The organism is Sulfurirhabdus autotrophica (assembly GCF_004346685.1).
GTDB lineage: Bacteria > Pseudomonadota > Gammaproteobacteria > Burkholderiales > SMCO01 > Sulfurirhabdus > Sulfurirhabdus autotrophica.
Genome location: NZ_SMCO01000022.1, coordinates 1 through 53,631, shown reverse-complemented (window position 1 = coordinate 53,631; position 53,631 = coordinate 1). Strand labels below are relative to the sequence as shown.

Below are 53,631 nucleotides of genomic sequence, written 5' to 3'. Positions count from 1 at the left end.
AAACTGAATATCGCTTTAATCATCGTCGTGATAATCTTTACCTTGGACTACTCAAATTGTTGAGACTAAACCCGCTTTAACTTCCTAAGACCCTAAAAATATCATTCAAAATGGCATCACGATTCAATCTGCAAAACATTGTGGCGAAGTTCCTATTCAAAACAGACGGCTTTGTACCAGACATCATCATCGCCCATCCCGGCTGGGGAGAAGCGCTGTACGTCAAAGACATCTACCCGGATACCCCGCTGCTCAGCCACTTTGAATTCTACTACCATGCAGAAGGTGCCGATGCCAACTTCGACCCGGAATACCCCTTAAGCCTGGATGGCCGCACCCGTATACGCACCCGCAACGCGCTGCATCTGCTCAACCTGGAAACCTGCGATGCCGGTGTCAGCCCCACCCAATGGCAAAAGCAGTTGCATCCACAGGGCTACCACCACAAAATCACCCGGATACATGAAGGCATCGATACCAGCCTGGTGAAACCAGCGCCCGGCCAAACCTTCACCCTGCCCAACGGCAAAGTGCTAACCCAGCAAGACCAAGTCATCACCTACGTCTCGCGCAATTTGGAACCCTACCGCGGGTTCCATCAGTTCATGCGTGCCGTGCCCGAAATCTGCCGGCGCCACCCCAACAGCCAGATCGTCATCGTGGGGGGAGATGAAGTCAGCTACGGCCAGAAACTACCCAACAACCAAACCTGGCGGGAAAAACTGTTACAAGAAATCAGCATCGACCCGCACCGCGTGCACTTCCTGGGTAAAATCCCCTATGCCCACTATCTGGCACTGCTGCAAGTCTCCACCGCCCACATCTATCTCACCGTCCCCTTCGTCCTCTCCTGGTCCATGCTCGAAGCCATGGCAGCAGGGTGCCTGGTGATTGGATCCGATACCGCCCCGGTGCGTGAAGTACTGCAACACGGCAAAAACGGGCTATTGGTGGATTTCTTCTCCCCGCAACAGATAGCGGATGCGGTAGATGAAGTGCTGGGGCACCCGGACCGCATGCATTCCATCAGGCAGGCAGCACGGCAAACCATTGTGGAGCAGTACGAAGTGCAGCAATCCCTCAGGCAATATCAGGCAGTGATTAGTTGTTTGTTAAGGCCGGTGGTGCAGGGTGTGAACAGCCGGTAGGGATGTGATGTGGACGTTGGGTTGGCATGAGCCTATACACACGAAGATATTGAGTAGGGCAGAGTAGTGAAATTTTTGAGAAGGAAATATGTAAAAAATGAAAAAGATGGGAAATAGATCTGCAGGTTGGGTTTGGCAATACAACCTGCGCGTTCTTAATGGAACCAATGGCATGAATGGTATGTGGAAGGAGTTGGCATAAATGTTTCTATTATTTCCATTTTTATTGCTGGGATATTTGTTGCTAGGACTTGCTGTCAGTCGTGCAGGTACTCGGTGGGCTGGTAGGCGGTTTCAATCCAGACTTGTACCTTGGGTAGTGTTCGTCGTGCTATTTACGGTGTTTTTCGGTGATGAAATTTACGGCTACTGGCACTGGCAATACTTGTGCAGAAGCGAGGGTGGACTGCATGTGTATAAGAGTGTTCCGGTGGAGGGGTTTTTCATCAATGACAATAGTGTAGGCGTTGGAACTGCTAGGGAATATTTGAAGCCAATTTATGGTGAACGAAGTGGTCTTTATAAGTTTGTAGAAGGTCGAAATGACGGCCACCTTCATAGATATAGTGCCGGTTCTAAGGGGGAATTTGATATTCAAGATGAGGTGATTGATAAGCCATCAGTCCTATATGCGATGTCTGAACAATCAATCGTTAGCAGACCGAACTATATATGGTCGGTTGAGAGATCAATTTACAACATGACTAACCAAGAGCGTATGGGTATTGCCCGCAGCTTTGGATATCAGGGCAGCACAATAATTAGATTTCTTCGAGTAATCACTGGAGCTAACAAAGAAGGATCAGCCAACTATTGCGGTGATACCAGAGGTTTTATCGAAGCCGTTATTCCCCCTATTCAGTAAATAAGGAAGCAATACCATGATTAACTCGATTTCTAAGTATTTTGAATATGCACAGCTTGCGCAAGCTTCTTATGCGAGGTTTTTTTCAAAAGGATCAAGAAAAGATGAACTGACGGAGGTAAACAGGGGAGATTTTACTGATAAACAGGCCGATGAATTTTTGAGCCAGCCCGCGTAGATACTGTTATCCAAGTCACCCCCATACAAAATTAGATCAAAATATTGTCAGATAGTTTCTTTCCTCCCTGACTTGCTGGAAGCCTTGTTTTCATAGAAAACTTTCAACTCCCCACGCAAGGCTTTTACATCTTCCCTTAGCGCCTTGATATCCCGATGCATCTCACGCCGCAATACCTTTTCTTCTTCCCCGACAAAAAATGCTGACAAGCTGGCAGTGACCACAGATAGCATGGTGAACCCCAGCACTACCATCATTACTGCAAACACACGCGAAGCATTGGTGGTGGGGACAATATCACCATAGCCGACCGTTGCACCTGAAGTAAAAGCCAGCCATAACCCTTGTGAATAGGAATGCACTGTCGGTTCCAGCCAAAAAAACCCCGCCCCTGCCAGCGCGAGGGTTACCGCCCCCCACCCAAGTAAATAAGGTATAGCCGTTGGTGCGTATAATTTGCGCAATGACCCGAGCACACGAGCCAGCAACAAGGAAACGTAGGCCAGCCGCAGCAACCGAACCAAGGGAATCCATTCCGCCTCTACCCCGACGAAACTCATTGCCGCACCAAATATAATCAGCAAATCCAGCCAGTTGTACATTACATAGGTTAACTTCTGGCGGGTTAAATAAAGCATCCAGCCGAGTTCCGCTACAAATGCTGTCAATATAATGCTATCCAGCACTTGCCCGATTACACTGAGCAATCCGGATTGGTGACTCACCTCCAGATAAAATGCCGGAAGGGCCAGCAAGGCCACACCCACCATTACCCAATGCAGCTTGCGCTCCCAAATATGGGCTTCTGGGTTTTCACGAGGTGGCACGCCCCCCATCCCTATAAAAATTCGATAATTACGGCCCATATTTCTCTTTCATCTCGTTCATGATTACCCACATTTTAAACTTCCTATTATCGTATTTTTAACCCTTGCCAGTACTTATCGGCAATTCAAAATAAAAACACGCCCCCTGCCCCTCTTCCGATTCAAACCCGACGACACCGTGCATGCCCTCCATCAACTCTTTGCTTATGGCCAGGCCAAGACCGGTCCCTCCTTTTTGTCGCGTATCAGATGAATCCGCCTGAGAAAATTTCTGGAAAATGCGCTCCCGGAATGCCGCGGGGACGCCTTCCCCATGGTCTGTCACTTCAACTCTTACCGCATCTCCTGCTTTGCGTACTGCAATTTCAACCTCTCCGCCCCGTGGTGAAAATTTCGCTGCATTGGAGAGAAAATTATTCAACACCTGTATCAATCTGCTGCCTTCAACTCGCACTTCCACTTCTTCCCGCGATACAAGCTTAAAATTGACTTGATATTTCTCTCCATAGGCGTGAATAGCTTCTATGGTTTGCTCCACCAGTGGCATCAGGGGCTGCTCTGTCAATTCAAGCTTCATTTTGCCTGCTACCAGCTTGTCCATATCCAGCAGATCATTAATCAATGATGCAAGGCGAAGACTATTCTTATGCGCCAAATCAACCATCTGTTTGACCTGTTCGGGATTTCCATTCAGCGCACCACCAGCAAGCAAACCCAGCGCACCACTTATGGAGGTAAGCGGTGTACGCAACTCATGGCTCACGGTGGAAACGAATTCACTCTTCATTCGATCGATACGTTTACGTTCGGTAATATCACGCACCACACAGATAAATAGTGGTTGCTCGTGGTGGAAGCTATGGGAAACTGCAAGGTCTATCGGAAAAGCACTGCCATCCTTGCGCTGACCAACCATTTCCCTGACCTTTCCAGATATACGTGTGGTACCGGTTTTACGGAAGTTGTCCAGATAGTCATCGTATTCTTCATGGAATTGTTCCGGCATGAGCACTTTAAAGATCTTTCCGATAATTTCATTAGCCTGATAGCCAAAAATGGTTTCGGCTGCACGATTAAATGACTGAACCCTCCCACTTTGATCAATCGTGACGATGCCATCCACAACATTATCGAGAATAATGCGCAACTCGTTAGTGCGTTCATCCACAATTTTCTGAACTTTTCCGGTATGGCCGGTTATCAGAAGCAACAGGGCACCCAGCATACCTGTGAACAACAATCCGCCGGCCAATGTTGCCCACGCTTGCCAGGCACGATGCATGACCAGATAGTGGGGTAATGGCATAAATTCGATTCGCCATGTTCTTCCGCCAATTTCCAGATTGGATGAATGGCCTAGCGCACTTTGAGCGGTGGCTTCGCCCCAGTTTGGCGATTGATAGAGCACCTGCAATGAAGCATCGGGAGCTGCTTCGTCAATCACCCGTAATGCAATATCCCTGCTTGCCAAGCCTTTTGCATGTACGCCCAGCATGTCGCCAACTCTCAGCACGGCGGCGGCATAACCTTGAATATGCTGAGCCCGCTCGGCGGCATTTGTCAGTTTGCCGATTCGGTCATACACAGGTAAAAATATTAAAAAACCGAATTGATCACTTGTATCCTGCACCAGTTTAATTCGACCCGTTGCTACAGCATGCCCCGTATCACGCGCTCGAACCAAAGCATCCAGCCTGACTGGATTGGAAGCAACGTTGTAGCCAAGGGCACTTTCATTTCCTTTAAAAGGTTCAACATAAGCCACTGGAACGTACTCAGCAGCCTTTATTGCAGGTATCACCTTGCTGCTCATATTGCGATCCAGTAACTGAAAACCAGAAAAACCTTCATTTTGGAGCGCAAGCTCAAAGCCGGCTCGATCAACTTCCTTTATAACAGGGAGCCACTCCAAAGCCTGGAGTCCAGGATGTCTCCCAAGCGCCTCATCCACGAAAATACTAAATTGCTGGCGACTCACCTCCCCACCTGAAGCAACAAAGTGGCGCTCAATAGACGCAAGAATTGCCAGATATACTTGCAAATCACTATGCAAAGCAGTCGCAACATTCTTGGTTTCATCTCTGAAATCAGCATGCTGCTGTTGAGATTCCCATGAACTTGCGTGCACAAACAAGGTAATCACGACTGCCAGGGTGAGTAGAAGAGGAAGAGCCACTGAGAGCACACGCTGCTTCCACAACAGTCTTGGTTTTGCTAACGCAATAAATACCAGGGGTGTGGCGATAAATACGCCAATGACGTCACCTACCCACCAGGTCCACCAATTAAAAGCAAAAGCATCTGCTGTAATCGCCCCTGCTGCCATCAAAGTGCTGGTACCAATAACGGAATTTACCAAACAGCTGACCGGACCGCCCAGCATAAAAAATTTAAAAATTTCCCACTCTTCTGCGAGGGGAGTGGGAAAACCAACAAAGCGTCGAATCAGTGCAGCGCCGAACAGCCCTTGCATCGTTGCGCCGATAGCGATAGAGAGCGCGACTAATCCAGTGTGACTGAACACATTTTGAAAATGCGGTGCCATGGACAGATTGAGCGCAAACGAACCAAGCAATACGCCCGGCCAGATTCTATTTCCGTAAAGGAGTAAGGCGGCCAGGGCAAAACCGGCTGGAGGGAAAATAGCGGTTGCGTAACCAGGGGGAATAGCTAGCAGCAGACCCAACCGGCCTGCCAGAAAATACATCAATGCTAGCCCGAAAATCATAGCCAGTCGCTGCGGGGACAACAAGGGGGAGATTAAGTGACCGTTTTCTGTTGTCATTATTGAGTCTTCATTTTTTACCACCCGCCATAAGCTGGGTATTATGCATGAACTGACTGCTTGCTGACTTTGATTTTAAGTTGCGCTCATTTTCACGTCAACGTTTATTGACCATACCAAACTACAGACACATTTTACCAATCCGGCGCCAAGGTATAATGCCTCCACTAATTAAACAGATTTTGACAAAGACCACAAGCTGACCGGACCGCCCAGCATAAAAAATTTAAAAATTTCCCACTCTTCTGCGAGGGGAGTGGGAAAACCAACAAAGCGTCGAATCAGTGCAGCGCCGAACAGCCCTTGCATCGTTGCGCCGATAGCGATAGAGAGCGCGACTAATCCAGTGTGACTGAACACATTTTGAAAATGCGGTGCCATGGACAGATTGAGCGCAAACGAACCAAGCAATACGCCCGGCCAGATTCTATTTCCGTAAAGGAGTAAGGCGGCCAGGGCAAAACCGGCTGGAGGGAAAATAGCGGTTGCGTAACCAGGGGGAATAGCTAGCAGCAGACCCAACCGGCCTGCCAGAAAATACATCAATGCTAGCCCGAAAATCATAGCCAGTCGCTGCGGGGACAACAAGGGGGAGATTAAGTGACCGTTTTCTGTTGTCATTATTGAGTCTTCATTTTTTACCACCCGCCATAAGCTGGGTATTATGCATGAACTGACTGCTTGCTGACTTTGATTTTAAGTTGCGCTCATTTTCACGTCAACGTTTATTGACCATACCAAACTACAGACACATTTTACCAATCCGGCGCCAAGGTATAATGCCTCCACTAATTAAACAGATTTTGACAAAGACCACAAAATGAAAGCATTACTGCGTATTGCCCATTTGATAGACTACTTGAACGAGCGTGTCGGACATTCAGTTTACTGGCTGATTCTGGTTACTGTACTCATTAGTACGGGCAATGCCATTAGTCGAAAACTGTTCAACGTCAGCTCCAACGCCTTTCTGGAAATACAGTGGTATCTTTTTTCAGCTGTCTTTCTGCTTGCTGCCGGATACACCCTGAAACAAAACGAACATGTGCGGGTGGATGTGATTAGCGGACGATTCAGCAAACGCACGCAGGCTTGGCTGGATATCTTTGGGGGCCTATTTTTTCTGCTACCCATGTCACTGATTATTCTTTATTACAGCTGGCCTTTTTTCACCCACTCTCTGTTATCCCAAGAGTGGTCTGGTAACCCAGGCGGGCTGATTCTCTGGCCAGCAAAAGCACTTATCCCGGCGGGTTTTCTTTTACTGCTGTTACAAGGCATTGCCGAGATCATCAAACGCATTGGCTTTTTGCTGGGAATCGAACCACCAGAACCCCCATCTCACCCGCCACTCAGCGAATTCATGGATGCCTCTCAAAAAGAAGGGGAAGCGTAATGTCTGCGAGCATGATGGCACCGCTAATGTTTGCCTCACTGGTAATCTTTCTGTTGATTGGTTACCCGGTGGCATTTTCCCTTGCGGCCAATGGCCTGTTATTCGGCTGGATTGCCATCCAGCTTGGATTATTCACACCGGAATTGCTGGGTGCCCTGCCACAACGCATTTACGGCATCATGCAAAACGAAACCCTCCTGGCTATTCCATTTTTCACCTTCATGGGCCTGATTCTGGAACGCAGCGGCATGGCAGAGGACCTGCTGGAGACCGTAGGACAGTTATTCGGGCCATTACGTGGCGGACTTGCCTTTGCCGTGGTGCTGGTAGGCGCACTATTGGGGGCCACCACCGGCGTGGTAGCCGCTTCGGTGATTTCCATGGGATTGATATCCCTGCCAATCATGCTGCGCTACGGCTATGATCGCCGCCTCGCTTCGGGTGTCATTGCCGCCAGCGGCACACTCGCACAAATCCTGCCGCCCAGCTTGGTGCTCATTGTATTGGCTGACCAACTGGGAAGATCGGTTGGCGATATGTACAGCGCTGCCCTGCTTCCCGGCTTGGCACTTACCGGCTTTTATGCCGCCTACGTACTGGGCATATCCTTGCTTAAACCGGCTATGGCACCTGCACTGCCACCAGAGGCCAGGACATTGAAAGGATTTGCGCTACTGCGTAAAGTTTTATTCACGTTAGTCCCTCCGTTATTTCTCGTTTTTCTAGTACTCGGCACGATCTTCCTCGGCATTGCCACCCCCACCGAAGGCGGTGCAATGGGTGCGTCAGGCGCACTGATACTGGCACTCATCAACAAACGACTCAATCTCAGTATGCTTAAACAAGCCATGAACACGACTGCGAAACTGTCATCATTCGTGATGTTTATTCTGATTGGCTCCACCGTGTTCAGCCTGGTTTTCCGTGGTGTGAATGGTGACCAGTGGGTAGAGCACCTGCTAACCGGTTTGCCTGGCGGTCAACTTGGATTTCTGGTGGTAGTGAATATCCTGATTTTTGTTTTGGCATTTTTTCTGGATTTTTTTGAACTTGCTTTCATTCTTGTGCCTTTGCTGGCTCCAGTCGCGAGCTTACTGGGGATAGACCTGATCTGGTTTGGCATATTGCTCGCAGTCAACATGCAAACCTCTTTCATGCACCCGCCATTTGGCTTTGCACTCTTCTTTCTGCGCAGCGTTGCACCTAAGGACGACTATCTGGACAAAATGACAGGCAAGTCCATTGCTAAAGTCACCACTCCCCAGATTTATTGGGGAGCAATACCATTTATCTTTATTCAGATCATCATGGTGGGACTCATTATCGCTTTCCCTAATCTGGTCACGGTAGAACAAAAGAAAGTATCGGCAAATACACCGCTAAAAATTGAGTTACCGGTACAGCGTTATGACGCGCCAACAGAGGCACCTGAATTTACATTCAGTAACGATGGAGAAGGCACTAAATGACAGGAAAAAGACGAAGGTAAATAGCCTGATAGCATAGAAACTATGCTTTTCTTGCTCTGCGCCTCCGCGCCTCTGCGGTTAACTGTTTTAGATGGAAGCAAACCTTAACCACAGCCGATATCAAGCATGTGCCTGCCTGACATCATTCCCTTTTCCAGGTTTGCTGAAAAACGGGATATTCACCCGAGTTACTTGACGTTGTTAAAGGTGAAGTTTGCGTATGTCGCTTCAGCCACACGGAACCACTGAAATTCGTCATTACGGAAACGCTTCCAGGAAGCGTATATCTTATTAAAAGCAGGGTTTTTAGCCGCTTCTTCGTTATATAACTTATTGGCTTCTTTGAGTGCAGCTTCCATGACATCTTTGGGAAATGGGTGCAGCTTGGCTCCGCCTTTTAACAACCGACCCAATGCAGCCGGATTCTTGGCATCGTATTCAGCAAGCATGATCAGGTTGGCTTCTGCGGCTGCCACTTCAAAGGCTTCCTGATAGAGTGGTGGAAGCTTGTCCCATTCTTTCTGGTTGACGATGAAAGACAGATTCGCTGATCCTTCCCAGAAACCGGGATAATAATAATGTTTGGCCACCTTATAGAGTCCCAGTTTTTCATCATCGTAAGGACCCACCCACTCAGCTGCATCGATCGTGCCTTTTTCCAATGACGGGTAGACATCTGCACCGGGCAGGGATTGCGGAACCACACCCAATTTGGACATGATCTCGCCACCGATTCCCGGAATGCGCATTTTAAGTCCTTTCAGATCAGCCAGATTTTTGATCTCTTTGCGAAACCATCCGCCCATCTGAGTGCCGGTATTGCCTCCCGGAAAATTGATCAGACCATAACCTTTAAACAGCTCGCGCATCAGTTGCAAACCACCACCAAAATAAAACCAGGCGTTTTGCTGACGGGCGGTTAATCCGAAGGGAAGCGCCGTATCAAAGGCAAAAGCTTTGTTTTTACCCACATAGTAATAGCTGGCAGTATGGCCGCACTGAACAGTATTTTGGCTGACTGCATCCAGAACCTGCAGACCGGGCACCAACTCGCCCCCGGCAAAAACGCGAATTTGAAATTTACCCTGGGTCAGTTTGGAAACACGGTTAGACAGCGTTTCAGCCGCGCCATAAATCGTATCCAGGCTTTTAGGAAAGCTGGATGCCATGCGCCATTGTATTTCAGGCAATGCTTCTTCCTTGGCTAAAGCAGGTACAGCCACCACACTTGCCCCGGTTGCCAGGCTAATACCCGCTTTTTTCAAAAACGAACGTCTTTGCATGCAAACTCTCCCCAAAGTTAAGATTTGATATTTCTCAGCCTTAATAGAAAAAACTGTTTGGTTTTATTCCCCGGCAACCGTCATCCGGTCTACAAGAATCGAGCCGCATTGCTTGGAACCACGGATAAGCACATCGTTACCTACGGCAAGGATACCCTTGAACATATCTTTCAAATTTCCCGCAATGGTAATTTCTTCCACAGGGTACTGAATCTCACCATTTTCCACCCAGAAACCTGCCGCTCCGCGAGAATAATCACCTGTTACCGGATTCACACCATGACCGAGCAATTCAGTCACCAGCAAGCCTTTACCCATCATTTTCAGTAAGCCGGCAAAATCCTGACCTGTACTGGACAAAATCAGGTTATGGTTACCACCCGCATTACCCGTCGTAGCCATACCGAGTTTGCGTGCGGAATAACTACCCAGGAAATAACCTTGTAACACTCCATTGCTGACCACATCGCGCGCATGGGTTGCCACGCCTTCGTTATCAAACGGCGCACTCGCCAAAGCGCCTTTAATATGCGGCAGTTCCTTTAATTCAATGAATGGCGAGAATATTTCCTGACCTAAGCTATCCAGCAAAAATGACGATTTGCGATAAAGGCTGCCGCCGCTGACTGCAGAAACAAAATGCGATAACAATCCGGAAGCCAGTGACGGATCAAACAATACAGGCACCTGCATGGTCTGAAGTTTGCGCGCATCCAGACGACGTACCGTTTTCTCACCAGCGCGCAGCCCAACGCTACGAGCATTATCCAATTCAGCCGCATTGCGTGACGTGGTGTACCAGTAGTCGCGCTGCATGCCTTGCTCGGATTCTGCAATAACGGCGCAACTAATGCTGTGACGCGAAGCCGCATACCCTCCCATGAAGCCCATACTATTCCCATAAATAAAATGGGATTCCTGTGTGCCAACTGTTGCACCTTCGGAATTATTAATGCGCTTATCAACACTTAAAGCGGCAGCTTCACACACTTTTGCCTGTTCGATGGAAGCTTCAACCGACTGCCCCCAGGGATGGTACAAATCCAGATCGGGGATGTTCTTAGCCATAAATTTTTCATCGGCTAATCCGGAAAACTCATCGCTGGCCGTGAATTTGGCAATACTGAGCGCGGCTTTCACCGTATCGTGAATGGCCTGAGGATTCAGGTCAGACGTGCTGGCATGACCGCGTTGCTTACCAATATAAACCGTTACGCCTATTCCCTTGTCACGGTTATACTCTATGGTTTCCACCTCGTCCTGGCGCACAGTCACGCTTTGGCCAAAACCTTCAGACACTTCTGCTTCGCAGGCAGATGCTCCCTGTTTTAAAGCCTGATCAAGGATATCCTGCGTGATTTGCTGTAACGTTTCTTTAGAATAGGAAAAACTGGAATCAGACACAAACACCTCTAAACAGTCAGCATTCAGCGTATGCACCGGTTTATTTCTGACTTCCGGTCGCATATTGCGATTGCTCATTATAATAAAGTCGTTATCATAACAACTTTGCTAACCATTGCGAAACAATGACCAACGAATATACAGAAGAAGATGAGTTTTCTGAAGAAGACTTAGGCCCAAGCAAAACCAAACGCAAGAAAGAAATGCAAGCCTTGCAGGACTTGGGGGGGGCGCTGATCGATCTCAGCAAAGACAAGCTCAAACAATTGGACTTGCCAGAAAACTTGCTCACCGCCGTCATGCAGGCTAAAAAACTGCTAAACGCCAGGGGAGCACAACGTCGGCAACTGCAATACATCGGCAAGCTGATGCGTGAAGTGGATCCAGCACCTATCCAGGCCAAGCTGGATGCCTGGAGCGGTGTATCGAAAGAAGAAACCAACAAGCTCCATCTGCTGGAGCGCTGGCGTGTACGTTTGCTTTCTGATGATTCTGCACTGGGCGAACTAATGAATACCTACCCGGGCGCAGATGCCCAATATCTGCGCACACTCATCAGGAATGCGCATAAAGAACATTTAAACAACAAACCACCCAAAAGTAGCCGCGCGCTGTTTAAAAGCTTGCGTGAAGTCATTCTGGGAACCACAGAACCAGAAGACGAAACTGATGCGCCCACTGAGGATGAAACAGAGTAACATTTTATTTGATTACAACGCCCTGCAGCCAACGGCTGTAGAGCTTATCCGCTACAGCGTTCAAGGCCTTAACCCGCTGCGTTAGTTCCTGCTGCATGATTTCAGGCGTCTGCACTGCAGCACCAGGATTTTCTGCAATCTCATCACTCCCGATATCACACCAGGTTCTGACCATTTCTTCCGTCATTTCAACATGACACTGCATTCCCAGATGCTTACCCATTGCAAATGCCTGATTTGGGCAATAAGCGCTTTCCAATATACGTGTTGTGCCTTCAGGTATGGTAAAGGTCTCACCATGCCAATGAAACGCTGTAAACGTTTTCTGCTCATCACCGAACCATTCGCGTGCATTATCGTTATCCAGCACGCTTGCCTCACCCCAGCCAATCTCCTTGACAGGATTTTTAGTGACTGTACCACCCAGTGCTTTGGCCATTAGCTGACCTCCCAGGCAATGCCCCAATACTGGTATGTCACTTGCCACTGCTTTCCAGATAAGTGCCAGTGAAGACGGTATCCATTTCAAGTCATCATTCACACTCATCGGGCCGCCCATGAAGACAAGCCCACTGAATTGTCTAGGGTCACGAGGTGCCAATGCCCCTTCGTCGATTTTAATTAATTCCACTGGAATGTTTCGTTCAGCCAGAAATGTGGCAATATATCCAGGTCCTTCTGTGGCTGTATGCCGAAAAATTGCAACAGGTTTCATTGATAAAATTATCCTATGCTCAAAAATATACACCACCATTCTATCCTATCTTTGTTGATTTTATTAAGCGTCATGCCCGTTGCACACGCAACCGATGTGAGCGTTACCGGCTTGTTTAGCGGGAAAGCACTGGTTTCTATCAACGGAGGTTCTCCGCGAATGCTCACAGCGGGCGGGAAAATCCAGGATGGCGTTAAATTAATCAGCGCTGACTCCAATTCTGCCAATCTTGAAATCGATGGAAAACGTCAGACTTTATTAATGGGTCAGGGCATTTCCAGTCATGCATCAGAGTCTGAAAAACCGAGCGTTACCATCGTTGCGGATATTCAAGGGCACTTTATGACATCAGGTAGTGTCAACGGTGCTTCAACGAGATTTTTGGTAGATACCGGAGCCAGTACCGTTTCAATGGGAACGGATGAAGCTCGGCGTTTGGGAATCAATTACCTTAAGGGAGAACGCGCATTTACTTCTACTGCCAATGGCATTGCACCGGTGTATAAAGTCATGTTGAATACGGTCAAAATCGGGAATATATCCCTCAATCAAGTGGAAGGCACCATTATTGAGGGTCAGGGACTGCCGATCACTTTGCTTGGAATGAGTTTCCTGAAACGACTGGATATGAAACGCGCGGGTACAACCATGACACTAACCAAGCAATACTAGCCTGGATACTCTCAATCCCGGTTTTCGATGAATTATTCATCGAAAAAAAGGCTGTTGTGGAGAACTAACCAGCTCCGCAACAGCCCTTTTTCTTGTACAACCTGTTACTGCTTTGTTTTATCCCGCTCAATCAATGCATAAGCAGAGTGGTTATGAATGGATTCAAAGTTTTCTGATTCCACCACATAACTGTCAATTCGTGCATCATCATTCAGTTTAGCGGCAATGTCGCGCACCATATCTTCTACAAATTTCGGATTGTCATATGCGCGTTCTGTCACGTATTTTTCATCTGGACGCTTCAACAATCCAAACAATTCGCAGGAAGCCTGTTCTTCCACTATACGCACCACATCTTCAATCCACATGAAATCATTGGTACGGGCGGTTACTGTCACATGGGAGCGCTGATTGTGCGCACCGTAATCGGATATTTTCTTGGAACAGGGGCACAGACTGGTTACAGGCACCACCACTTTCATGGTTTGACGGTACTCGCCTTTAAGAATTTCACCAATAAAAGTTACATCGTAATCCAGCAGGCTTTGCACTCCAGAAATGGGTGCCGCTTTGTTAATGAAGTACGGAAAGGTCATTTCAACATGGCCAGATTCCGCTTCCAGCAACACTACCATCTGACGCAGCATCTGCTCAAAAGACTCAACGGTAATTTCGCGCTCATAACCATTCAAAATTTCCACAAAGCGCGACATGTGCGTGCCTTTGAAATTGTGTGGCAGATACACGTACATGTTGAACATGGCGATGGTATGCTGCACACCCCCGGTTTTATCAGCCACCTTGACAGGATGGCGAATAGACTTAATCCCGACCTTATCAATCGCTAGTTGGCGCGTATCAGGTGTGTTTTGTACGTCTGGAATAGCATCTGTATCACAACATTGGTTCATTCGTTTGTTCCTTCACAAGGCTTATCACTTTGCGCTAGTATAAGCCAAATCAATAGTTGAGTAAACTACTCGGGTAATAGCTTGAATAGACTGGATGATGCCAGCTTTATCCAGACCGCAACTTGCCAGTAATGCAGCATGATCACCATGTTCAACAAAACGATCAGGTAGCCCAAGTTGCAATACCATTTTGGTCATACCCTGCCGAGCAAGAGACTCCATCACGGCACTGCCTGCACCGCCCATTACCACGTTTTCTTCAATCGTCACGATCCATTCATGGGTTTCCGCCAACTGTTTGACCAACTCTTCATCCAGAGGTTTCACAAATCGCATATTGGCAACCGTGGCATCCAATGCTTCCGCTGCTTGCAGTGCAGGATTCAGCATGCTGCCAAATGCCAGTATCGCTATATTTCTGCCTTGTCGGCGAATTTCACCTTTACCGACAGGTAACACTTCCATTTTTTGCTGTACAACTGCACCTATCCCTGCCCCTCGTGGGTAACGAACCGCAGTTGGTGTATCCAGCTTGAATGCAGTAAATAGCATCTGACGACATTCATTCTCGTCGGACGGCGCCATCACAGTCATGTTCGGTATGCAACGCAGAAAGCTCAGATCAAAACTGCCAGCATGGGTTGGACCATCTGCCCCAACCAGTCCAGCCCGGTCAATGGCGAACACCACCGGCAAATTTTGTATAGCTATATCGTGAATCAACTGATCATATGCGCGTTGCAGAAATGTTGAGTAAATCGCCACCACCGGCTTCATACCATCACAAGCCAACCCGGCTGCAAAAGTCAGCGCGTGTTGCTCGGCAATGCCTACATCGAAATAGCGTGAGGGATATTCTTCTGAAAACCGCACCATGCCGGAGCCTTCGCGCATGGCCGGGGTAATCCCCACCATTCGTTCATCCAGGGCAGCCATATCGCACAGCCAATCCCCAAATACTTGCGTGTAGGTGGGTTTGACACTTCCTGGCTTCACACTGACCAAGCCGTCTTCCGGTTTGAATTTGGAAACGCCATGGTACAAACAGGGATCATCTTCAGCTAGTTTGTATCCCTTGCCTTTGCGGGTGACGATGTGCAGGAATTGCGGGCCGGATAGTTGCCGGATATTTTTCAATGTTGCAACGAGTACATCCATATCATGCCCGTCAATCGGGCCAATATAATTAAACCCAAATTCTTCGAACAATGTGCCTGGGGTAACCATGCCCTTGACGTGTTCCTCAGCGCGCTTGGCCAGTTCACGAATAGGCGGCACTGCGCCCAGGACTTTTTCGCCGCCTTTACGCACTGCTGTATAAAAACGACCCGACATGAGCTTGGCCAAATAGTTACTGAGCGCGCCTACATTCGGCGAAATGGACATATCATTATCGTTCAGAATAACCAGCAGATTGGCATCCATCGTTCCGGCATTATTCAACGCTTCAAAAGCCATGCCACCTGTCATTGCACCATCGCCAATGACGGCAACAGCACGCCGCTCCAGCCCTTGCGCTTTTGCTGCGGCAGCCATTCCCAGTGCCGCACTGATAGAGGTACTGGAATGACCTGTGCCAAAGGTGTCGAATTCACTCTCATCACGCTTTGGAAAGCCGGCAAGCCCCCCCAACATGCGCATACGGTCCATGGCTTTGCGACGGCCTGTGAGTATTTTATGCGCGTAAGTCTGGTGTCCCACATCCCAGACAACCCGGTCAGAAGGCGTATTAAAGACATAGTGCAAAGCAATAGTCAGTTCGATCGTCCCGAGGTTGGAAGCAAGATGCCCACCGGTTTTACCGACACTTTCAATAATGAATTCGCGCAACTCTTCTGCCAGCTGAGGTAACTGACGACGCTCTAGCAGACGCAGCTGTTCCGGCGAATCAATGGTATTCAATAGTTCATACATGCGCGTCAGAACTTCCTTAACACGATAAAATCACCCAACTCGCGCAATCGTTTGGCTTTATCACCAAAGATATTGAGGGAAGCCATGGCATCGCGGTGCAATTCATCGGCAAATGCGCGCGCTTTTTCTACGCCCATCAATGAAACATAGGTGGGTTTATTCTGCTTCGCATCTTTGCCGGCAGTTTTACCCAAAGTAGCGGTACTGGATTCCGCATCAAGAATATCGTCAACCACCTGGAATGCAAGGCCAATACACTTGGCAAAATGCTCTATTTTTTCCAGCGCAGCCTCATCCATCCCATTTCCACAATTGGCGCCAAGCATCACTGCGGCACGGATCAACGCTCCCGTTTTGTGAATATGCATGAATTCCAGCTCTGACAATGTCAGCATTTTACCGACGGAATCCAGATCAAAGGCTTGCCCGCCTGCCATGCCGCGAGAACCGGACGCCATCGCCAGCAGCTTGATCATTTTCAATTGCACCAGCGGGTCATCTGCCAGACCGGATTCGGCGATTAACTGGAACGCCAGACTCTGCAGACTGTCCCCAACCAGCAGTGCGGTGGGTTCGTTATATTCAACATGGCATGTCGGTTTGCCGCGCCGCAATTTGTCATCATCCATGCAGGGCATATCATCATGCACCAGAGAATAAACGTGAATCAGTTCTACACTAGCTGCGACAGTCTGGACACGGTTTATATCCGCGCCAGCAACTTCACCCGCTGCAAAAGCCAGTAATGGGCGAACACGTTTTCCACCGCCCAATACAGCATAGCGCATAGCATCATGCAGGCGCTGAGGGGCAATCTCTGCTGACGGCAGGCAACCGCCCAGGACAGTTTCCATTCGCTCCTGGTAGAGCCGCGCCCATTCTTGAAAATCAGTTGTTATCGTCTGCACTGGGGAAATTTTGTAAGGTATTGGCTTCGAGGATTTTTACTTGCTGCTGCGCGTCCTGCAATGCCTGCTGGCAAAACTGCAACAACTCTGTTCCGCGTTTATAGGATGAAAGAGATTGCTCAAGCGGCAATTGCCCCGCTTCCATGGTAGCGACAATGCTTTCCAGTTCGGCAAGTGCACTTTCAAATGTCTGGGTTGTTTGTGTCTTAGCGGTTTTAGTCATGTCCGCACTTTAAATTCTCAAAAATACCGCAATTTAGTAATCCGGGTCAACCAATATTCATGGGGAACCTATAATAGTAACTATTTTACAGAAATATTGCACCTTGCACTAATTTGCGAGAAAATAATCGGCTTTTTTTGTCGATTTGGGGTCAAGCCACTTGTTTTTGAGGGCTTGGCAATGATTCAACTCCGCTCGAATGTTACATTTCGGGCTAAGCCTTCGTTTATCGAGGGGATTTTATGTCTGATTTGGCCAACACTTCTGCTCTGCTGCATACATCACCGCAATTACCAGTTCAATGGTATAACGACCCTGCTATCTTCGAGATTGAGAAAAAAATCTTGCTGGCTAATAGCCCGGGTTACATTGGCCATGAGCTAATGGTTCCCAACATGGGTGACTACCATGTGCTGGATTGGATGAATAGCGCAAAAATGCTGGTAAAAAATGCAAACGGCGTTGAACTGCTTTCCAATATTTGCCGTCACCGCCAAGCCATTATGCTGGAAGGTCGTGGCAACACACCCAATATTGTATGCCCTGTACACCGCTGGACTTATGACAAGCAAGGCACCCTGCTGGGTGCGCCCCATTTTCCGGGCAACCCATGCTTGAATCTGGGCAAAACACCATTGCAAAACTGGAACGGTTTGCTGTTCAACGGCAAGCGCGACGTAGCCAAAGATCTTGCCAATCTGGGTGTGATAAACAACCTGGATTTTTCCGGCTTTATGCTGGACCGTGTCATGATCGACCACTACAACTTCAACTGGAAAACCTTCATAGAAGTGTATCTGGAAGATTATCACGTAGAACCCTTCCATCCCGGGCTGGGCAAATTTGTGACGTGCGACGATCTCAAATGGGAATTCGGCGAATGGTACAGCGTTCAGACAGTAGGTATTAACAACCGGTTAGCCAAACCAGGATCGCCCGTTTACCAGAAATGGCACGAGCAATTACTTAAATACAATGAAGGTAAAGTTCCCCCCCACGGTGCCATCTGGATGGTCTACTACCCCAACATTATGATTGAGTGGTATCCCCATGTGCTGGTCATCAGCACAGTCCAGCCCACTTCGGCAGAAACCTGCACCAACATTGTAGAATTTTACTACCTGGAAGACATCGCCTTATTTGAGCGGGAATTCGTCGAGGCAGAACAAGCGGCATATAAAGAAACCGCCATTGAAGATGACGAAATTTGTCGGCGTATGGATGCAGGTCGCAAAGCGCTTTATCTTGCCGGCGAAAATGATGCCGGACCTTACCAGTCACCAATGGAAGATGGTATGGTGCATTTTCACGAATTTATTCGCCGTGAAATCGGACCTCATATTGAAGGCTGATCAATCTCAATACCCGCACTCTCTTCGTAAATATCTGCCTCAGTCGCTTGCCATCATTGATGGCAAGCGGCATCTATCCAACAAAAGTACAGTTAACCCTGCACCTTCACGCAACAATAGCGAGCAAACATGAAATCTGGCTGGATGGTGGTAGCAGGCGTACTTTTTGCCTTGATGGGCGCATTCGTAAAGTTCGGATCAGAATATTTTTCCAGTGCTGAACTGGTATTTTATCGCTCACTCATCGGCCTGCTGGTGATTTATCTGATCGTCAAAACACAAAAACTGCCCCTCGCTACGCCTCACTGGAGAATGCATCTTTGGCGAGGCCTTTCGGGCTTTGTCGCGCTCATGTTTTTCTTTACTGCTATTGGTCAATTACCACTGGCCACCGCAATCACCCTCAATTACACCTCCCCGCTGTTTCTGGCATTACTGATTACTTTCTATCTGAAAGAACGCCCGCACTGGCCTTTAATTTTTTCGATCTTGCTCGGATTCACAGGGGTGATCCTGTTGCTGCGCCCAACCATGAACCACGGCCAGCTATCCGCAGGATTATTGGGATTAGCCTCCGGTTTTCTTGCCGGCATCGCTTACCTTAACGTAAAACAGCTGGGACAAATAGGCGAACCGGAATGGCGTGTTGTGTATTATTTCACGCTTATCTCCACCATAGGCGCGGGTATATGGATGATTTTCCACAGCTTTCATCCAGTCACCACGAAAGGTTTTTTATTGTTACTGGGGTTAGGCACTACCGCCACCCTGGCGCAACTGGCCATGACCCGCGCTTACCGGCTCGGATCCACCCTGATTGTGGCCAGCCTGGCTTACACTACGGTTATTTTCGCCAGCCTGTTGGGAATATTATTTTGGGGAGAAATTCTGTCACTCACATCCTGGATTGCCATTTTCATCATTGTCATCAGCGGCGTTATCAGTGTACGCACCACGCCAAAAATTTCTCATCCGAAAAATGAAACACCCACCTGAATCCTCAATTTCCACCTTATCTAGCAACACTTTCCACATTAACACCAGACATGCTTAATCTCTTACAACGAAATCATTTGAATCCTGACCTCAAACCAAATAATCGAAAACATTTTACCCTGCAGTACAGTACCTGAAAACCTCATCAAGCGCCGTTGCAATGAAAAATTCATTCATTCAAAACCACCGTACAACACCTAACGAATTTACATCTAATGAATAACTTTCTGATTATGAACTACAATTGAATTGGTAAGAAAGTACTACCCGCAACATTGGAAGCCACTTGCCACAAACCGAAAGTATCCAGAGAGGAAGCTAAATCAAGCTTTTTCAACTATATCAATTGGAGGGCACCTTGAACAATTTTAAGAAATTAACTTGTGCAACTGTAATCTGTCTGGCGTTGCCTACTGCATCGCATGCGGCTTTGATTACCTTCGATTTCACTGGTGGGCTTGTAGTTGCGGATTCCACTGGCACCATTATTAAAAACAACAATTCACCGATTACACCCATAGCAGCAAGTTTAACTTACAACACGGATACTGGCATTGGGAATAGCGGTCTATCAATTACAATGAGTACATTCTTAGGGAGCGCCCCCACATTTCATGATATCAGCATGACCCGCCAATCCGGCAGCAATCTGATTACGGGACAAATACTGGTGGACTGGAGCGGTAGCTTGAATATGCCATTGCATATCGAATGGGATGCAACAGGCCTTTTTAACGCAATTAATTACGGCTTGCAAGCCGGCGATGTCATTAGTGGCAGTACTCTTTATCATGATACTAACGGCAATGGTTTATTCGACCAAGGGGAATATCTGACAAATGTATCCAGCGCTACCCCCTATTCCGACACGCTGCAGCTTCAACAAGGATATGGAACAAGCACACTCCAGGGATCTGCGCCAATGGCAGCGACAGCCGGAAGCCTGGGTCTGGCAAGTTCAGGATTAACTGGCATACGAGGATACTTTGATATAGGTAGCGGCAACAGCATGCATGTAGTTTCAGTCACCAGTGTTCCGGTTCCTGCTGCTGCATGGCTTTTCGGTTCTGGCTTACTAGGATTAACAAGCCTGGTGCGTATGCGTAAAGCATCCTAACTTAGCAATTGGTTAGCCAAAAAAAGTCCCGCTTTAGCGGGACTTTTTCATTAAATATCAAAGCAAGCACTGATCAAGTACAGCTTTTATTGGTTTTGCAATACAATCCCAGTAAATCCATCACACTCGCAAGCAGGACTTTTTAGGCATGGGACAAGAAATACCTCACACTCATTTTAGTGCCCATGACTTTTCCACATTCGAGAAACGATTGCGTGAAGAAACAGCACTCCTTGCACAAACCTTGCATTCTGGCCACTTTGGAGAATCTTGCTGTATGGGCGGCCTGGAACTGGAATCCTGGTTGCTGGACCACAATTATTTTCCAAATCCCAATAATGAAGCTTATCTCGCGCGCCTGAACAATCCATTGGTAGTGCCGGAGCTCTCCAAATTCAATGTGGAGTTAAATAGCACACCCCAGCAATTGCGTGGCGACGGATTGACTCGTATGGAAGCTGAGCTCACCGCCACTTGGCAGCATTGCCTTGAAGCTGCACACGAAATTGAAAGCGCGCTAATCATGATTGGCATTTTGCCTACCATACAGGAAAGTGAACTGACACTAGCCAACATGTCACCACTTAACCGCTATTTCGCGCTGAATACGCAAGTGCTGCAAAGCCGAAACGACCAACCGATTAAAATTGATATTGAAGGCGCCGAACATCTCCAAACGCTGCATCAGGACGTGATGCTGGAAGCCGCCACCACTTCCTTTCAATTGCACTTGCAAGTACCGGAAACGGAAGCTGTGCGTTATTACAACGCATCCGTGCTCTTATCGGCGCCAATGTTAGCGGCATGCGCAAACTCCCCCTTTCTGTTTGAAAAATCCCTGTGGGACGAGACACGTATCCCGTTATTTGAACAAGCCGTGGATAGCGGCACAACTAAGAAACGGGTGACTTTCGGTTCGGGCTACCTGCAGGAATCCATAATGGAGTGTTTTGCAGAAAATCTGGACAACTATCCGATACTCCTTCCCATGCATTTTGATACTGATATTACTGAGTTTAGTCACTTGAGACTACATAACGGCACAATCTGGCGCTGGAATCGCCCACTTATCGGCTTTGATGCAAACGGTACGCCCCATATTCGCATAGAACACAGGGTGGTTCCCGCTGGCCCCAGCATTGTTGATCAGATGGCGAATGCCGCATTCTATTTTGGTTTAGCCCATTTTTTGGCAAAATTAAACATTCCGCCAGAGAACACACTACCCTTTGTTACCGCACGAGAAAACTTTTACAGCGCCGCACGCCATGGTCTGTCTGCGAAAATCACTTGGTTAGACAATACGGTCACTGATACCCGTACTTTATTGTTGGAGGAACTGATCCCCATGGCCCGCCATGGATTAAAATTATTGGACGTTGATGAAGATGACCGAAAACGTTACCTTGATATCATTTCCACGCGGGTAAAAACCGGGCAAAACGGCGCTGCCTGGCAACGTGCTTTCATCGATAAGCACGGACGCGATTTTTTCAAATTAACAGCGGCCTATCTGGCGCATCAACGAAGCGGGCTGCCGGTTCACGAATGGAATCTTGATTAATGAATCTCACTGAGCTAAATGCACTACCTGACCGTTTCCTGGATATGGATGCGGCCAATTTACATAAAATTTTACCAGGCCCGACACTGATTCATTTACCGGGCAGACGTCAGGAACCATTATTTGTATCTATACTCTTGCACGGCAACGAAGACACAGGTTTGAAAGCGATTCAGTCTGTATTGCGCGGTTATCAAAACCGGGAGCTACCGCGTGCGCTCTCCCTTTTTGTCGGCAATGTTTCTGCAGCCCGCCTGGGGTTGCGGAGACTGGATGGGCAGCCTGATTACAACCGCGTGTGGCCAGGTGGTGAAGACAATTCTTCGGTTGAACAAAGCATCATGCATCAGGTTGTCGAATCCCTACGCAGCCGCAGTCCTTTTGCCAGTATCGACATTCATAATAATACCGGACTTAATCCCCATTACGCCTGCATCAACCGACTGGATCAACATTTCTTTCATCTTGCCACGCTATTTAGCCGTATTGTGGTGTATTTCATCCGGCCAACCGGAGTTCAATCCGCCGCCTTTGCCACGCTCTGCCCATCAGTAACCATTGAATGCGGCAAGACTGACACCCCTGGCAGTGAAGAACATGCCGCTGAATTTATCAATGCGTGTCTGCACCTCTCTGACTTTCCGGTCCATCCCATTGCCAAGCACGATATGGATTTATTTCATACTGTGGTCACGGTAAAAGTGCCGGAAAATATCGAATTCGGCTTTGGAACAAATCATCTCACGCTTAACTTTAACGAGAATATTGATCATTTTAATTTCAAAGAACTCAGCCCCGGCACTCCCTTTGGTCATTGCCAAGGCAACCACTTACCCATTCTGGCAATCGACGAAGGTGGCAATGATGTCAGTGAAAGTTATTTTATGGTGAAAGGCAATCAAATAGTTTTGCGACGACAATCCATGCCTGCAATGTTGACGAGAGACGAGCGAGTTATCCGGCAAGACTGCCTGTGTTATTTAATGGAGAGAATTGACCCAGGCACGACACCCCATCAGCTGAAATGAATTTGCCGGGCACTCAAATCTCGCTTATATTGATTTCAGAAACCACACCAATAAAAAGGGTCACTACATGATTGCAATAAAACTGGAAAAAGATACCGTCAACCTGGCTGTTTTAGGTGAATTCACCTTATCAGACTACAAAGAATTTGAAGCAGCAGTTCTATATGGCCTGAAATTTAAAGGCACACTCAATCTCTTAATTGATTTGCGCGACATGTCTGGCTTTACCGTGGATGTAGCATGGGAAGAAATAAAATTCAGCCGTGAACATCAATTTGATTTCAACAAGATTGCAGTCGTTACTAAGGAAAAATGGATCAGCTGGAGTGCGTGGATTCAACGCCTTTTCCTCGACGCCAAAATCCAGATATTTGAAGATTATGATGTTGCACATAACTGGATCATACCCGGCTAAGCTCGCTCAGGCATAAAAGAACGGTATGCGCCTGCTCGCTGATACTGTTCTGGTTATCCACTTTTTTTTTGTATTGTTCGTGGTCGTAGGATTGTGCCTGATCTGGATAGGCGCATTTCGCAATTGGCAGTGGATACGCAACTTCTGGTTTCGTATACTCCATCTGCTTGCTATTCTTTTCGTTGCTATCGAAACATTGTTCGGTAAAGTATGCCCGTTGACCACATGGGAAGACTTGCTTCGCGGCACCCGAACTACTCAACCAGGCTTTATTCAGCGTTGGGTATCGCGACTGCTGTTCTATGACTTTCCTGAAACTGTATTCACAGTCATTTACCTGATTTTTGCTATGGCAGTCATTTTAAGCATGATCGTTATCAAACCAACATTACCGCAAAAATACTCAAGCAAACCACCGGAACCTTTTTCCGATACATAAGCAAATCATATATAACCTGGGCATGAAAGCATGCCCAACTTTTTCCCCTGCCAGCAAAATTAAATGGCATAATAAATTGGCAAGCCAAAAATATAAAAACTCAACAGCAATCATCACCACATTCCAACTTAAAAGCGTTTGCATTTTTCTTAACCGGGGTTGCATGAATATGCATTTTTCGCGTCTACTGACAGTCAGCCTGTGCGCTTTACTGTTGAATGCCTGCTCGATGGGGCAAATCGTTGCTCGCTCTACTGTCAGCATCATGGACAGCGGCGTAATTGCCATGAATCACGAAACGGATCTGGAGTTAGCCAAGGCAGCTATTCCAGCCAATATCAAGTTGGTTGAAGGCATGATTCAGGAAGTGCCAACCAATCGTGAATTACGTATCTATGCCGCCCAAGGTTTTTATGGTTACGCCTTTGGATTTGTTGAAGACGAAAATCATGAACGTGCCTCCAGCCTTTACCAAAGAGGACTTAAACACGCGTTTGCAGCTCTGGCAACGTTTGGATTGAAAGGGGATATTCAGTCCATGCGTAACGACACCCTCCAGCAAAACATATCGCATCTCGATAGCAATGCTGTGCCGGCGCTATTCTGGGCAGCTTCCAATTGGGCCAAATTAATTGACTTGAACCGTGACGATCCAAGCCGCATTGCCGAATTAAGCAAAGTTTCATCACTCATGCAACGGGTCATTGAACTGGATGAAAATTATTACTACGGCGGCCCCCAATTATTTTTTGGGGTATGGCATGGTAGCAGACCCCCCATGCTGGGAGGGGATTTCGCCTTATCCGAAAAGCATTTCAAAAAAGCGCGAGATCTGACCCAAGGTAAATTGCTTATCGTTGATTTACTCTATGCACAATATTTATCCGTTCAGCAAGCAGACCGCAAAACGTTTCATGACAAATTAACTGCCATAGTGAACGCACCACCGGACATTTTTCCTGAAATGGCTTTGGTCAACGCCATTTCCCAACGTAAAGCACGCTTGCTACTCACTAAAGAGGGGGAATTATTTTGAAGGTAAAACAACTGGGTTTGTTGCTACTGCTGCTATGTGCATTTACAGTAAGGGCTGATGATACTTATATACTCAAATTTGCAACGCTTGCCCCAGCGGGTTCAACGTGGATGAATGTCATTAAAGCCTGGTCTGAAAAAGTTTCCAAAGAGAGTCAGGGGCGCCTTCAATTTAAATTTTATCCGGGTGGTGTTTCTGGTGACGAACCTGACATGCTGCGCAAAATTAAATACGGCCAACTCAATGGCGCAGCAATAACCGGCCATGGCATTGGCAATATATACTCACCTGCACGGGTACTTGAAATGCCGTTTTTATTTCGTACCTACGCTGAAGTGGATTATGTACGCGCCAAGCTCATGCCAGAAATTCAGGCTGGTTTCCGCAAAAATGACTACGAATTATTGGGATGGATGGAAGTAGGATTTGTACGAATTTTTTCCAAAACCCCTATTAACTCTATGGCAGAACTGAAAAAACACCGAATCTGGCTATGGGAAGGAGATCCACTTGCTACGGCTTTTTTTGCCGCCAGTGGTATATCCCCCATTCCACTCCCTATTACTGAAGTATTTACCAGCTTGTCTACTGGGTTGATCGATACCACTCTTGCTCCACCACTTGGCGCTATCGCCCTGCAATGGTTCACCAAAACACCTTATATGACTGAGGATGCTATGGCAGATGGCATTGGCGGACTGGTTGTATCCAGCAAATTCTTTAACAAACTTCCTAAAGACTTGCAGGGACTATTGCAACGCACCGGTAACGAGGTAAGTCAGCAATTGCTAACCGAAACGCGTAAAGACAACGAAAAGAGCGTTGCCGTTTTACAAAAAAATGGCATTACCGTTACCCCCGCGTGGAAAGAATCTGAAACTGAAATCAACAGCATCCGTGACCGTGCAGCAGCAGATCTGGCAAAATCCAATTACATTCCTGCAGAAGTCTATGACCGTGCCCGAAAAGCACTCGTAGAATTTCATCAGAAAAAGTAACAGGTAAATGGAAGCCTATACTCGGAACCGCTCTCTGTTCGCGAAAATCGAGAGCAAACTGACTCGGATTGAAAGCCTGATTGCCAGCATTAGCATGGTAATCATGCTGGTTTTGTCCTTGCTGGAAATTATTTTGCGCAATTTTTTTCATACAGGGATACCTGGGGCTTCAATTCTTATCCAGTATCTGGTGTTATGGGTCAGCTTCTTTGGGGCCATATTAGCTGTTCGCGAGCGCCACATTAAAATCGACGTCGCCATTGCCTTTGTAAATGATATCTGGCGCAGAAGATTAGAGCGCCCTATTTTCCTGTTTTCCACACTGGTGTGCGGAATCCTGTTCTGGCATGCGTCACGATTCTGGTGGGACGAATGGGCATCCAGCAACCCTGATGAGCGATGGGTTGCTGCTTTAGGCATTATCTTTCCCGTGACCTTCTGTCTGCTAATGCTCCACTTTGCTCTGCGCGCCATCATTGGCCCACGATCACCTAAGCGCGTTGTAAAATGACAGCCACAATCGTCATTATGTTACTTGCCCTGGCAGCGCTTGGCGTGCCACTTTTCATCATCATTGGCGCTGGTGGACTGGTGGCGGTATGGTCTGCCGGCCTCGACCCAGCCGTGCTCATGATAGAAATGATGCGGCTGGCAACTTCGCCCAATCTCATGGCTATCCCCCTTTTCACACTGGCTGGCGTCGTACTATCCAAAGGGGGGGCGCCAGAACGCTTAATCAAATTATTCACTGCTGGATTTGGCTGGATGCCAGGTGGTCTGGCTGTCGTCGTCCTGATCACCTGCGCATTTTTTACTGCGCTTTCTGGTGCATCTGGCGTCACTATTCTGGCATTAGGGGGGTTGCTCTACCCCATGCTGTTGAGAGAGGGCTATACCAAACGGTTTTCACTGGGACTGCTCACCAGTTCCGGCTCTCTTGGCCTGCTATTCCCACCCAGCATGGTTGTGCTGCTATATGGCATTGTTGCTGGCGTCAATATTGAGCAAATGTTCAAAGCAGGCTTTATTCCCGGCGTTATTTTATTAACCATGCTCGCGCTATACAGCATTTTTGCCGGGCACAAGCTTGAAATAAAAAAACACCCCTTTTCCTGGAAGGTACTGAAGCGTGCTATTCGCCATGGTGTGTGGGATTTATTGTTACCCGTTGGTATCATTGTTGGCTTACTAGGTGGTTATGTCACGGTTACTGAAGCTGCAACCTGTACTGCAGCCTATGCCATTTTTCTGGAAATGGTGATACATCGTGACCTGAATCCCATTACGCAAATGCCCGGCTTTGGAAAAGACAGAAGTTTGCTGGAAGGTATTTTCAGGGAAGCCAGTGTGTTGAGTGGCAGCTTGATGATTATCCTGAGTGTAGCAATGGGGTTAACCAACTCCATGATCGATGCGCAAATCCCCATGAAAGTCATGGCACTGCTGGAACAGGATGTCACCAGCAAAATGCAATTCCTGATGTTGCTCAATTTATTTCTGCTGCTGGTAGGCGCGGTAATGGATATTTTTTCCGCAACCATTGTTATCGTACCGCTTATTCTGCCCCTGGCACACCGATTTGGCGTAGACCCCATCCACCTTGGTATTATATTTCTCGCTAATCTGGAAATTGGCTACATGACGCCCCCGGTTGGCATCAACCTGTTCCTTGCCAGCCAGCGTTTCAAAGAGCCTATGCTGAGCCTGTTCCGGGCTTCTTTGCCATTTTTATTTATCATGCTGCTGTGGCTTATCATGGTGACCTATGTGCCGACGCTCTCATTATGGTGGCAATAATATTGACATAAGAACGATCGTTCGATAAGCTATTCCCATGACGAACGATCAACATTATCTCGGCCAATTGCAGGACTTTTACGCAGAACACCGCGTACTTCCAACCTATGCAGCAATGGGCCAACTGCTCGGCCTCAAATCCAAATCATCCGTAGCAGCGCTAGTGGCCAGACTGAAACTAGCCGGATACTTAGGCAATGCCCCTGATAAGCGCTTAAAACCTGTCGAAAAATTCTTTGAACGCGCTTTGGCCAGTAGTTCTGTGCGCGCAGGCCTGCCCAATTCAATTGATGATATTTCCAGCGAAGCGCTGACCATTGATGACTACCTGGTGGAACGTCCTTCTCAAACCGTACTGGTGCGCGTTAAAGGGGATTCCATGATCGATGCAGGCATTCATGAAGGGGATATCGCCGTCGTAGAACGAAAGCCTGCCGCAAATATTGGCGACATTGTCGTCGCTATTGTGGACAATGAATTCACACTCAAATATTTGCAGCGAGAAAAAGGCAGCTTTGTGCTCCATCCTGCCAATCCGGCTTATCCGGTAATCAGACCTAAAGGACAGTTGGAAATATTTGGGGTGATGGTAGGGTTAGTCAGAAAGATGAAGAGCTAATCAATCATATTTTTCTGAACTTTTTAGCAGAAATACGTGACATTTTCTGAATCATTCTACTTATACAACCACACTAAATTGATCAACAAAAGCATTACATACGGGTACGCGACCGTAGGCCGAACAGAATTGGCAAAATACTCTCTGACCAACCCCAGTGCGCCAGGCCGTGAAACCTGCCAGATTGAATGCAACTGAAAAGCTGCTGCTTCAGCTTCAGCTTCAGCTTCAGCATTTCCGCCTTGTTTAATCATGCTTTCAACCATCAATATCCGTTCACCAAGTCGAGATTGATAGGTTTTCCAGATAGCTTCCTGCAACCACAAAACCAAAACCATCAAACCGGATAAAATCCCATTAAGGGACATAACCAACCCAATGAAGAATAAAACAACACTCGTCAGTTTGATGTAAACCGCAATCTTTTCATATTGCTCGTAATTGTTCTGTAACGCTACCCACTCCTGCACCAACAACCCACTTTCTGAATTTAGCATGTCAGTCTCCACCACCACATCCACTCCCGCAACTTGATCCGCCATCACTTGAATCAGACATACCATCAAAAAAGCCCCCTGATTCCGAACCTGAACCAGAGCTACCTGAACACCCGGAAGTACAACCAATATCACCGGCACAATAACCAGAACCATAAGCAGGCGAATTAGGGGCCCTACAATTTAAGGTATACACAAATCCATTCGGAATATTCAGCATGGCATCAATACCAAAAATCAATGGCAATTTATTCGGAGAAACCGGATTAATTTTTTCCTTGGCACAAGCCAACCGCCATGTACGCTTTATCCCCTCCTGCGCAAGAGTTGGAGAGCGCATTGCCTCTGTCGGCGTATGATGCAAAAATCGTCCCAGCGCTTTCTGACTGAAGTCCTTATACACTCGCGTGTGTAAAATAAACTCATGCCAGGCATCATCCACCACCTGAGATGGCATCGCTACCATACTGCGCTTTGCTTGATTACAAATATAGAAATAATCACGCAAAGCCTGAAATACCAAGCTAATCTGTTCGTCTGATAAGAACGGATATTTTTTTAAGATTTTATTTTTGATTGAACTGTGAAAATGAAATTTCTTGATGTATACAAGCCGCTTGGCACGAATACGCTTAAGCGCAATAAATGACATTCCAAGCAAGGATAAGGATGCAATTATTACAGTGGGCCACCCCATGTTTTCCCCATATAAAAATGCAAACAGAATTGTACGATTCTAACGTTCAAAAATACTTTTACCGGAATAATTTCACGGCAAAGCCACCATTCTTCAAGTAATCACTGTCGGTTCTTCACGCCCTGTTCGCTGCTTTAACTCCGTAATTTTCAAAGCCACTTGAATTAGCTCGGCAAGTGCTTGTTGCGCATCCAGATGATGATTGGCGACTTCCGGATCATAGGCTTCAAGATAAATACGCAGTGTTGCGCCCTCAGTGCCTGTACCAGACAAGCGCACAATAATGCGTGAATCATCAGTAAAAATAATTCTTATACCCTGACCATTACTTACACTTCCATCTACTGGATCGGTATAGCTAAAATCATCGCAAAGCTTCACGGTATATTTGCCAAAATTGGCGCCCGCAAGGCTCTGAAAGCTGGCTTGCAGGTGGCGCATTACCCCTTGAGCATCTTCAACTGGCAAGCCTTCGTAATCATAACGAGAGTAAACATTTCGACCAAAGTGTGCCCAGTGTTCGCGAACAATTGCTTCAACTGACTGATCCCGTGCGGCAATGATGTTGAGCCAGAATAAGACAGCCCATAAACCATCTTTTTCACGTACGTGATTGGAACCGGTACCAAAGCTTTCTTCGCCGCATAATGTGACTTTTCCGGCATCCATCAGATTACCGAAAAACTTCCAACCGGTGGGTGTTTCAAAACAGGGAATGTTCATAGCCCGGGCAACACGGTCAACTGCTGCACTGGTAGGCATAGAACGAGCCACACCAGCCAGCCCACCTTTATAAGCGGGAACTAGACTAGCGTTTGCAGCAAGTATGGCAAGACTGTCTGAGGGAGTAACGAAAAACTGCTTACCCAGAATCATGTTACGGTCGCCATCACCATCAGAAGCCGCACCAAAGTCAGGGGCATTGTCAGCGTACATAGTTTTCACCAGTTCAGGCGCGTAGGTAAGGTTAGGATCGGGATGACCACCGCCAAAATCTTCCAGCGGAACTGCATTCATCAGACTCTCTGCAGGCGCACCAAGGCGATACTGTAATATCTCCGCAGCATAGGGACCGGTCACTGCATGCATGGCATCAAACTTGATCCGAAAATCTCCCGCCAGCAAATTACGAATAGCAGCAAAATCAAATAGTGATTCCATCAGTTCTGCATAGTCGCTAACCGGATCTATGACTTCTACGATCATATCGCCAAGTTTGCTTGTTCCTATCGTATCCAGTTCCACATCTGGCGTATCCAGCAACTGATATTGGCCAATTATTTTACTTGCCGAAAAAATGGCCTCGGTTACTGTTTCGGTAGCAGGACCACCGTTGCTACTGTTGAATTTGATGCCAAAATCACCGTCCGGTCCGCCCGGATTATGGCTGGCAGAAAGAATAATGCCGCCAAAAGTCTTATATTTACGTATCACACAAGAAGCTGCAGGGGTTGAGAGTATCCCGCCTTGCCCCACCAGTATTTTACCAAAGCCGTTTGCTGATGCCATTTTCAGAATCACCTGAATTGCCGGGCGATTGTAGTAGCGACCATCGCCACCCAATACCAGCATCGCGCCTTTTGGCGCATTGATACTATTAAAAATGGCCTGTACAAAATTTTCCAGGTAATGCGGCTTTTGAAATGCGCTAACTTTCTTGCGTAAGCCCGAAGTACCAGGCTTTTGATCCAGAAATGGCTGCGTGGAAATAGTGCGTATGCTCATAAAAATTCCTTGGGGAGACGAATAATCGATTTACGTGAACATTTTTCAATATCATACCACCAGATACCCGCAAAGAGCCTCGTGACAACCATCGTATGCCTATAAGCGTGCTATTATCTAAATAATATAAATTTATGCTTTCCCACTTAATTTTAGCCTTACGCCCACAAATCAGGTCTTTGGTTTATGCAAAACCCGCTGATTCCAGAAATTCTGACTTTACTCCACCGCAACCCCAATGGCATCAGTGAACATTTAATTCTGAAGGCACTAAAGGATCATACTGGCTTTACAGAGATCGCCGACCAAGGTCACTTGGCCTTGTTTCAGAAACACTTTATGGTGATGAATGCGCTCTACCAACTTCAGAACAGCCTTTGGAATGAAGAACAATTGACATTAAAAATTTCGCCACTGCAAATACAGCTACACCCTTGTGATAGACAGGGAAACCTTGGAAGTTTGGCATTGGCTGAAAGTACGGCTTTAAGAAGCTACTATCTGGATTGGCACAATTTTAAGAACACTTCTGAAGAGGAGGTATCGGCATTACTACATAACTTTTGGCGGCGTTTCATTAATACTGACGATCGAGCTGCTGCCATGCAGGCACTCAATTTAAAATTTGGGGCTTCTGCCGATGAAATTACCCGACGTTACCGCGAACTGGCTGCGATACATCATCCCGATAAGGGAGGAACACAAGAAACATTTATTCATATTCGCCAAGCTTTTGAGGTACTAAGGGAATACTGAACAATTAATGCGAAACTTAGTTTTCAGAAGTGAATGGAGGAAATCCAGACCAAAAAAAACCCCGGTATCCGGGGCTTTTTCTATTCACAAAGAAGTTAAGCTTTGCGATTCTTACGGGCCAAGCCTGCAGCCAGCAAACCAATACCAAACAAACCTAGTACGGTAGGCTCAGGAACCCGGTTTGTAATCCGGCTATCATTGTCCGTGTCCTGCACAAAAGCAAAATCCCCACGCAACCCATCTGTAAAATCAACGGTGACAACATGCCACAAATCACCAACAGGTGCGGCACCAGTCAGCGCCACCTGATCGGAAAAAGTGACTAATGCATTGATTGTGCTATCCGTAAATGATAAATCATGGCCATTTGCCGAACCATTTGTCCCAGGAGCTGGTAGTGAACGGTCAAATACAGTAAAACCAGTATTGCCATTCAGAATCAGTTGCGTAATCGCACCCAATTGCGCAGTAGGGCTAAACACAAAATTCCATAATCCAGCAAAGGAGTCACCCGTTAAAGAAAGTCCCCAGCCGGAACCTGTTACACCACCTGAAGTAGGGCCAGTGTCAGCCCATGATACGGTCTGAGTAAGTCCACCAGAAAAGGTTGCAGTAACCTGCATGCCATCCATCATTGCGCCATCAGTAGAAAACCCTGTAAGACTAGGAATAGTGCTAGTTGTTGTAGCATCAGCAGCATAGGTCACTAATGCGTGCGCAGGAGTTGCAGTAAGTGCGTAAACTGAAAAAAGACTTAAGGCCAATTTAGAAATTTTATTGAGTTTCATGATGTACTCCAGTTGAATAATGTAATGACAAATATAAATATAGCTCTTTACGTTAAAGCTAAGCACATTTCATGCCACAAATAACAAAGTAATAATAATCAATGTGTTACAAATTCATGCATTATTTTTGCAGTTTTTTTAACTGATTTTTGTAAAATATTTCGACAAAATCCAAGTTAATGCTACATAAAATCACTTCATCTATATTATTCAAATTGCAATGCTCGCTAATTATCAATAAATTAAATCCCTTTATGTGTTTTTTTAAAACATGTAAAGAATACCGACATAAATTTCCATATATAGACGACACTACCATTGCATTAATGAGTAAATGATAAAATTTTCAGCACACATTTTTCCTAAGCGCTGCATAAACAGTACAATACAACCCTTAACATTCACTCAAACCTATTATGCTGAGCTACCGTCACGCTTTTCACGCTGGCAACCATGCTGACGTATTAAAACATTTTGTTGAACTACAACTGCTGAACTATCTGAATCAGAAGGACAAACCTTACTGGATGATAGATACCCATGCCGGAGCAGGCATGTACGCATTGGACGAAGGCTATGCCGTTAAAAATGCCGAATTTATGAGTGGCATTGCACGATTGATGGCCCGAGATGACTTGCCACCGCCCTTAGCTGAATATGTGTCATTGGTACAGGGGTTAAACCCACATGGAGGACTCAAGCTATATCCCGGTTCTCCCTGGATAGCCATGCAAGCTCTACGTACGCAAGATCAGTTGCGCTTGTTTGAGCTACATCCGACGGATAACAAATTACTATGTGACAATTTCAGTAATGCAGGCCGTAAAGTCAAAATTGAAGCCACAGATGGCTTTGCCGGTCTCAAAGCATTGTTACCACCCGCGCCACGCCGGGCTTTTATCTTGATTGACCCACCTTATGAAGAAAAACAGGATTACCAGCGCGTCCCTGCTGCATTAAAAGACGCGCTCATACGCTTCGAAACTGGTATTTATGCGGTCTGGTATCCTTTATTGCAACGCCATGAATCGCAGCACTTTGCTGAAAATCTCAAACGACTATCTCCTAAAAGCTGGTTACACGTCAGCCTGACCGTTAATTCCCCATCTACTGATGGTTTCGGCATGCATGGTAGCGGCATGTTCGTCATTAATCCACCATGGACGTTGAAAAGCACACTGAAAACGGTAATGCCCTATCTTGTTGATGTACTGGGGCAGGATATGACTGCGACTTTTAAACTTGAGTCACAAGAAGCGTAATCGCCAAATAAATCCTTTAATTCAACCATAGCTTGGCCTGCATCAGCTAAATTTTTTCTTTCCTCGCCCTTCTCCTCGCCGTTGAAGTGGTTCATCTATCTCCGGCGTATTATCTACTTCTATTTCACGCCATTCACCTGGTTTCAAACCCTGAATCGTCCACTCCCCCACTGAATACCGAATCAAGCGTAATGTTGGCAATCCAGCTTTTGCTGTCATCCGCCTGATTTGTCGATTTTTACCTTCAATAATCACTATTTCCAGCCATGTATCTGGTATATTTTTGCGCTCTCTAATAGGTGGATTCCGCGGCCATAAGCCTTGCGGTTCATCAATAATATTTGCGATAGCAGGCTGCGTTACGAAATCCCCTAAATCCATCCGTTCCCGCAAGGGTCTTAACGCTGCATCATTCGGCGCCCCTTCAACTTGCACCAGATAAGTCTTCGGCTGTTTATGGCGCGGATGAGAAATACGGTGTTGTAAAGCACCGTCATCGGTTAAAATAAGCAGGCCTTCGCTGTCAGTATCCAACCTGCCTGCTGCATAGACACCTGGCATTTTCAGGTAATCTTTTAAGGTAGGATGTTTGTTGTCAGGTGTAAACTGGCAAATGACACCATAGGGCTTATTAAATAAAATTAAGCGTGACATAACCAACTCGAGAATAGACAGGATTAACTAGGTTAACAGGATTCCAAAACAAGTAGAACCATGTTAATCCCGTCCGTTTTTAATCTAGGAGCAACAATGGCTTACAAACATATCAAAGTGCCGGCAAATGGTGAGAAAATTACTGTGAACAGTGATTTCACACTATCAGTTCCCAATTGCCCTGTCATCCCATTCATTGAAGGCGATGGAATCGGCGTAGATGTCACTCCCGTTATGCGTAAAGTGGTGGATGCCGCAGTCGCAAAAGCCTATGACAGCAAGAAAAGTATTGCCTGGATGGAAGTATATGCCGGCGAAAAGTCCGTCAAAGTCTATGGCGACGATACATGGCTACCTGAAGAAACAGTTGAAGCTGTTCGTGAATATGGCGTTTCAATTAAAGGTCCGCTTACTACACCCACATCCGGTGGCATGCGCTCATTGAACGTAGCACTGCGCCAGATGCTGGATTTATACGTCTGTCTACGCCCGGTGCGTTATTTTAAAGGTGTTCCCAGCCCGGTTAAAGAACCAGAAAAAGTAGATATGGTGATCTTCCGTGAAAACACAGAAGATATTTATGCGGGTGTGGAGTGGGAAGCAGGCTCCCCAGAAGTAAAGAAACTGATTGAATTCCTGCAGAAAGAAATGGGTGTGACCAAAATCCGCTTCCCGGAAACTTCCGCTATCGGCATTAAGCCTGTTTCCGTTGAGGGCAGCGAACGTCTGATCCGCAGAGCCATCCAGTATGCCATTGACAACAATCGACGCTCCGTTACTTTGGTTCACAAAGGTAACATCATGAAATTCACCGAAGGGGGGTTCAAGAAATGGGGTTACGAACTTGCTAAACGAGAATTTGGCGGAGTAGAAATTGACGGTGGCCCATGGGTAAAGTTACCCAATGGAATTGTGATTAAAGATGTGATTGCTGATGCCTTTCTGCAGCAAATTTTATTGCGCCCAGCCGAGTATGATGTGATCGCAACGCTAAATCTGAATGGTGATTATGTATCTGATGCACTTGCAGCAGAAGTAGGGGGAATCGGCATTGCGCCTGGTGCCAACTTGTCAAACGATGTTGCCATGTTTGAAGCGACCCACGGTACAGCACCCAAATATGCGGGAAAGGACTATGTAAATCCGGGTTCGATTATTCTGTCTGCTGAAATGATGCTGCGACACCTGGGTTGGCTGGAAGCAGCGGATTTAATCGTTAAAGGCATGGATGGTGCCATAGCCGCAAAGACCGTTACCTATGATTTTGCACGTCTAATGGAAGGCGCTACTGAAATATCTTGTTCAGCATTTGGACAAGCCATGATAGACAACATGTAAGAGCAAACACAGGCACTAACGGCATATTGTGTCGCTATTGCCAACACATTCAATGCTCTTCCGGCCCCATATACTCCATACGGAAAGGATGTGCCTGAGGAATTTTAACACCCTTATCACGTAGCAACGCAATTAGCTCATCAGCCAGAGGCCCCAGATCTGCCCGCTGCTTTTCCAATCCTTGAAGCAGAAGAGCTGCCTCGCTCGTGGGCACACTCACGCTCACATGTGCTTTATCTAATTCTTTGATATCCATTTATCGTCCTCTTCCTAAAAGAACGACCTATTCCTAACTGGAATGGCGTTCAAGCGGCTCCCAAGGATGTGGCGGTTGACGAAAAATATTCACTGCATCAAACCTTGCCTCATTGATCAGATAGCCAAAATTAAGTACCGCAGTTTGCGCATCTTCTGCATGCTGGATAATCTGTCTTGCCAGTGTTTTTCCTTCTGACTGGGTCAACTCGATAACAAGACTCCCATTCTCTTCCTGATGAATTTTCATAGCACATACCTTGTTAGGATTAGTAATACAGAGCATCAGCCACCAACACACAAAAATGTATTAGCCATAAATGTACTTTAGCATCAGGTATGAAAATTACCAGATGAAAATCAATGTTTTTGAATAAATAAACTGAAGGGTGAATCTGAGGGGTAAAACTGGAGGGATAATCTGAAGCCGGGCGGGTAAACCGCCCGGCTCAGGATGTTTACACAGCCTGAATATTGGAAGCTTGTTTGCCTTTTGGACCTTGAGTCACATCAAAGCTCACTTTCTGGCCTTCCTTAAGGGTCTTGAAACCACCCATATTAATTGCTGAGAAATGTGCAAAAAGATCTTCACTGCCATCATCAGGTGTAATAAAACCAAAACCTTTAGAATCATTGAACCACTTAACTGTACCTGTTGCCATTGTGTTGCCACTCCTAAAAACTCGGGCGCGCGCCCGTAAAAACTGTTTGAGTTCCAAGACCGCAAAAATAATGGCAAAACCAGAACAGCGGAAAAACTTGTATCAAACACCCATTAGCTTTTTACTACTTATTTATCAAACCAGTCAAGCATTTTTCTAATATTTTTTATTTATTTGGCAAGAACCCTTGAAAAATTCGCCATATCGCTCAAAATAACAACAAGTATCCTTTTTTATCGAGACAATCAGTAGTATGGCAACTAAACATCATGAAAACACAATTCTAGAATCTCGCGAGAGTAAAATTAAACCGCCACCTATGTTCAAGGTGCTATTGTTGAATGACGATTACACGCCAATGGATTTCGTGGTGCTGGTGTTACAAACTTTTTTTTCACTGGCCCGTGAACAAGCAACGCAAATAATGCTCAAAGTACATAGGGACGGTGCAGGTGTATGCGGAGTCTTTCCAAAAGACATTGCTGCGAGTAAAGTAGAACAAGTACTGGGATTTGCCCGACAGAATCAACATCCGCTGCAATGCGTGATGGAGGAAACGTAAGATGATTGCACAAGAACTTGAAGTAAGTTTACACATGGCGTTTATGGAAGCACGTCAGCGCCGACACGAATTTATTACTGTTGAGCATCTGCTATTAGCCATGCTGGACAACCCTTCGGCTGCCGAAGTGTTACGCGCATGCGCAGCAAACCTGGATGATATGCGCAAGTCTCTGACTGATTTTGTCACTGAGCATACGCCCACCGTTGCCGGTACAGATGAAGTAGACACTCAGCCGACCCTGGGTTTTCAGCGCGTGATCCAGCGCGCCATATTGCACGTACAGTCTTCCGGCAAAAAAGAAGTGACTGGCGCGAATGTGCTGGTAGCCATTTTTGGTGAAAAAGACTCCCACGCAGTTTACTTCCTGCAACAGCAAGGCATTGCGCGACTGGATGTCGTGAACTTTATTTCTCATGGTGTCAGCAAAGTCCCCCAAGGCCCGATAGCACGCCCTGATTCTGAACAGGAAGTGGAGCAGGAAGCAGCACCAGCTACCGCTCTTGAAAACTACACCATGAACCTCAATACCCAGGCGCTGGCGGGGAAAATTGACCCGCTGATTGGTCGCGCTCACGAACTGGAGCGCGTCGTACAGACGCTGTGCCGCCGCCGTAAAAACAATCCTCTGCTGGTCGGCGAGGCAGGTGTCGGTAAAACTGCCATTGCCGAAGGATTGGCAAGACGCATTGTCGATGATGATATACCTGAAATTTTGAAGGGTAGTGTTGTATACGCATTGGATATGGGTGCCCTGCTTGCCGGCACAAAGTACCGTGGCGATTTTGAACAACGCCTGAAAGCGGTTTTGAAACAGCTATACGACAATCCCAATGCAATTTTGTTTATTGATGAAATTCACACATTGATTGGTGCTGGCGCTGCCTCTGGCGGAACGCTGGACGCGTCCAATTTGCTTAAGCCGGCGCTTTCATCCGGTCTGCTCAAATGCATTGGCGCAACCACCTATCAGGAATACAGAGGGATTTTCGAGAAAGATCACGCTTTGTCACGTCGCTTCCAGAAAATTGATGTGCCAGAACCTAGCATTCAGGAAACCATTGCGATTCTACGCGGACTGAAATCCCGTTTTGAAGCCCATCACAATGTAAAATACACAGCGTCTGCCCTCACTACTGCAGCAGAACTTTCAGCACGCTACATCAATGATCGCCATCTTCCGGATAAAGCCATAGATGTCATCGACGAAGCAGGTGCGGCACAGCGCATTCTGCCAAAATCGAAGCAGCGCAAAACCATCACAAAACATGAAATAGAGGAAATCGTCGCAAAAATCGCACGTATTCCGCCCCAAAACGTTTCCAGCGATGACCGTGATGCACTAAAAAATCTGGATCGCGATCTCAAAGCTGTGGTTTATGGTCAGGATAAGTCCATTGATGCGCTTTCATCAGCCATTAAGATGTCTCGCAGCGGGTTGGGTAATCCACAAAAACCGATTGGATCTTTTCTCTTCTCCGGCCCAACTGGTGTAGGTAAAACCGAAGTTGCCAGACAACTTGCCTATGCACTCGGAATCGAGCTAATTCGTTTTGACATGTCGGAATACATGGAACGCCATGCTGTTTCCCGCATGATTGGTGCCCCTCCCGGTTATGTCGGATTTGATCAGGGCGGACTACTCACCGAAGCCATCACCAAGCATCCCTACGCCGTGCTGTTACTGGATGAAATTGAAAAAGCGCATCCGGATATTTACAATGTGCTTTTACAGGTGATGGATCACGGTACGTTGACTGATAATAATGGCCGAAAAGCAGATTTTCGTAATGTGATTATTATCATGACCACCAATGCTGGCGCTGAGTCCCTGCACAAGTCCGGTATAGGCTTCACTGAGGTGAAAAAAGCCGGTGATGAACTCGCCGATATCAAGCGTATGTTCACCCCTGAGTTCCGTAACCGACTCGACGCGATTATCTCTTTCGCTTCGCTGGATAATGAAGTGATTCTGCGTGTAGTAGAGAAATTCCTGATGCAACTTGAAGAACAATTGCATGAGAAAAAAGTTGAAGTCACATTTACCGATAAGCTCAAAACCTATTTGGGCAAACACGGTTTCGATCCATTGATGGGTGCACGCCCAATGGCACGCTTGATTCAAGACACCATTAGACGCGCTCTGGCCGATGAACTGCTGTTTGGTCGTTTATCCAGCGGTGGGCACGTTACAGTCGATATGGGTGAAGATGAAAAAGTAAAACTCATCTTCGACGAGGAAACCGAAGAGGTAGCCTGATCAGGTAATATCTGGCAGTTCGTCAAAACAACGACTGCCAGATATTTTTTTAATCTTTACGAGCAGGGCAGGAATTAATACCCAAAATCATGTAAAGAGGACACCACCCCATCAAGGCGGTTACAAGTGGGACAATGCCAATCAAACCAAACCAGCGTTGACTTCCTTCCAGAATAAAAATTAGACTCAGCAATCCAAGCCCAACAATAATTCTGAGCACTTTATCTATACTTCCGACATTCACTTTCATATAACCTCTCCATATTGAGTTAATTAACTAGGTACACACTTTTATAATCAGCTTAGCTGGTATAAATTCAATTTTCTATAAAGCGTTCGCTCACTGATTCCTAAAATATCTGCGACTGTTCGCCTGTGGCCATTATGCTGCACCAGCAAATCTGCAATATACTGCGCCTCAACTTGCGTCATTGAAGGCGAGGCTTCGCCTTCTCTGGTGTAAGAAACCGCGTCTGTCAGCAGTTTATCCTTAGGTACTACATTAAACTCTTTAAGTAAAATATGTTCTGGGCCAATAATACCGTTTGCACTTAGCGCTGCTGCCTTCAATAAGATGTTTCTCAGCTCGCGTATATTCCCTGGATAACTATATGCCTGAAGCAGTGTTATCGCTTCAGCAGTCAGTCTGTAACGCATACCCGCCCCCACATTTCGAGAAAGTATTGTTTCAGCCAAGGCTGGAATATCAGACTGACGCTCGCGTAATGGTGGTAAATTAATATCAATCCCTGAAATCCGGTAATAAAGATCCAGCCTGAAGCGCCCCATATCCACCATTTCAAGTAAATTACGATTCGTGGCTGAAACAATTCTCACATCTGCTTTGAGCAACTCTCTCCCACCTACGCGCCTGAACTCCCCTGTTTCCAGCACTCTCAGCAGCTTAGCCTGCATTGCCAGAGGGACTTCCCCGATTTCATCAAGAAACAGCGTTCCCCTGTCTGCCAATTCAAACAACCCTTGTTTGCGCCCTATGCAACCGGTAAATGCACCACGTTCATGACCAAACAACTCACTCTCGAAGAGAGATTCCGTAATAGCGGCACAATCAACAGCCAGAAAAGCCTTGCCGTTTCGAGAAGAGCGCTTGTGCACATACTGCGCAGCAAGTTCTTTGCCTACCCCGCTCTCCCCGTACAGCAATACAGAAGCTTCAGACTCGGCTGCGCTTGTCAGGTTATCAACGCAATTCAGAAAAGCGGGAGAGCGACCGATCATTCGCATTTCTTCGCAATCCACCCCTTCTGAACAATCTAGTGGAAAAACAGTCTCGCCGAGATATAAAGTGCCGTCAGCACTCCTGATCGGATACCCCTTAAGCCTCACGCGTTCAGGCCGATTCATCTGGTCAAAGTGTACATGAACGGCCTGACAGGGTTGACCAGTTGCAAATACCTGCTGGTGGGGGCAATGCTCACCATTTTTATGGCAAGGGACATCCGAATGATGGGAGACTTCATGGCACAATCGGCCTACGGACTGCTCAGGCGTCAAACCATAAGCCATGCTGTAAGCCTGGTTCGCCGCAACAATTTGATAGTTCGCATCAATCAGCACAAAAGGGTTCTCTTGAACGTCAATCAGCGACTGCAACTCAATAGTAATATTTTTATCGTCAGCCATTCAAAAACCTGTCAATTTGTCATGCCACAAGTCATAACAAACGATAACACTCACTCAGAATATATATACGTATTAAATTTTATCATATATATTCAATTAGTTAAAAAATCCAATCAATGTAACAAAATATCACATTCAATCTGACATAAAAATGCCAATTCGTCATGTCATCATGGCATAAAAAGATATATAACTCCAGTTAAATCGAGCAGAAATTTTAATAAAATACATATAATCAATCTATTAGACATTATGGCAAGCTTATTGCTTGTATATTTTTAAAGGCATTTTATTTACCCATCGACCGAACCAAAAAAGGGGGCACCATGGATTTAATGGAAGCAATCAAGGCACATGTGGCTTGGAAGGTCCGGCTGGAAAGGTATGTGAGCGGTGACCGATCAGAAAACCTTGACCCAACCATTATCTGCCAGGACGATCAGTGCATGCTGGGCAAATGGATATATGGCGAAGGGAAAACGTACGAAGCCTTGCCCAATTTTTCAGAAATGAAGAATGACCACGCAGCATTTCACCAATGTGCTGCCGATATTGTACAAAAATGTGACGATGGAAATATTCCTGAGGCTGAAGCCCTGCTTCAGAAAGACTATAACCGCATCTCACAACGCGTAAAAAACTCATTAGCTAAGCTGGGCATTCACTTAATTCAAGAAAAATAGCAATTTATTAGAGCTATATTTATTTTAACCAGTTCAACACTATCAACTAAAAGAGGAATTATAAAATGGCACATATCGTCATTATGGGTGCAGGCATCGGTGGCATGCCTATGGCTTATGAAATGCAAGAGCAGCTTCGCGCCGCAGACTCTGTCACCGTCATTTCAGACAATCCCAATTTTCATTTTGTCCCTTCCAATCCATGGGTGGCCGTAAACTGGCGTACAAGAGAAGATATTGAGTTTCCAATCGCCCCCTACTATGACAGAAAGAATATTAAATTTGTACCCTCAGCAGCAAAACGCGTACACCCTGAAAACAATCAGGTCGAACTGGCTAACGGAGAAAAAATCAGTTACGACTTCCTTATTATAGCTACCGGCCCAAAATTGGCATTTGATGAAGTTGAAGGTCTCGGCCCAGACGGCAACACCCAATCCATTTGCCATGTCAATCATGCTGTAAAGGCAGGGGAAGCATGGAATGAGTTTGTTAAAACCCCAGGCCCAATCGTGGTGGGTGCAGTGCAAGGCGCCTCTTGTTACGGGCCGGCCTATGAATTTGCTTTCATCATGGACACCGATTTGCGCAGACGCAAAATACGCGACAAAGTCCCAATGACCTTCATTACAGCTGAACCCTATATTGGCCACTTGGGACTGGGTGGCGTAGGCGATTCAAAAGGCTTGCTGGAGGCCGCCATGCGCGACCGCCACATTAAATGGATTACCAATGCCAAGACAACCAAAATCGAAGCCGGAAAAATGTTTGTGACGGAATTCGATGACAGCGGCAATGAAAAGAAGCAACATGAACTCCCCTTCAACTATGGCATGATGCTTCCTGCTTTCAAGGGCATCGATGCGGTATTCGGTATTGAAGGCCTCACCAACCCGCGGGGCTTTATTCTGATCGATCCCTTTCAACGCAATCCAAAATATCAAAACATCTACGCAGTAGGCGTATGCGTCGCTATTCCGCCAGTAGAAGTGACTACCGTACCGACCGGCGCCCCTAAAACCGGGTACATGATTGAAACCATGGTGCATGCCACGGCACTGAATATCAGGGCAGTGCTAGATGGCAGAGAACCAGACCAAAAAGCCACATGGAATGCGATCTGCCTTGCTGATTTTGGTGACACAGGGGCTGCTTTCGTGGCATTACCGCAAATACCACCGCGTAACGTGAACTGGTTCAAAGAAGGGAAATGGGTACATCTGGCCAAGATTGCATTTGAAAAATATTTCATTCGAAAAATGAAAAAAGGCACAACAGAACCCTTGTATGAAAAATACGTATTAAGCGCACTGGGTATTAAAAAATTGAAAGATTAGACACCTCCCCCTTGGCCAGGCAATCTTCAGCCTGGCATTTTTTTTATTTTTTTCATGGGGTTAATAAAAAACAACCTGAATTTTTAATTCACCTAGAAATAATTTTCAAATTGTTGTCAACCACACATAACAATCGCGCGTTATTCGAACCGACACGACAAAATTGTGTCTGGATGTTTGAGACAAATCAATTTTTATTTAAGGAACTAAAATGAGCAAATTACTATCCGCTTTGATCGCTGCAGCTTTTGCTGCTGTTACTTTCTCCGCTGTTGCTGCTGATGCTATGGCTCCTGCTGCAGAACCAGCTGCTGCTTCTGCTGACGCTGCTGCTCCTGCTGCTAAGCCAGCTAAGAAAGCTGCTAAAAAGCACAAGAAAGCTAAAAAACACGCTAAGAAAGCAGCTGCTCCTGCTGCTGATGCAGCTCCTGCTGCTGAAGCTGCTCCTGCTGCCAAGTAATACTTGCCTTAGTTGCATAAAAAAGCAGGACTTAGTCCTGCTTTTTTTATTCCCGTTGTTCCAGCATTATTTACCTGCATATCCCGGTCAGCAGTACAATACCCTCTTTACGACTCTCATCTAGAATAATCACGAACTATGCACGAATGGAGCGACCTCTTTAAAACGACCATTGGCTTACTTGCCATCGTCAACCCGATTGGCGGCATTCCCATTTTCATTAGCGCCACCCGTGGCTGGACAAATCAGGAGCGCGCAAGAACCGCCAGAACGGTGGCTATCACGGTTTTCAGCGTTCTATTTGTTTCACTATTCCTGGGTGAACGCATACTGGATTTTTTCAGCATCAGCATATCTTCGTTTCTGGTTGGAGGGGGTATTCTCATTTTATTGCTGGCAATTTCCATGTTGCAAGCGAAGGATAGCTTAATCCGGCAAACACCTGAAGAAGCAGAAGAGGCTGCTGAAAAGCAGGCTGTGGGGGTAGTTCCGCTCGGCATTCCACTGCTGGCAGGGCCAGGCGCCATCAGTAGTGTCATTATTGCGGCACATCACGTTAAAAGTGGTTTTATTGGCCACACTAAATTAATTCTCCCCATCTTGCTGATCTCACTGCTGGTATGGGGAATTTTTCTGCTTTCCGTGCGGATTACCAATAAATTTGGTACAACAGGCATCAATATTGTCACTCGCTTGATGGGACTGATTCTGGCCGCAATGGCAGTAGAATTTATTGCAAAAGGGCTGGGAGAACTTTTCCCAAAATTGATCTAGCCTGTACAATGCGCTTTTTCACTAGAAAAGCATTATGATCTGGAAGCCAAATGTCACGGTTGCTGCTGTCATCGAGAATGATGGCCAGTTTCTGATGGTTGAAGAAAACACTTCGGAAGGTATTCAGTTCAACCAGCCAGCTGGTCATTTGGAACCAAACGAATCCCTGTTAAATGCTGCGATCCGGGAAACACTTGAAGAAACTGCCTACCATTTCAAACCGGAATCTTTGTTAGGTATTTACCGTTGGACGCACCCACGCAAAGGGGTCACTTACCTTCGCTTTGCATTTATCGGCAGCGTTACCCAACATGAAGCTGACAGAGTACTGGACAAGGGAATAATCCGGGCCGCCTGGCTGCCTCTGGATGAAATCCGGGGCATGACAGCGCAGTTTCGCAGCCCGCTGGTGCTTAATTGCATAGAAGATTACCTAGCTGGAAAACGTTACTCCCTGGACATTTTGACTCATTACGAATAATTTCATGCGGTTGCCTTTCATTTTTCTTTTTGTTTTACTCTTTAGCACGCCAGTTGTAGCCGAAGACATTTATATTTGTTATAACTACAGTTGTGCCGTTCAGGAGAAAGTTTCGTTCTCAAAATCACAACTAAATCACATTAAAGCACTTTTCGCTAAGCTACCTGACGCACCATCAGAAAGGAACGCCATTAGCAAAGCCATAGGCCTGCTGGAAAGTTTTGCAGGGGAGCAAACCCCGACATTTCAGGATAAAGGCGGCAATATAAATGATGATGGCGTTGACGGCAGGATGGATTGCATTGATCATTCAACCAATACAACCAGCTATCTGCTATTAATGCAAAAAATCGGATTATTGAAATTCCATCAAGTACTCTCCCCTGTCAAGCGCGCGCCATGGCTCGTAAATGAACATTGGGCCGCACAGATTGAAGAAAAAAAAGATCAACATAAATTTGTAGTCGATTCCTGGTTTTTTGATAATGGCCAGCCTGCGGCAATTTTCGACCTTAACGACTGGATGCAGGGAGCATCACCCAATGTCTAAAAAACGCATCGTTGTCGGCATGTCTGGTGGCGTAGATTCGGCTGTTGCAGCCTTGTTGCTGAAGCAGCAAGGGCATGATGTTGTCGGGCTGTTCATGAAAAACTGGGAAGATGACGATACTGATGAGTACTGCCCGGTAAAGCAGGATTTCATGGATGTGCTGGCCGTCTCGGAAAAAATCGGTATTGATGTTGAAGCCGTTAATTTTGCCAAAGAATACAAAGACCGTGTTTTCAGTTATTTTTTAAGTGAATATCAGGCGGGTCGCACACCCAATCCCGACGTTCTGTGCAACTCCGAGATCAAATTCAAGGCTTTTCTGGAACATGCCCTCAGTCTGGGTGCCGACTGTATAGCCACTGGTCATTACGCGCGCGTACAAGAAAAAGAGGGTTTATTTCAGCTTCTCAAAGCGGAGGATGGTACCAAAGATCAGAGCTATTTTCTGTATCGCCTCAATCAGGCCCAACTCTCCAAATCATTATTCCCGCTTGGCAATATCTACAAGCGTGACGTGCGCGTGATTGCAGAACAGGCTGGACTCCCCAATTTCGCAAAGAAAGACAGCACGGGTATCTGCTTCATTGGCGAACGTCCATTTCGGGAGTTTCTGAGCCAGTATTTGCCGAAAGAACCGGGAGAAATGCAGACGCCGGAAGGCAAGGTCGTGGGCAAGCATGAGGGTTTGATGTATTACACCATAGGCCAAAGGCAGGGTTTAGGCATTGGCGGTCAAGGAGAACCCTGGTTCGTGGGTGGTAAAGATATGGACCGCAACATACTGATTGTGGTTCAAGGGCATGACCATCCAATGCTCTATAAAAGTTCGCTTAAAGCGCAGGATTTAAACTGGATTAGCGGAAAGCTGCCGCACCCCAAATGGGTATATGGTGCTAAAACCCGTTATCGTCAGGCAGATGCACCTTGCTGCATTTCCCAGGTAGATAGTGCAATCTGTGACATGGCATTTGCACAACCGCAATGGGCAGTAACGCCGGGGCAATCAGTGGTGATCTACGAAAGTGAAGTATGTTTGGGAGGCGGGATAATTCTGTAGTAAGCCAGGACTAAACTTCATTTACAGCAAATTACTCAAGTTTAATCCTGTGCTTTAACTGCATTAAGCTACCGGCAAGGTATCTTTAAAAGCCGGTTTTCCTGCCAGTTTTTCTGCCAGCTTTTCCAGATTAGGGTGGGCTTCTCGCCATTTAATTTCCGGGAATCTGAAATCCAGATAACCTAACGCGCACCCGACAACCACATCAGCTAGAGAGTAAAACTCCCCGAAGCACCAATTCTTTTCACCCAGTTCTTCTGACATCGCTTCCAGGCCGCGAAAAATCTTCTGCTCTTGGCGTACTAACCAGTCAGCATTTTGCTGCACTTCAGGCCGCTTTTTTTCCAGAAAAATAGTCGCAGCTGCGTCGCAAATACCATCTGCAAGGGCTTCCCAGCGTTTCACGCTGGTGCGTGGACGGGCATCTTCCGGTATCAGGCGACTTACAGGAGTCAGTGTGTCCAGATACTCTACGATGACGCGCGAATCAAATAACGTAGACCCATCATCCATTACCAGAACCGGCACTTTCCCCAAGGGGTTAAATTCAGGCACCTGGGTATCTGGTGTCCATGGAATGTCGACCATCAACTCACATTCAATACGTTTTTCAGCCAATACAATACGGACTTTGCGTACAAATGGGCTGGAAAGGGAGCCGATTAATTTCATAGTGTTTCTCTAACTCAATTAAATAAAATTTACTCGCGAGGGCAAGACAATATCATATACACTGCAAACCCGCATGAATTTTTTTGCAGTAAAATCAAGCCTGCACGACAGAAATTACTTTCCCCGTGCGGATATACTGCCCCATTCGATCAAAATTCAGATAACGATAGATATTATCCGCCAAAGGCGCAATCTTGTCCTGCACAATCGCCAAATACTCTTCCACGCTTGGGATACGACCCAATTTGGCGCATACGGCCGCCAATTCTGCGGAACCCAGATAAACATTTGCGTTCTTGCCCATACGATTATCAAAATTACGCGTACTGGTAGAAAACACCGTCGCGCCATCTTCAACCCGAGCCTGATTGCCCATACACAGGGAGCATCCGGGCACTTCAGTTCGCGCGCCTGCTCGGCCAAATATGGCGTAGATACCTTCTTCGCGCAGTTCTGCTTCATCCATACGGGTAGGCGGCGCAATCCATAACCGCGTGGGGATCAAACCAGCATCTTCCAGCACTTTACCGGCTGCACGGTAATGACCTATATTGGTCATACAGCTGCCAATGAACACTTCATCAATCTTGTCACCCACCACGGCTGAAAGCGGCTTGATATCATCTGGATCATTAGGGCAGGCAACCAGTGGCTCTTTGATTTCGTTCAAATCAATTTCCAGCACGTAAGCGTATTCCGCATCGGCATCCGGTTCCAGCAAGTCCGGTTTATCCAGCCAGGCTTTCATGGCATCAATACGTCTCTGCAATGTGCGTGGATCAGCGTAGCCTTTGTCGATCAGATGTTCCAGAAGCACGATGTTAGAATTCAAATACTCGATAATCGGCTCTTTGTTTAACCGTACCGTACAACCGTTTGCAGAACGCTCAGCTGAGGCATCAGAAAACTCAAATGCCTGCTCTACCTTCAGGTTCGGCAATCCTTCGATTTCGAGAATGCGGCCATTGAATACATTCTTTTTACCCTGTTTTCCGGTTGTCAGTTCGCCTTTCTGTATTGCCGCATAGGGAATGGCGTTAACCAGATCACGCAGTGTAATCCCTGGTTGCATCTCACCTTTGAAGCGCACCAGTACAGATTCAGCCATATCCAGCGGCATCACACCCATTGCTGCGGCAAATGCCACCAGGCCGGATCCTGCCGGAAAAGAAATACCAATAGGGAAACGGGTATGAGAGTCGCCACCGGTTCCAACGGTGTCAGGCAGCAGCATACGATTCAGCCAGGAATGTATCACGCCATCACCCGGTTTTAACGATACGCCACCCCGTGAGGAAATGAAGTCAGGCAATTCGTGTTGCAAGGTAATGTCCACTGGCTTGGGATAAGCGGCTGTGTGACAGAAACTCTGCATCACCAGGTCAGCTGAAAAACCCAGACAAGCCAGTTCTTTCAATTCATCACGGGTCATAGCGCCGGTTGTGTCTTGCGATCCCACTGTTGCCATTTTTGGCTCACAGTAAGTGCCTGGGCGCACTCCTTGAACTCCGCAAGCACGTCCGACCATTTTTTGCGCCAGCGTAAAACCTTTACCCGTATCTTTTGGCATAGCCGGCTGAATAAACAAATCAGAAACCGGCATATCCAACGCTTCGCGCGCTCTTGCTGTCAGGCCTCGGCCGATTATAAGAGGAATACGCCCACCTGCACGGATTTCGTCCGGCAGTGTCTCAGGTTCCATCTTGAATGTACTGATTACCTTACCAGTCGCATCATGGACTTCACCCTTGAATGGATAAATGGTTACCTCATCCCCTGTATTCATAGCAGATACATCACACTGAATAGGCAAAGCGCCGGAATCTTCAGCCGTGTTAAAAAATATAGGTGCAATTTTGGTACCCAGCACAATTCCGCCGGTACGCTTGCCAGGTACATGAGGAATATCCTGCCCCATATACCACTGCACCGAGTTAATGGCTGATTTGCGTGAAGAGCCAGTACCCACCACATCACCTACATAAGCTAAAGGCAATCCTTTTTCCTTGAGCTTTTCAATGGTCTGCAAGCCATCCGGTATTTTGCTGACCAGCATGGCTTTAGCGTGCAGGGGAATGTCTGGCCTGGACCAGGCTTCCTGTGCAGGGGAAAGGTCATCTGTATTGGTTTCACCAGGGACTTTGAAAACCACGGTTTGAATGGATTCTGCCAGAGCCGGTTTACGGGTAAACCATTCCGCATTCGCCCAGGATTGCATGAGCTCTTTGGCGTGTACATTTCCCGCCTTCATTTTTTCATCTACATCATGAAATGCGTCAAATACCAGAGCGGTGTGGGACAGTGCCTGAACAGCATCCGGGGCCAAAGTCGCATCATCCAGCAATTCAACCAGTGTGGCCACATTGTAGCCACCGAGCATTGTACCCAGCACTTCAACTGCATGTTGCTTGCACACTAAGGGAGATTCGGCATTGCCTTTAGCGATATCCACCAGAAACGCTGCTTTTACATAGGCGGCCTGATCAACACCTGGCGGCACTCTGTTTTCCAGTAAATCAAGCAGGAAATCCCCCTCGCCAGCAGGAGGATTCTTTACGAGTTCTACGAGCGCAGCGGTTTGTTCTGCGTTCAGTGGCAAGGGTGGCAGCCCTAGAGCAGCGCGTTCAGCAACATGGGCACGGTAAGCTTCTAGCATGTCGAAATCTCAAATTATTCGAAAACGTCAATTATAGCATCATGACAAACAGGATTTGCTTATACAACGCCTTTAAGAATTTTTATATCTGCTTAAACGCTTTTTATTCATAAATAAATATTATTTCTTGTAAAAGTCATACGTATGTATTATTCTGAATTATCACCTCGCTGGAGCCACCACCATGAAACACCAGGAAGGACAGCAAGCCATTGATTTTCAGGTTAAGGATATCTACGGCACCCCTATCAGCCTTGCTGATTACGCTGGCAGGAAGTTGATGATTTCCTTTTATCGCTACGCATCTTGCCCTTTGTGCAACCTCAGAGTGCATGAATTAATCCAGCGTTTCCCAGCTTTTGAAGCCAAGGGATTATCCATGCTGGCCTTTTTTCAATCGCCAGCTGAGCGCATTCGAGAATATGTCGGTAAGCAAGACGCCCCTTTTCCCATCATTGCAGATCCTTCCCATGCGGTTTATCAGCGATACGGCGTCACCTCTTCCTGGCTGGGGTTTGGAAAGGCTTTTGCATTGAAACTCCCCATGGTATTTCACGCTGTGATTGGAGAAGGTTTTTGGCCTGGTAAAATGGATGGCGACAAGGCAACGCTCCCGGCAGACTTTCTCATCACCCCCGAACAAACCATATATCGCGCATTTTATGGTTCAGATATCGGCGACCACCTCCCTATCGAGGAAATATATTCGTTTCTTGAAATTGAACCTTCATTTTTACAATCAGAAAATATGGGTGCGTGGTGATGAATATGAATACCTTTACTGAAACCTTGAATGGAACACTTTATGGCGTCATGAGCTGGGTGCAATGGGAGACATTGCAGGCCACCATGCTCAAAAACCGCAAAGATGGCTGGTATGTATATTACGTGGGAGAGAAAATCCCCGTTCACAAACAATCCAATGAAGGCTTTGCGCACATACTTGGTGAGATCAACCAATTGTTGAGACGAGACCATGACGAAAGCTATCTGGGCATTATTTATACAGATCACTTCGACGCACCAACCCTGATAGAAATCTACGACCCAAACAATCTGGGTGCATACTGCGGTTCAAGCGGCAAGGTCATTCCGCCTGGGTGGATAATCAGCAAAATGCCCCCGGAAGTAGTTATCGCACCACAAATCATCCCGCAAGGCAGGAAACGCTGGTGGAAGAACTTGCTTCCCCATCCTGGCAGCACTACTCATTCACCAACCTGAAAATCAGCTTTTCCCAACCCACCAACAAGGAGAAACATCATGAATGCACCTGTCCTGCAAATGCCTATCCAGAATGAAATCGCCCAACATCAGCTGGATTCCATCATCAACGCCCGACTAGACGAGTTACTGCCTCAGAAATTAGCGGAAATTGCTGCTAACAAAACGCCCAGCATGGCCATTATCGTGACAAAAGGAACGCTGGATTGGGCCTACCCGCCATTTATTCTGGCGTCCACAGCCGCAGCACTGGGTTGGGAAGTTTCACTGTTTTTTACATTTTATGGGCTGGAGTTACTCAAACGCGACCTTTCCTCACTGAAAATTAGCCCCTTGGGCAACCCCGCCATGCCCATGAAAATGCCGGTTGGGCCACAATGGTTCAGAGGCATCGAATGGAATATACCCAATCTGGTTCAGGCAGCCATACCCGGATATGAAAATCTGGCTACCAGCCTAATGAAAAAAACCATCAAAAACGTAGGCGTCGCAGATGTCGAAGAGTTGCGGCAGTTTTGCCTGGAGGCCGATGTCATAATGGTGGCATGCCAGATGACAGTCGATCTTTTTGGTTATGATCAAGAGGTATTTATCCCCGAAGTAAAAGATTACATCGGTGCCGCCTCATTCCTCCCCATTGCCCAGACGTCTGACGTCAGTCTGTTTATCTAAACCCCCCCACTCCCGCACACATTTCCGGGAGTTTTTTATCACAACAGGAATGAAGTATGAACAAAATACTGGTAACCGGCGCTAACGGTTTTGTAGGCAGTCATATTCTCGCTGCACTGCAGCAACACAATGTAGAAGTGGTTGCGGCCTGTCGTGACAAAAACAAAATACCATCATGGTTTACCGGCGAAGTGCGCACGGGAGATTTACGTAATCCCGCTTATATCCAATCGTTGTTACAAGATGTGGATACAGTCTGCCATGCTGCCGCATGGACCTCATTATGGGGGCACGCAGAACATTCAAAAGATTTATATCTCAAACCGTCTCTTGCCCTTATGAATGCCTGTATCAAACAGGGTATATCTCGGTTTATATTCATCAGCACCACCAGTGCAGCTGCGCCTGACGACTCCCACGATGCCAATTCACCTGGAAAACCTCGCGCATTCTGGCCGCACCTCAACTCGGTCATCGCCATTGAAAATGCCATGCGTCAGAACGCGAACGGACCAACCACCATGGTCAACCTGCGCTGCGGGTTATTTGCCGGAGAACACTATGGACTGGGATTATTCCCCATTTTGCTGCCCAGACTCAAAACCCATCTGGTACCGTGGGTAGCAGGTGGCAGTACCAGCATGCCCATCATAGATGGAGAAGACATCGGCCAGGCGTTTGCCTTAGCCGCCATCAATCCAGCCCTCAAAGGTTATGAAAGCTTTAATATTGTGGGGCCAGAAATCCCAACCACAAAACAAGTCATACACTTCTTGCATACCGAATACGGTTATCCAGAACCCCACTTCAGCGTACCTTTTCCCATCGCCTACGCCTTTGCATGGCTGATGGAAAAACTAGACCCTGTCGTACCCTGGGAGCCTCTGGTTACCCGATCCATTATTCATTTACTGGAAGAAACTGGAGTTTCAAACAAATCAGCCCAAATGCGACTAGGCTATCAAGCAAAAGTGCATTGGAAGGATGCCATTCGGAAGCAACTCAAGGAAATGCAAATTCGGGAAAAAGGAAATATGAGGATGGCCCGACCGCTACCAGAGATGTTATGAACAGGAGTGCTTTTTACCAGATAGATAGCCTGCTATATGTACAAAGGGTCTTAGGAAGTTAAAGCGGGTTTAGTCTCAACAATTTGAGTAGTCCAAGGTAAAGATTATCACGACGATGATTAAAGCGATATTCAGTTT

Annotated in this window: 57 protein-coding genes and 2 pseudogenes; 36 read left to right on the top strand and 23 right to left on the bottom strand. The window is 46.8% G+C overall.

The genetic code is table 11. The features are described 5' to 3' along the window. The 4 genes and pseudogenes from EDC63_RS15840 to EDC63_RS18595 all read left to right on the top strand — a co-directional run. Positions 1–80, top strand: a pseudogene (locus EDC63_RS15840) (IS1595 family transposase); the annotation flags it as partial. Positions 81–110: 30 nt separating this feature from the next. Beyond that, complete coding sequence (locus EDC63_RS15835; protein ID WP_124946965.1) at positions 111–1,148, top strand: glycosyltransferase; 1,038 nt, start codon at positions 111–113, stop codon at positions 1,146–1,148. A gap of 202 nt (positions 1,149–1,350) precedes the next feature. Further along, complete coding sequence (locus EDC63_RS15830; protein ID WP_124946964.1) at positions 1,351–2,013, top strand: hypothetical protein; 663 nt, start codon at positions 1,351–1,353, stop codon at positions 2,011–2,013. A gap of 16 nt (positions 2,014–2,029) precedes the next feature. After that, positions 2,030–2,191, top strand: a complete 162-nt coding sequence (locus tag EDC63_RS18595) for a hypothetical protein (RefSeq protein ID WP_165923018.1) — start codon at positions 2,030–2,032, stop codon at positions 2,189–2,191. Between the two features lie 47 nt (positions 2,192–2,238). Here the strand turns inward: EDC63_RS18595 and EDC63_RS15825 are convergent, their stop codons facing one another. The 3 genes from EDC63_RS15825 to EDC63_RS15815 form a co-directional block, all read right to left on the bottom strand. Then, positions 2,239–3,057, bottom strand: a complete 819-nt coding sequence (locus EDC63_RS15825) for a potassium channel family protein (RefSeq protein WP_124946963.1) — start codon at positions 3,055–3,057, stop codon at positions 2,239–2,241. A gap of 58 nt (positions 3,058–3,115) precedes the next feature. Continuing rightward, on the bottom strand, positions 3,116–5,803 hold the full coding sequence (locus EDC63_RS15820; RefSeq protein WP_132920956.1) for a CHASE domain-containing protein: 2,688 nt from the start codon (positions 5,801–5,803) through the stop codon (positions 3,116–3,118). Positions 5,804–5,974: 171 nt separating this feature from the next. Beyond that, positions 5,975–6,424 (bottom strand): MASE1 domain-containing protein, encoded by a 450-nt coding sequence (locus tag EDC63_RS15815; RefSeq protein WP_132920955.1) that lies wholly within the window; start codon positions 6,422–6,424, stop codon positions 5,975–5,977. A 199-nt stretch (positions 6,425–6,623) separates the two neighbouring features. Here EDC63_RS15815 and EDC63_RS15810 point away from each other — a divergent pair, with 199 nt between their 5' ends. Next, positions 6,624–7,199 (top strand): TRAP transporter small permease subunit, encoded by a 576-nt coding sequence (locus EDC63_RS15810; RefSeq protein ID WP_132920954.1) that lies wholly within the window; start codon positions 6,624–6,626, stop codon positions 7,197–7,199. Then, a complete protein-coding gene (locus tag EDC63_RS15805) occupies positions 7,199–8,668 on the top strand; it encodes a TRAP transporter large permease (RefSeq protein ID WP_124948247.1) in 1,470 nt (489 codons plus the stop codon). The genes EDC63_RS15810 and EDC63_RS15805 overlap by 1 nt, the downstream gene beginning before the upstream one ends. Positions 8,669–8,856: 188 nt before the next feature. Here EDC63_RS15805 and EDC63_RS15800 read toward each other — a convergent pair whose 3' ends face one another. Then, on the bottom strand, positions 8,857–9,951 hold the full coding sequence (locus tag EDC63_RS15800) for a TRAP transporter substrate-binding protein (protein WP_124948246.1): 1,095 nt from the start codon (positions 9,949–9,951) through the stop codon (positions 8,857–8,859). A 63-nt stretch (positions 9,952–10,014) separates the two neighbouring features. Continuing rightward, positions 10,015–11,433 carry a metalloprotease PmbA gene (gene pmbA / locus EDC63_RS15795; protein ID WP_223248493.1) on the bottom strand — a complete coding sequence of 473 codons (1,419 nt, stop codon included), beginning with the start codon at positions 11,431–11,433 and terminating at the stop codon, positions 10,015–10,017. Positions 11,434–11,480: 47 nt separating this feature from the next. Between pmbA and yjgA the strand changes: the two genes are divergently transcribed. Then, positions 11,481–12,053, top strand: a complete 573-nt coding sequence (gene yjgA / locus EDC63_RS15790) for a ribosome biogenesis factor YjgA (RefSeq protein ID WP_124948245.1) — start codon at positions 11,481–11,483, stop codon at positions 12,051–12,053. 4 nt (positions 12,054–12,057) lie between these two features. Here the strand turns inward: yjgA and EDC63_RS15785 are convergent, their stop codons facing one another. After that, complete coding sequence (locus tag EDC63_RS15785) at positions 12,058–12,768, bottom strand: type 1 glutamine amidotransferase (RefSeq protein WP_124948244.1); 711 nt, start codon at positions 12,766–12,768, stop codon at positions 12,058–12,060. A 15-nt stretch (positions 12,769–12,783) separates the two neighbouring features. Between EDC63_RS15785 and EDC63_RS15780 the strand changes: the two genes are divergently transcribed. Continuing rightward, positions 12,784–13,440: a retropepsin-like aspartic protease family protein gene (locus tag EDC63_RS15780; RefSeq protein ID WP_124948243.1), complete on the top strand. Its 657-nt coding sequence runs from the start codon at positions 12,784–12,786 to the stop codon at positions 13,438–13,440. Between the two features lie 104 nt (positions 13,441–13,544). Here EDC63_RS15780 and folE2 read toward each other — a convergent pair whose 3' ends face one another. From folE2 to EDC63_RS15760, 4 genes are read right to left on the bottom strand one after another with little or no spacing between them, the layout of a single operon-like run. Next, positions 13,545–14,351: a GTP cyclohydrolase FolE2 gene (gene folE2 / locus EDC63_RS15775; protein ID WP_124948242.1), complete on the bottom strand. Its 807-nt coding sequence runs from the start codon at positions 14,349–14,351 to the stop codon at positions 13,545–13,547. A gap of 24 nt (positions 14,352–14,375) precedes the next feature. Continuing rightward, positions 14,376–16,265 (bottom strand): 1-deoxy-D-xylulose-5-phosphate synthase, encoded by a 1,890-nt coding sequence (dxs, locus tag EDC63_RS15770; RefSeq protein WP_124948241.1) that lies wholly within the window; start codon positions 16,263–16,265, stop codon positions 14,376–14,378. A 5-nt stretch (positions 16,266–16,270) separates the two neighbouring features. Then, a complete protein-coding gene (locus EDC63_RS15765) occupies positions 16,271–17,119 on the bottom strand; it encodes a polyprenyl synthetase family protein (protein WP_124948240.1) in 849 nt (282 codons plus the stop codon). A gap of 34 nt (positions 17,120–17,153) precedes the next feature. Next, a complete protein-coding gene (locus EDC63_RS15760; RefSeq protein ID WP_124948239.1) occupies positions 17,154–17,396 on the bottom strand; it encodes an exodeoxyribonuclease VII small subunit in 243 nt (80 codons plus the stop codon). 242 nt (positions 17,397–17,638) lie between these two features. On the opposite strand from EDC63_RS15760, the gene EDC63_RS15755 reads away from it, so the two are divergent. The 12 genes from EDC63_RS15755 (at position 17,639) to EDC63_RS15700 (ending at position 28,757) form a co-directional block, all read left to right on the top strand. Beyond that, positions 17,639–18,748 (top strand): aromatic ring-hydroxylating oxygenase subunit alpha, encoded by a 1,110-nt coding sequence (locus tag EDC63_RS15755; protein ID WP_124948238.1) that lies wholly within the window; start codon positions 17,639–17,641, stop codon positions 18,746–18,748. Positions 18,749–18,877: 129 nt separating this feature from the next. Then, positions 18,878–19,744 carry a DMT family transporter gene (locus EDC63_RS15750; RefSeq protein ID WP_223248492.1) on the top strand — a complete coding sequence of 289 codons (867 nt, stop codon included), beginning with the start codon at positions 18,878–18,880 and terminating at the stop codon, positions 19,742–19,744. A gap of 358 nt (positions 19,745–20,102) precedes the next feature. Continuing rightward, entirely contained in the window at positions 20,103–20,861 is a 759-nt protein-coding gene (locus EDC63_RS15745) for a hypothetical protein (RefSeq protein ID WP_124948237.1), read from the top strand. Between the two features lie 148 nt (positions 20,862–21,009). Beyond that, a complete protein-coding gene (locus EDC63_RS15740; RefSeq protein WP_124948236.1) occupies positions 21,010–22,425 on the top strand; it encodes a glutamate--cysteine ligase family protein in 1,416 nt (471 codons plus the stop codon). Further along, on the top strand, positions 22,425–23,453 hold the full coding sequence (locus EDC63_RS15735; protein WP_124948235.1) for a M14 family metallopeptidase: 1,029 nt from the start codon (positions 22,425–22,427) through the stop codon (positions 23,451–23,453). Before EDC63_RS15740 ends, EDC63_RS15735 begins: the two co-directional genes overlap by 1 nt. A gap of 67 nt (positions 23,454–23,520) precedes the next feature. Beyond that, complete coding sequence (locus tag EDC63_RS15730) at positions 23,521–23,868, top strand: SpoIIAA family protein (protein WP_124948234.1); 348 nt, start codon at positions 23,521–23,523, stop codon at positions 23,866–23,868. A 25-nt stretch (positions 23,869–23,893) separates the two neighbouring features. Further along, a complete protein-coding gene (locus EDC63_RS15725; protein WP_124948233.1) occupies positions 23,894–24,307 on the top strand; it encodes a DUF2784 domain-containing protein in 414 nt (137 codons plus the stop codon). 163 nt (positions 24,308–24,470) lie between these two features. Continuing rightward, complete coding sequence (locus EDC63_RS15720) at positions 24,471–25,343, top strand: TRAP transporter TatT component family protein (RefSeq protein ID WP_165923017.1); 873 nt, start codon at positions 24,471–24,473, stop codon at positions 25,341–25,343. After that, on the top strand, positions 25,340–26,341 hold the full coding sequence (locus EDC63_RS15715; protein WP_124948231.1) for a TRAP transporter substrate-binding protein: 1,002 nt from the start codon (positions 25,340–25,342) through the stop codon (positions 26,339–26,341). The genes EDC63_RS15720 and EDC63_RS15715 overlap by 4 nt, the downstream gene beginning before the upstream one ends. Before the next feature lie 7 nt (positions 26,342–26,348). Next, on the top strand, positions 26,349–26,852 hold the full coding sequence (locus tag EDC63_RS15710) for a TRAP transporter small permease (protein WP_124948230.1): 504 nt from the start codon (positions 26,349–26,351) through the stop codon (positions 26,850–26,852). Then, complete coding sequence (locus EDC63_RS15705) at positions 26,849–28,138, top strand: TRAP transporter large permease (RefSeq protein ID WP_124948229.1); 1,290 nt, start codon at positions 26,849–26,851, stop codon at positions 28,136–28,138. Before EDC63_RS15710 ends, EDC63_RS15705 begins: the two co-directional genes overlap by 4 nt. Positions 28,139–28,175: 37 nt before the next feature. Beyond that, complete coding sequence (locus EDC63_RS15700) at positions 28,176–28,757, top strand: LexA family protein (RefSeq protein WP_124948228.1); 582 nt, start codon at positions 28,176–28,178, stop codon at positions 28,755–28,757. A 56-nt stretch (positions 28,758–28,813) separates the two neighbouring features. Here the strand turns inward: EDC63_RS15700 and EDC63_RS15695 are convergent, their stop codons facing one another. The 3 genes from EDC63_RS15695 to EDC63_RS15685 all read right to left on the bottom strand — a co-directional run bounded on the left by EDC63_RS15695 (position 28,814) and on the right by EDC63_RS15685 (position 31,676). Further along, positions 28,814–29,299: a hypothetical protein gene (locus EDC63_RS15695; RefSeq protein WP_165923016.1), complete on the bottom strand. Its 486-nt coding sequence runs from the start codon at positions 29,297–29,299 to the stop codon at positions 28,814–28,816. After that, positions 29,256–29,951, bottom strand: coding sequence for a glycine-rich domain-containing protein (locus tag EDC63_RS15690; RefSeq protein ID WP_124948226.1), 696 nt, complete (start codon positions 29,949–29,951; stop codon positions 29,256–29,258). The genes EDC63_RS15695 and EDC63_RS15690 overlap by 44 nt, the downstream gene beginning before the upstream one ends. Before the next feature lie 93 nt (positions 29,952–30,044). After that, positions 30,045–31,676 (bottom strand): alpha-D-glucose phosphate-specific phosphoglucomutase, encoded by a 1,632-nt coding sequence (locus EDC63_RS15685; RefSeq protein WP_124948225.1) that lies wholly within the window; start codon positions 31,674–31,676, stop codon positions 30,045–30,047. 186 nt (positions 31,677–31,862) lie between these two features. Here EDC63_RS15685 and EDC63_RS15680 point away from each other — a divergent pair, with 186 nt between their 5' ends. Continuing rightward, positions 31,863–32,432 carry a DNA-J related domain-containing protein gene (locus EDC63_RS15680; protein ID WP_124948224.1) on the top strand — a complete coding sequence of 190 codons (570 nt, stop codon included), beginning with the start codon at positions 31,863–31,865 and terminating at the stop codon, positions 32,430–32,432. 95 nt (positions 32,433–32,527) lie between these two features. On the opposite strand, the gene EDC63_RS15675 is transcribed toward EDC63_RS15680, so the two are convergent. Next, positions 32,528–33,220, bottom strand: coding sequence for a PEP-CTERM sorting domain-containing protein (locus EDC63_RS15675; protein ID WP_124948223.1), 693 nt, complete (start codon positions 33,218–33,220; stop codon positions 32,528–32,530). A gap of 416 nt (positions 33,221–33,636) precedes the next feature. On the opposite strand from EDC63_RS15675, the gene EDC63_RS15670 reads away from it, so the two are divergent. Then, complete coding sequence (locus tag EDC63_RS15670) at positions 33,637–34,482, top strand: 23S rRNA (adenine(2030)-N(6))-methyltransferase RlmJ (RefSeq protein WP_124948222.1); 846 nt, start codon at positions 33,637–33,639, stop codon at positions 34,480–34,482. Positions 34,483–34,524: 42 nt separating this feature from the next. Here the strand turns inward: EDC63_RS15670 and EDC63_RS15665 are convergent, their stop codons facing one another. Continuing rightward, positions 34,525–35,136: a pseudouridine synthase gene (locus EDC63_RS15665; protein WP_124948221.1), complete on the bottom strand. Its 612-nt coding sequence runs from the start codon at positions 35,134–35,136 to the stop codon at positions 34,525–34,527. Positions 35,137–35,232: 96 nt separating this feature from the next. On the opposite strand from EDC63_RS15665, the gene icd reads away from it, so the two are divergent. Then, complete coding sequence (gene icd / locus EDC63_RS15660; RefSeq protein ID WP_124948220.1) at positions 35,233–36,474, top strand: NADP-dependent isocitrate dehydrogenase; 1,242 nt, start codon at positions 35,233–35,235, stop codon at positions 36,472–36,474. 49 nt (positions 36,475–36,523) lie between these two features. On the opposite strand, the gene EDC63_RS15655 is transcribed toward icd, so the two are convergent. The 3 genes from EDC63_RS15655 to cspE form a co-directional block, all read right to left on the bottom strand. Beyond that, positions 36,524–36,730: a hypothetical protein gene (locus tag EDC63_RS15655; RefSeq protein WP_124948219.1), complete on the bottom strand. Its 207-nt coding sequence runs from the start codon at positions 36,728–36,730 to the stop codon at positions 36,524–36,526. A 33-nt stretch (positions 36,731–36,763) separates the two neighbouring features. Beyond that, entirely contained in the window at positions 36,764–36,979 is a 216-nt protein-coding gene (locus EDC63_RS15650) for a hypothetical protein (protein WP_124948218.1), read from the bottom strand. Between the two features lie 208 nt (positions 36,980–37,187). After that, a complete protein-coding gene (cspE, locus tag EDC63_RS15645) occupies positions 37,188–37,391 on the bottom strand; it encodes a transcription antiterminator/RNA stability regulator CspE (RefSeq protein ID WP_124948217.1) in 204 nt (67 codons plus the stop codon). A gap of 253 nt (positions 37,392–37,644) precedes the next feature. Between cspE and clpS the strand changes: the two genes are divergently transcribed. Next, positions 37,645–37,953, top strand: a complete 309-nt coding sequence (gene clpS, locus EDC63_RS15640) for an ATP-dependent Clp protease adapter ClpS (protein ID WP_124948216.1) — start codon at positions 37,645–37,647, stop codon at positions 37,951–37,953. 1 nt (position 37,954) lies between these two features. Beyond that, positions 37,955–40,213 carry an ATP-dependent Clp protease ATP-binding subunit ClpA gene (clpA, locus tag EDC63_RS15635; protein WP_124948215.1) on the top strand — a complete coding sequence of 753 codons (2,259 nt, stop codon included), beginning with the start codon at positions 37,955–37,957 and terminating at the stop codon, positions 40,211–40,213. A gap of 49 nt (positions 40,214–40,262) precedes the next feature. Here clpA and EDC63_RS15630 read toward each other — a convergent pair whose 3' ends face one another. Together EDC63_RS15630 and EDC63_RS15625 are read right to left on the bottom strand one after the other, a co-directional pair. Then, the gene (locus tag EDC63_RS15630; RefSeq protein WP_124948214.1) at positions 40,263–40,463 is read right to left on the bottom strand and encodes a YgaP family membrane protein; all 201 of its coding nucleotides are present in this window, start codon (positions 40,461–40,463) and stop codon (positions 40,263–40,265) included. A gap of 47 nt (positions 40,464–40,510) precedes the next feature. Further along, positions 40,511–41,857, bottom strand: a complete 1,347-nt coding sequence (locus EDC63_RS15625; protein ID WP_124948213.1) for a sigma-54 interaction domain-containing protein — start codon at positions 41,855–41,857, stop codon at positions 40,511–40,513. Positions 41,858–42,183: 326 nt separating this feature from the next. Here EDC63_RS15625 and EDC63_RS15620 point away from each other — a divergent pair, with 326 nt between their 5' ends. The 7 genes from EDC63_RS15620 to mnmA all read left to right on the top strand — a co-directional run bounded on the left by EDC63_RS15620 (position 42,184) and on the right by mnmA (position 47,199). Further along, on the top strand, positions 42,184–42,540 hold the full coding sequence (locus tag EDC63_RS15620) for a CZB domain-containing protein (RefSeq protein WP_124948212.1): 357 nt from the start codon (positions 42,184–42,186) through the stop codon (positions 42,538–42,540). Positions 42,541–42,605: 65 nt separating this feature from the next. Next, positions 42,606–43,877: an NAD(P)/FAD-dependent oxidoreductase gene (locus EDC63_RS15615; protein WP_124948211.1), complete on the top strand. Its 1,272-nt coding sequence runs from the start codon at positions 42,606–42,608 to the stop codon at positions 43,875–43,877. Between the two features lie 211 nt (positions 43,878–44,088). After that, a complete protein-coding gene (locus EDC63_RS15610) occupies positions 44,089–44,337 on the top strand; it encodes a hypothetical protein (RefSeq protein WP_124948210.1) in 249 nt (82 codons plus the stop codon). Between the two features lie 138 nt (positions 44,338–44,475). Continuing rightward, positions 44,476–45,111: a MarC family protein gene (locus tag EDC63_RS15605; protein ID WP_124948209.1), complete on the top strand. Its 636-nt coding sequence runs from the start codon at positions 44,476–44,478 to the stop codon at positions 45,109–45,111. A 34-nt stretch (positions 45,112–45,145) separates the two neighbouring features. Continuing rightward, a complete protein-coding gene (locus tag EDC63_RS15600; RefSeq protein WP_124948208.1) occupies positions 45,146–45,592 on the top strand; it encodes an NUDIX hydrolase in 447 nt (148 codons plus the stop codon). Positions 45,593–45,596: 4 nt separating this feature from the next. Then, on the top strand, positions 45,597–46,142 hold the full coding sequence (locus tag EDC63_RS15595; protein WP_124948207.1) for a hypothetical protein: 546 nt from the start codon (positions 45,597–45,599) through the stop codon (positions 46,140–46,142). Beyond that, the gene (gene mnmA / locus EDC63_RS15590; protein WP_124948206.1) at positions 46,135–47,199 is read left to right on the top strand and encodes a tRNA 2-thiouridine(34) synthase MnmA; all 1,065 of its coding nucleotides are present in this window, start codon (positions 46,135–46,137) and stop codon (positions 47,197–47,199) included. The genes EDC63_RS15595 and mnmA overlap by 8 nt, the downstream gene beginning before the upstream one ends. Before the next feature lie 63 nt (positions 47,200–47,262). Here the strand turns inward: mnmA and EDC63_RS15585 are convergent, their stop codons facing one another. Together EDC63_RS15585 and acnB are read right to left on the bottom strand one after the other, a co-directional pair. After that, positions 47,263–47,871, bottom strand: coding sequence for a glutathione S-transferase (locus EDC63_RS15585; RefSeq protein ID WP_124948205.1), 609 nt, complete (start codon positions 47,869–47,871; stop codon positions 47,263–47,265). A gap of 94 nt (positions 47,872–47,965) precedes the next feature. Beyond that, positions 47,966–50,527, bottom strand: coding sequence for a bifunctional aconitate hydratase 2/2-methylisocitrate dehydratase (acnB, locus tag EDC63_RS15580; RefSeq protein WP_124948204.1), 2,562 nt, complete (start codon positions 50,525–50,527; stop codon positions 47,966–47,968). Between the two features lie 184 nt (positions 50,528–50,711). Here acnB and EDC63_RS15575 point away from each other — a divergent pair, with 184 nt between their 5' ends. The 4 genes from EDC63_RS15575 to EDC63_RS15560 all read left to right on the top strand — a co-directional run bounded on the left by EDC63_RS15575 (position 50,712) and on the right by EDC63_RS15560 (position 53,493). After that, positions 50,712–51,290, top strand: a complete 579-nt coding sequence (locus EDC63_RS15575; RefSeq protein WP_124948203.1) for a peroxiredoxin-like family protein — start codon at positions 50,712–50,714, stop codon at positions 51,288–51,290. Between the two features lie 5 nt (positions 51,291–51,295). Further along, positions 51,296–51,751 carry a hypothetical protein gene (locus EDC63_RS15570; RefSeq protein WP_124948202.1) on the top strand — a complete coding sequence of 152 codons (456 nt, stop codon included), beginning with the start codon at positions 51,296–51,298 and terminating at the stop codon, positions 51,749–51,751. A 174-nt stretch (positions 51,752–51,925) separates the two neighbouring features. Continuing rightward, a complete protein-coding gene (dsrE2, locus tag EDC63_RS15565; protein WP_223248494.1) occupies positions 51,926–52,423 on the top strand; it encodes a sulfur carrier protein DsrE2 in 498 nt (165 codons plus the stop codon). 56 nt (positions 52,424–52,479) lie between these two features. After that, complete coding sequence (locus tag EDC63_RS15560; RefSeq protein WP_124948201.1) at positions 52,480–53,493, top strand: NAD-dependent epimerase/dehydratase family protein; 1,014 nt, start codon at positions 52,480–52,482, stop codon at positions 53,491–53,493. Between the two features lie 58 nt (positions 53,494–53,551). Here the strand turns inward: EDC63_RS15560 and EDC63_RS15555 are convergent. After that, positions 53,552–53,631 (bottom strand): annotated as a pseudogene (locus EDC63_RS15555) (IS1595 family transposase); the annotation flags it as partial.

Bases quoted from the DNA above. Each gene is read 5' to 3' on its own strand.
- EDC63_RS15835 (WP_124946965.1), top strand. From the start codon at position 111: ATGGCATCACGATTCAATCTGCAAAACATTGTGGCGAAGTTCCTATTC.
- EDC63_RS15830 (WP_124946964.1), top strand. From the start codon at position 1,351: ATGTTTCTATTATTTCCATTTTTATTGCTGGGATATTTGTTGCTAGGA.
- EDC63_RS18595 (WP_165923018.1), top strand. From the start codon at position 2,030: ATGATTAACTCGATTTCTAAGTATTTTGAATATGCACAGCTTGCGCAA.
- EDC63_RS15825 (WP_124946963.1), bottom strand. From the start codon at position 3,057: ATGGGCCGTAATTATCGAATTTTTATAGGGATGGGGGGCGTGCCACCT.
- EDC63_RS15820 (WP_132920956.1), bottom strand. From the start codon at position 5,803: ATGACAACAGAAAACGGTCACTTAATCTCCCCCTTGTTGTCCCCGCAG.
- EDC63_RS15815 (WP_132920955.1), bottom strand. From the start codon at position 6,424: ATGACAACAGAAAACGGTCACTTAATCTCCCCCTTGTTGTCCCCGCAG.
- EDC63_RS15810 (WP_132920954.1), top strand. From the start codon at position 6,624: ATGAAAGCATTACTGCGTATTGCCCATTTGATAGACTACTTGAACGAG.
- EDC63_RS15805 (WP_124948247.1), top strand. From the start codon at position 7,199: ATGTCTGCGAGCATGATGGCACCGCTAATGTTTGCCTCACTGGTAATC.
- EDC63_RS15800 (WP_124948246.1), bottom strand. From the start codon at position 9,951: ATGCAAAGACGTTCGTTTTTGAAAAAAGCGGGTATTAGCCTGGCAACC.
- pmbA (WP_223248493.1), bottom strand. From the start codon at position 11,433: ATGAGCAATCGCAATATGCGACCGGAAGTCAGAAATAAACCGGTGCAT.
- yjgA (WP_124948245.1), top strand. From the start codon at position 11,481: ATGACCAACGAATATACAGAAGAAGATGAGTTTTCTGAAGAAGACTTA.
- EDC63_RS15785 (WP_124948244.1), bottom strand. From the start codon at position 12,768: ATGAAACCTGTTGCAATTTTTCGGCATACAGCCACAGAAGGACCTGGA.
- EDC63_RS15780 (WP_124948243.1), top strand. From the start codon at position 12,784: ATGCTCAAAAATATACACCACCATTCTATCCTATCTTTGTTGATTTTA.
- folE2 (WP_124948242.1), bottom strand. From the start codon at position 14,351: ATGAACCAATGTTGTGATACAGATGCTATTCCAGACGTACAAAACACA.
- dxs (WP_124948241.1), bottom strand. From the start codon at position 16,265: ATGTATGAACTATTGAATACCATTGATTCGCCGGAACAGCTGCGTCTG.
- EDC63_RS15765 (WP_124948240.1), bottom strand. From the start codon at position 17,119: ATGGAAACTGTCCTGGGCGGTTGCCTGCCGTCAGCAGAGATTGCCCCT.
- EDC63_RS15760 (WP_124948239.1), bottom strand. From the start codon at position 17,396: ATGACTAAAACCGCTAAGACACAAACAACCCAGACATTTGAAAGTGCA.
- EDC63_RS15755 (WP_124948238.1), top strand. From the start codon at position 17,639: ATGTCTGATTTGGCCAACACTTCTGCTCTGCTGCATACATCACCGCAA.
- EDC63_RS15750 (WP_223248492.1), top strand. From the start codon at position 18,878: ATGAAATCTGGCTGGATGGTGGTAGCAGGCGTACTTTTTGCCTTGATG.
- EDC63_RS15740 (WP_124948236.1), top strand. From the start codon at position 21,010: ATGGGACAAGAAATACCTCACACTCATTTTAGTGCCCATGACTTTTCC.
- EDC63_RS15735 (WP_124948235.1), top strand. From the start codon at position 22,425: ATGAATCTCACTGAGCTAAATGCACTACCTGACCGTTTCCTGGATATG.
- EDC63_RS15730 (WP_124948234.1), top strand. From the start codon at position 23,521: ATGATTGCAATAAAACTGGAAAAAGATACCGTCAACCTGGCTGTTTTA.
- EDC63_RS15725 (WP_124948233.1), top strand. From the start codon at position 23,894: ATGCGCCTGCTCGCTGATACTGTTCTGGTTATCCACTTTTTTTTTGTA.
- EDC63_RS15720 (WP_165923017.1), top strand. From the start codon at position 24,471: ATGAATATGCATTTTTCGCGTCTACTGACAGTCAGCCTGTGCGCTTTA.
- EDC63_RS15710 (WP_124948230.1), top strand. From the start codon at position 26,349: ATGGAAGCCTATACTCGGAACCGCTCTCTGTTCGCGAAAATCGAGAGC.
- EDC63_RS15705 (WP_124948229.1), top strand. From the start codon at position 26,849: ATGACAGCCACAATCGTCATTATGTTACTTGCCCTGGCAGCGCTTGGC.
- EDC63_RS15700 (WP_124948228.1), top strand. From the start codon at position 28,176: ATGACGAACGATCAACATTATCTCGGCCAATTGCAGGACTTTTACGCA.
- EDC63_RS15695 (WP_165923016.1), bottom strand. From the start codon at position 29,299: ATGGCGGATCAAGTTGCGGGAGTGGATGTGGTGGTGGAGACTGACATG.
- EDC63_RS15690 (WP_124948226.1), bottom strand. From the start codon at position 29,951: ATGGGGTGGCCCACTGTAATAATTGCATCCTTATCCTTGCTTGGAATG.
- EDC63_RS15685 (WP_124948225.1), bottom strand. From the start codon at position 31,676: ATGAGCATACGCACTATTTCCACGCAGCCATTTCTGGATCAAAAGCCT.
- EDC63_RS15680 (WP_124948224.1), top strand. From the start codon at position 31,863: ATGCAAAACCCGCTGATTCCAGAAATTCTGACTTTACTCCACCGCAAC.
- EDC63_RS15675 (WP_124948223.1), bottom strand. From the start codon at position 33,220: ATGAAACTCAATAAAATTTCTAAATTGGCCTTAAGTCTTTTTTCAGTT.
- EDC63_RS15670 (WP_124948222.1), top strand. From the start codon at position 33,637: ATGCTGAGCTACCGTCACGCTTTTCACGCTGGCAACCATGCTGACGTA.
- EDC63_RS15665 (WP_124948221.1), bottom strand. From the start codon at position 35,136: ATGTCACGCTTAATTTTATTTAATAAGCCCTATGGTGTCATTTGCCAG.
- icd (WP_124948220.1), top strand. From the start codon at position 35,233: ATGGCTTACAAACATATCAAAGTGCCGGCAAATGGTGAGAAAATTACT.
- EDC63_RS15655 (WP_124948219.1), bottom strand. From the start codon at position 36,730: ATGGATATCAAAGAATTAGATAAAGCACATGTGAGCGTGAGTGTGCCC.
- EDC63_RS15650 (WP_124948218.1), bottom strand. From the start codon at position 36,979: ATGAAAATTCATCAGGAAGAGAATGGGAGTCTTGTTATCGAGTTGACC.
- cspE (WP_124948217.1), bottom strand. From the start codon at position 37,391: ATGGCAACAGGTACAGTTAAGTGGTTCAATGATTCTAAAGGTTTTGGT.
- clpS (WP_124948216.1), top strand. From the start codon at position 37,645: ATGGCAACTAAACATCATGAAAACACAATTCTAGAATCTCGCGAGAGT.
- clpA (WP_124948215.1), top strand. From the start codon at position 37,955: ATGATTGCACAAGAACTTGAAGTAAGTTTACACATGGCGTTTATGGAA.
- EDC63_RS15630 (WP_124948214.1), bottom strand. From the start codon at position 40,463: ATGAAAGTGAATGTCGGAAGTATAGATAAAGTGCTCAGAATTATTGTT.
- EDC63_RS15625 (WP_124948213.1), bottom strand. From the start codon at position 41,857: ATGGCTGACGATAAAAATATTACTATTGAGTTGCAGTCGCTGATTGAC.
- EDC63_RS15620 (WP_124948212.1), top strand. From the start codon at position 42,184: ATGGATTTAATGGAAGCAATCAAGGCACATGTGGCTTGGAAGGTCCGG.
- EDC63_RS15615 (WP_124948211.1), top strand. From the start codon at position 42,606: ATGGCACATATCGTCATTATGGGTGCAGGCATCGGTGGCATGCCTATG.
- EDC63_RS15610 (WP_124948210.1), top strand. From the start codon at position 44,089: ATGAGCAAATTACTATCCGCTTTGATCGCTGCAGCTTTTGCTGCTGTT.
- EDC63_RS15605 (WP_124948209.1), top strand. From the start codon at position 44,476: ATGCACGAATGGAGCGACCTCTTTAAAACGACCATTGGCTTACTTGCC.
- EDC63_RS15600 (WP_124948208.1), top strand. From the start codon at position 45,146: ATGATCTGGAAGCCAAATGTCACGGTTGCTGCTGTCATCGAGAATGAT.
- EDC63_RS15595 (WP_124948207.1), top strand. From the start codon at position 45,597: ATGCGGTTGCCTTTCATTTTTCTTTTTGTTTTACTCTTTAGCACGCCA.
- mnmA (WP_124948206.1), top strand. From the start codon at position 46,135: ATGTCTAAAAAACGCATCGTTGTCGGCATGTCTGGTGGCGTAGATTCG.
- EDC63_RS15585 (WP_124948205.1), bottom strand. From the start codon at position 47,871: ATGAAATTAATCGGCTCCCTTTCCAGCCCATTTGTACGCAAAGTCCGT.
- acnB (WP_124948204.1), bottom strand. From the start codon at position 50,527: ATGCTAGAAGCTTACCGTGCCCATGTTGCTGAACGCGCTGCTCTAGGG.
- EDC63_RS15575 (WP_124948203.1), top strand. From the start codon at position 50,712: ATGAAACACCAGGAAGGACAGCAAGCCATTGATTTTCAGGTTAAGGAT.
- EDC63_RS15570 (WP_124948202.1), top strand. From the start codon at position 51,296: ATGAATACCTTTACTGAAACCTTGAATGGAACACTTTATGGCGTCATG.
- dsrE2 (WP_223248494.1), top strand. From the start codon at position 51,926: ATGGCCATTATCGTGACAAAAGGAACGCTGGATTGGGCCTACCCGCCA.
- EDC63_RS15560 (WP_124948201.1), top strand. From the start codon at position 52,480: ATGAACAAAATACTGGTAACCGGCGCTAACGGTTTTGTAGGCAGTCAT.